56 protein-coding genes (1 of these 56 running past the window's edge) are annotated in these 56081 nt (G+C 63.9%); 32 read left to right on the forward strand and 24 right to left on the reverse strand.

Annotated features, from left to right (window positions below; translation table 11 throughout):
* Positions 1-77 precede the first annotated feature (77 nt).
* Complete coding sequence (locus BX604_RS31575; RefSeq protein ID WP_098554718.1) at positions 78-566, reverse strand: hypothetical protein; 489 nt, start codon at positions 564-566, stop codon at positions 78-80.
* 158 nt (positions 567-724) lie between these two features.
* A complete protein-coding gene (locus BX604_RS31580) occupies positions 725-1048 on the reverse strand; it encodes a DNA-binding protein (RefSeq protein WP_098555180.1) in 324 nt (107 codons plus the stop codon).
* A gap of 563 nt (positions 1049-1611) precedes the next feature.
* Here BX604_RS31580 and BX604_RS31585 point away from each other — a divergent pair.
* Positions 1612-2244 (forward strand): LysE family translocator, encoded by a 633-nt coding sequence (locus tag BX604_RS31585; protein WP_098554719.1) that lies wholly within the window; start codon positions 1612-1614, stop codon positions 2242-2244.
* 227 nt (positions 2245-2471) lie between these two features.
* On the opposite strand, the gene BX604_RS31590 is transcribed toward BX604_RS31585, so the two are convergent.
* Positions 2472-4100: an NADP-dependent glyceraldehyde-3-phosphate dehydrogenase gene (locus tag BX604_RS31590; protein ID WP_098554720.1), complete on the reverse strand. Its 1629-nt coding sequence runs from the start codon at positions 4098-4100 to the stop codon at positions 2472-2474.
* Positions 4101-4233: 133 nt separating this feature from the next.
* Here BX604_RS31590 and BX604_RS38740 point away from each other — a divergent pair, with 133 nt between their 5' ends.
* Positions 4234-4449 (forward strand): hypothetical protein, encoded by a 216-nt coding sequence (locus BX604_RS38740; protein ID WP_143748158.1) that lies wholly within the window; start codon positions 4234-4236, stop codon positions 4447-4449.
* Between the two features lie 202 nt (positions 4450-4651).
* On the opposite strand, the gene BX604_RS31595 is transcribed toward BX604_RS38740, so the two are convergent.
* On the reverse strand, positions 4652-5602 hold the full coding sequence (locus BX604_RS31595; protein WP_098554721.1) for a LysR family transcriptional regulator: 951 nt from the start codon (positions 5600-5602) through the stop codon (positions 4652-4654).
* A gap of 226 nt (positions 5603-5828) precedes the next feature.
* Here BX604_RS31595 and BX604_RS31600 point away from each other — a divergent pair, with 226 nt between their 5' ends.
* Entirely contained in the window at positions 5829-6854 is a 1026-nt protein-coding gene (locus BX604_RS31600) for a DUF1338 domain-containing protein (RefSeq protein WP_098554722.1), read from the forward strand.
* Positions 6855-7106: 252 nt separating this feature from the next.
* Here BX604_RS31600 and BX604_RS31605 read toward each other — a convergent pair whose 3' ends face one another.
* From BX604_RS31605 to BX604_RS39205, 3 genes are all read right to left on the reverse strand, one after another.
* The gene (locus tag BX604_RS31605; protein WP_096500448.1) at positions 7107-7304 is read right to left on the reverse strand and encodes a CsbD family protein; all 198 of its coding nucleotides are present in this window, start codon (positions 7302-7304) and stop codon (positions 7107-7109) included.
* A 53-nt stretch (positions 7305-7357) separates the two neighbouring features.
* Positions 7358-7708 carry a BON domain-containing protein gene (locus BX604_RS31610; RefSeq protein ID WP_098554723.1) on the reverse strand — a complete coding sequence of 117 codons (351 nt, stop codon included), beginning with the start codon at positions 7706-7708 and terminating at the stop codon, positions 7358-7360.
* Between the two features lie 70 nt (positions 7709-7778).
* Entirely contained in the window at positions 7779-7943 is a 165-nt protein-coding gene (locus BX604_RS39205; protein WP_174975033.1) for a hypothetical protein, read from the reverse strand.
* A 384-nt stretch (positions 7944-8327) separates the two neighbouring features.
* Here BX604_RS39205 and BX604_RS31620 point away from each other — a divergent pair, with 384 nt between their 5' ends.
* From BX604_RS31620 to BX604_RS31640, 6 genes are all read left to right on the forward strand, one after another.
* Positions 8328-9860, forward strand: coding sequence for a helix-turn-helix transcriptional regulator (locus BX604_RS31620; protein WP_098554725.1), 1533 nt, complete (start codon positions 8328-8330; stop codon positions 9858-9860).
* Between the two features lie 174 nt (positions 9861-10034).
* Complete coding sequence (locus BX604_RS31625; protein ID WP_098554726.1) at positions 10035-10238, forward strand: CsbD family protein; 204 nt, start codon at positions 10035-10037, stop codon at positions 10236-10238.
* Positions 10239-10631: 393 nt separating this feature from the next.
* Positions 10632-11783: a branched-chain amino acid ABC transporter substrate-binding protein gene (locus tag BX604_RS31630; RefSeq protein ID WP_098554727.1), complete on the forward strand. Its 1152-nt coding sequence runs from the start codon at positions 10632-10634 to the stop codon at positions 11781-11783.
* Positions 11784-11822: 39 nt separating this feature from the next.
* Complete coding sequence (locus tag BX604_RS39210; protein ID WP_179894929.1) at positions 11823-11981, forward strand: hypothetical protein; 159 nt, start codon at positions 11823-11825, stop codon at positions 11979-11981.
* Entirely contained in the window at positions 11978-13150 is a 1173-nt protein-coding gene (locus BX604_RS31635) for an NAD(P)/FAD-dependent oxidoreductase (RefSeq protein WP_098554728.1), read from the forward strand. Before BX604_RS39210 ends, BX604_RS31635 begins: the two co-directional genes overlap by 4 nt.
* Positions 13151-13586: 436 nt before the next feature.
* Positions 13587-14507: a proline dehydrogenase family protein gene (locus BX604_RS31640; protein ID WP_098554729.1), complete on the forward strand. Its 921-nt coding sequence runs from the start codon at positions 13587-13589 to the stop codon at positions 14505-14507.
* Positions 14508-14622: 115 nt separating this feature from the next.
* Here the strand turns inward: BX604_RS31640 and BX604_RS31645 are convergent, their stop codons facing one another.
* The 5 genes from BX604_RS31645 to BX604_RS31665 form a co-directional block, all read right to left on the reverse strand.
* Entirely contained in the window at positions 14623-15519 is an 897-nt protein-coding gene (locus tag BX604_RS31645; RefSeq protein WP_098554730.1) for a DMT family transporter, read from the reverse strand.
* Between the two features lie 144 nt (positions 15520-15663).
* Positions 15664-16236, reverse strand: coding sequence for a LuxR C-terminal-related transcriptional regulator (locus BX604_RS31650; RefSeq protein WP_098554731.1), 573 nt, complete (start codon positions 16234-16236; stop codon positions 15664-15666).
* A gap of 35 nt (positions 16237-16271) precedes the next feature.
* Positions 16272-16844 (reverse strand): DUF5943 domain-containing protein, encoded by a 573-nt coding sequence (locus tag BX604_RS31655; protein WP_098554732.1) that lies wholly within the window; start codon positions 16842-16844, stop codon positions 16272-16274.
* Between the two features lie 25 nt (positions 16845-16869).
* Positions 16870-17841: a dipeptidase gene (locus BX604_RS31660; protein WP_098554733.1), complete on the reverse strand. Its 972-nt coding sequence runs from the start codon at positions 17839-17841 to the stop codon at positions 16870-16872.
* 56 nt (positions 17842-17897) lie between these two features.
* Positions 17898-19235, reverse strand: a complete 1338-nt coding sequence (locus BX604_RS31665) for an MFS transporter (protein ID WP_098555183.1) — start codon at positions 19233-19235, stop codon at positions 17898-17900.
* A 462-nt stretch (positions 19236-19697) separates the two neighbouring features.
* Here BX604_RS31665 and BX604_RS39835 point away from each other — a divergent pair, with 462 nt between their 5' ends.
* The gene (locus tag BX604_RS39835) at positions 19698-20705 is read left to right on the forward strand and encodes a hypothetical protein (RefSeq protein WP_257146482.1); all 1008 of its coding nucleotides are present in this window, start codon (positions 19698-19700) and stop codon (positions 20703-20705) included.
* 94 nt (positions 20706-20799) lie between these two features.
* Here the strand turns inward: BX604_RS39835 and BX604_RS31675 are convergent, their stop codons facing one another.
* Complete coding sequence (locus BX604_RS31675; protein WP_098554734.1) at positions 20800-21981, reverse strand: serine hydrolase domain-containing protein; 1182 nt, start codon at positions 21979-21981, stop codon at positions 20800-20802.
* 362 nt (positions 21982-22343) lie between these two features.
* On the opposite strand from BX604_RS31675, the gene BX604_RS31680 reads away from it, so the two are divergent.
* Positions 22344-22724, forward strand: a complete 381-nt coding sequence (locus BX604_RS31680) for a hypothetical protein (RefSeq protein ID WP_098554735.1) — start codon at positions 22344-22346, stop codon at positions 22722-22724.
* A gap of 155 nt (positions 22725-22879) precedes the next feature.
* Here BX604_RS31680 and BX604_RS31685 read toward each other — a convergent pair whose 3' ends face one another.
* Genes BX604_RS31685 through BX604_RS31695 form a run of 3 tightly spaced genes read right to left on the reverse strand, consistent with a single transcriptional unit; the run spans position 22880 to position 25862 of the window.
* Positions 22880-23212, reverse strand: a complete 333-nt coding sequence (locus BX604_RS31685) for a carboxymuconolactone decarboxylase family protein (RefSeq protein WP_098554736.1) — start codon at positions 23210-23212, stop codon at positions 22880-22882.
* A gap of 50 nt (positions 23213-23262) precedes the next feature.
* Entirely contained in the window at positions 23263-24438 is a 1176-nt protein-coding gene (gene metC / locus BX604_RS31690; RefSeq protein ID WP_098554737.1) for a cystathionine beta-lyase, read from the reverse strand.
* Between the two features lie 35 nt (positions 24439-24473).
* Entirely contained in the window at positions 24474-25862 is a 1389-nt protein-coding gene (locus BX604_RS31695) for an amino acid permease (protein WP_098554738.1), read from the reverse strand.
* A gap of 264 nt (positions 25863-26126) precedes the next feature.
* Here BX604_RS31695 and BX604_RS31700 point away from each other — a divergent pair, with 264 nt between their 5' ends.
* The 3 genes from BX604_RS31700 (at position 26127) to BX604_RS31710 (ending at position 28504) form a co-directional block, all read left to right on the forward strand.
* Complete coding sequence (locus BX604_RS31700; RefSeq protein WP_098554739.1) at positions 26127-26585, forward strand: Lrp/AsnC family transcriptional regulator; 459 nt, start codon at positions 26127-26129, stop codon at positions 26583-26585.
* Positions 26586-26715: 130 nt separating this feature from the next.
* The gene (locus BX604_RS31705; RefSeq protein WP_098554740.1) at positions 26716-27357 is read left to right on the forward strand and encodes an alanyl-tRNA editing protein; all 642 of its coding nucleotides are present in this window, start codon (positions 26716-26718) and stop codon (positions 27355-27357) included.
* 199 nt (positions 27358-27556) lie between these two features.
* Complete coding sequence (locus BX604_RS31710; protein ID WP_098554741.1) at positions 27557-28504, forward strand: GlxA family transcriptional regulator; 948 nt, start codon at positions 27557-27559, stop codon at positions 28502-28504.
* 95 nt (positions 28505-28599) lie between these two features.
* On the opposite strand, the gene BX604_RS31715 is transcribed toward BX604_RS31710, so the two are convergent.
* From BX604_RS31715 to BX604_RS31725, 3 genes are all read right to left on the reverse strand, one after another.
* On the reverse strand, positions 28600-29082 hold the full coding sequence (locus tag BX604_RS31715; RefSeq protein WP_098554742.1) for a YybH family protein: 483 nt from the start codon (positions 29080-29082) through the stop codon (positions 28600-28602).
* Positions 29083-29209: 127 nt separating this feature from the next.
* The gene (locus BX604_RS31720; protein ID WP_098554743.1) at positions 29210-30064 is read right to left on the reverse strand and encodes a DJ-1/PfpI family protein; all 855 of its coding nucleotides are present in this window, start codon (positions 30062-30064) and stop codon (positions 29210-29212) included.
* A 156-nt stretch (positions 30065-30220) separates the two neighbouring features.
* Entirely contained in the window at positions 30221-30967 is a 747-nt protein-coding gene (locus BX604_RS31725; RefSeq protein ID WP_098555188.1) for a glucose 1-dehydrogenase, read from the reverse strand.
* Between the two features lie 496 nt (positions 30968-31463).
* On the opposite strand from BX604_RS31725, the gene BX604_RS31730 reads away from it, so the two are divergent.
* The 3 genes from BX604_RS31730 to BX604_RS31740 all read left to right on the forward strand — a co-directional run bounded on the left by BX604_RS31730 (position 31464) and on the right by BX604_RS31740 (position 33553).
* Complete coding sequence (locus tag BX604_RS31730; protein WP_098554744.1) at positions 31464-32663, forward strand: aminotransferase-like domain-containing protein; 1200 nt, start codon at positions 31464-31466, stop codon at positions 32661-32663.
* Between the two features lie 10 nt (positions 32664-32673).
* Positions 32674-32862 (forward strand): hypothetical protein, encoded by a 189-nt coding sequence (locus tag BX604_RS31735; protein ID WP_098554745.1) that lies wholly within the window; start codon positions 32674-32676, stop codon positions 32860-32862.
* Positions 32863-32950: 88 nt separating this feature from the next.
* Positions 32951-33553, forward strand: coding sequence for a pyridoxamine 5'-phosphate oxidase family protein (locus BX604_RS31740; RefSeq protein ID WP_098554746.1), 603 nt, complete (start codon positions 32951-32953; stop codon positions 33551-33553).
* 569 nt (positions 33554-34122) lie between these two features.
* Here BX604_RS31740 and BX604_RS31745 read toward each other — a convergent pair.
* A complete protein-coding gene (locus tag BX604_RS31745) occupies positions 34123-34731 on the reverse strand; it encodes a TetR/AcrR family transcriptional regulator (RefSeq protein ID WP_098554747.1) in 609 nt (202 codons plus the stop codon).
* 419 nt (positions 34732-35150) lie between these two features.
* Here BX604_RS31745 and BX604_RS31750 point away from each other — a divergent pair, with 419 nt between their 5' ends.
* The 6 genes from BX604_RS31750 (at position 35151) to BX604_RS31775 (ending at position 40305) form a co-directional block, all read left to right on the forward strand.
* Positions 35151-36023 carry a DUF6202 family protein gene (locus tag BX604_RS31750; RefSeq protein ID WP_098554748.1) on the forward strand — a complete coding sequence of 291 codons (873 nt, stop codon included), beginning with the start codon at positions 35151-35153 and terminating at the stop codon, positions 36021-36023.
* 173 nt (positions 36024-36196) lie between these two features.
* A complete protein-coding gene (locus tag BX604_RS31755; protein ID WP_175800726.1) occupies positions 36197-37060 on the forward strand; it encodes a phytanoyl-CoA dioxygenase family protein in 864 nt (287 codons plus the stop codon).
* 148 nt (positions 37061-37208) lie between these two features.
* Positions 37209-38423 (forward strand): stearoyl-CoA 9-desaturase, encoded by a 1215-nt coding sequence (locus BX604_RS31760; RefSeq protein ID WP_143748159.1) that lies wholly within the window; start codon positions 37209-37211, stop codon positions 38421-38423.
* Positions 38424-38491: 68 nt separating this feature from the next.
* Positions 38492-38923, forward strand: a complete 432-nt coding sequence (locus BX604_RS31765; protein WP_098554751.1) for a DUF2000 domain-containing protein — start codon at positions 38492-38494, stop codon at positions 38921-38923.
* 55 nt (positions 38924-38978) lie between these two features.
* Positions 38979-39941 (forward strand): DMT family transporter, encoded by a 963-nt coding sequence (locus BX604_RS31770; protein WP_098554752.1) that lies wholly within the window; start codon positions 38979-38981, stop codon positions 39939-39941.
* Between the two features lie 55 nt (positions 39942-39996).
* Entirely contained in the window at positions 39997-40305 is a 309-nt protein-coding gene (locus tag BX604_RS31775; protein ID WP_098554753.1) for a (2Fe-2S) ferredoxin domain-containing protein, read from the forward strand.
* Positions 40306-40353: 48 nt separating this feature from the next.
* On the opposite strand, the gene BX604_RS31780 is transcribed toward BX604_RS31775, so the two are convergent.
* Together BX604_RS31780 and BX604_RS31785 are read right to left on the reverse strand one after the other, a co-directional pair.
* The gene (locus BX604_RS31780) at positions 40354-40725 is read right to left on the reverse strand and encodes a DUF2471 family protein (RefSeq protein WP_175800722.1); all 372 of its coding nucleotides are present in this window, start codon (positions 40723-40725) and stop codon (positions 40354-40356) included.
* Positions 40726-40998: 273 nt separating this feature from the next.
* Positions 40999-42384 (reverse strand): aminotransferase-like domain-containing protein, encoded by a 1386-nt coding sequence (locus BX604_RS31785; protein WP_098554755.1) that lies wholly within the window; start codon positions 42382-42384, stop codon positions 40999-41001.
* Between the two features lie 163 nt (positions 42385-42547).
* Between BX604_RS31785 and BX604_RS31790 the strand changes: the two genes are divergently transcribed.
* The 4 genes from BX604_RS31790 to BX604_RS31810 all read left to right on the forward strand — a co-directional run bounded on the left by BX604_RS31790 (position 42548) and on the right by BX604_RS31810 (position 47095).
* Positions 42548-43834, forward strand: coding sequence for a hydroxymethylglutaryl-CoA reductase, degradative (locus BX604_RS31790; protein WP_098554756.1), 1287 nt, complete (start codon positions 42548-42550; stop codon positions 43832-43834).
* 86 nt (positions 43835-43920) lie between these two features.
* The gene (locus tag BX604_RS31795; RefSeq protein WP_098554757.1) at positions 43921-44418 is read left to right on the forward strand and encodes a hypothetical protein; all 498 of its coding nucleotides are present in this window, start codon (positions 43921-43923) and stop codon (positions 44416-44418) included.
* Entirely contained in the window at positions 44418-45797 is a 1380-nt protein-coding gene (locus tag BX604_RS31800; protein WP_098554758.1) for a tripartite tricarboxylate transporter permease, read from the forward strand. The genes BX604_RS31795 and BX604_RS31800 overlap by 1 nt, the downstream gene beginning before the upstream one ends.
* A gap of 254 nt (positions 45798-46051) precedes the next feature.
* Complete coding sequence (locus BX604_RS31810; RefSeq protein WP_098554759.1) at positions 46052-47095, forward strand: alpha/beta fold hydrolase; 1044 nt, start codon at positions 46052-46054, stop codon at positions 47093-47095.
* A gap of 112 nt (positions 47096-47207) precedes the next feature.
* Here the strand turns inward: BX604_RS31810 and BX604_RS31815 are convergent, their stop codons facing one another.
* A complete protein-coding gene (locus BX604_RS31815) occupies positions 47208-48551 on the reverse strand; it encodes a virulence factor (RefSeq protein ID WP_098555191.1) in 1344 nt (447 codons plus the stop codon).
* 134 nt (positions 48552-48685) lie between these two features.
* Complete coding sequence (locus BX604_RS31820; protein ID WP_098555194.1) at positions 48686-50998, reverse strand: T6SS effector phospholipase Tle3 domain-containing protein; 2313 nt, start codon at positions 50996-50998, stop codon at positions 48686-48688.
* Positions 50999-51892: 894 nt separating this feature from the next.
* On the opposite strand from BX604_RS31820, the gene BX604_RS31825 reads away from it, so the two are divergent.
* The 5 genes from BX604_RS31825 to BX604_RS31845 form a co-directional block, all read left to right on the forward strand.
* Positions 51893-52363 carry a rhodanese-like domain-containing protein gene (locus BX604_RS31825; RefSeq protein WP_098554760.1) on the forward strand — a complete coding sequence of 157 codons (471 nt, stop codon included), beginning with the start codon at positions 51893-51895 and terminating at the stop codon, positions 52361-52363.
* Between the two features lie 28 nt (positions 52364-52391).
* The gene (gene epsC, locus BX604_RS31830) at positions 52392-53360 is read left to right on the forward strand and encodes a serine O-acetyltransferase EpsC (protein ID WP_098554761.1); all 969 of its coding nucleotides are present in this window, start codon (positions 52392-52394) and stop codon (positions 53358-53360) included.
* Positions 53357-53578 (forward strand): helix-turn-helix domain-containing protein, encoded by a 222-nt coding sequence (locus BX604_RS31835; RefSeq protein WP_098554762.1) that lies wholly within the window; start codon positions 53357-53359, stop codon positions 53576-53578. The genes epsC and BX604_RS31835 overlap by 4 nt, the downstream gene beginning before the upstream one ends.
* A 134-nt stretch (positions 53579-53712) precedes the next feature.
* A complete protein-coding gene (locus BX604_RS31840; RefSeq protein WP_006479760.1) occupies positions 53713-54645 on the forward strand; it encodes a family 2A encapsulin nanocompartment shell protein in 933 nt (310 codons plus the stop codon).
* On the forward strand, positions 54620-56081 hold the 5' portion of the coding sequence (locus tag BX604_RS31845; RefSeq protein WP_098554763.1) for a family 2A encapsulin nanocompartment cargo protein cysteine desulfurase. The gene runs 551 nt beyond the window's last position; only the first 1462 of its 2013 coding nucleotides appear in the window; it begins with the start codon at positions 54620-54622; its stop codon lies beyond the right edge, outside the window. Before BX604_RS31840 ends, BX604_RS31845 begins: the two co-directional genes overlap by 26 nt.

Raw genomic sequence — 56081 nt, forward strand, 5'->3', positions numbered from 1 at the left:
GCGTGAATCGGATGGTGTGAAACGAACGGCGTGACGGCCCGCGCACGTCGACGTGCGCGGGCCGTCACGCGAGACGATCAGCAGAACCGGGGAGGCGCGCGGGTGGGCGGGCGGTCGTCGAAGATCGACCGCGCGACGCGAGGGATGGCGAAACGAATCCGGAACCGCCGCGGCACCGCGGCGGGAAACAACAGCACCCGCACCGCGAACGACGCCAGCGCCGTGAACAGCGCCGCGCCGAATGCGCAGAGGCCGTCGTCGCCGCTGGCGGACGAGGCTGCGTTGCCGGCGTGTGCATCATGCTTCAGCGCGTCGGCGAGCGCGAACGCATCGTTGGCCGGCGTGATCGGCGCGCCCGCATCGAAACGGGCGGCGAGCGCTGCCACGTCGACGATCAGCGGGCCGCGCCCCGAACACAGCACCACCGAGCCCGCATCCGGACCGTCCGGATCGAGCATCACGGCGCCCGACATCAGCGCGCGGGACAGCAGCGTGACAAGGAGGAAACCCCACAGAAGCTGTCGCGCGACGCCTTGCCGGAGCAGGAAGTGGCGAAGTGCGTTCATGGCGCGCGATTGTACCTCCGATCGTGCGGCGGGCCGGTTGCGGTGCCGGAGAGCGGGGTGGGCTGGCGTGCCGCGGAGGGGCGTTCAGCGAGGGCGGTTATCGGACATGCGCGCGTATCCGCGGCCGTTCGTCATCGAGGTCGATCGTTCGCGCCGGTTCAGACCGGATACGCATCGTCGACCTTCAGGTTCGCGAGCCGGAACAGCGTGCGCAGTGTCTGCGGATGGATGTCGCGGCGCGCGGCGAGCGACGTCAGCATGAAGTCGAGCACCTTCGCGTAGCGCAGCAGCACGAGGCAGCGCGTGAGATCGGCGGTGCCGCCGCGCATGTCTTCGGCGAGACGGACCATCTGGCCGGACAGCGTGCGCGCCATGTCCAGTTCCATCTGCTGCTTTTCGGTCCAGTCGGGCAGCGGCTGTTCGAGCAGCTTCGCGAGAAAGATCTGGAACGACGTTTCGGACGAGTTGGGCAGCGCATCCATGAATGGCCTCGTTGCTTCGCGGAGTTCGTGGCCGCGCCGATCGGCGCGGCGTTCATGAAATACGGGATGCAGGTTCCGTACCAGCGCCGCGATCCGATTGTCGAGCAAGGTAGACGCGCGTCGCGGCGTCGGCCGTTGCGTCCCGCCGAGACTGGCTCGCCCGGAAAATCGAGGCGGCCGTCCATACGCGTCGCGACGTGGGTCATGCCGGTGCGGCGGCGGTCGAACGAATGAAATGCTTCAACGATGTAACGTAACGCAGGGTCAAAACCGGCTTCGTGTTTCTGTCGGCGACGAGCGGGAAGGCCGCGCTCAGGCGGGGCACGCGGCATCCGCGTGGCGCCGGGCGCGGTGGCCTGCGACACCCGACACGGACGGCGGCAGGCAGCCACGCCCATGCGCCGGATGTTTCATAACCGAGACAGTCCGAACGGGGCCGCCCGGATGCGTACGCCACGTCGTGCGCTTCGCCCAACTGGCCCAGCGAATTGCCGGCCAACTGTCCATGGGCAGATCCCGCGCATGTGCGAACAATTAACCGATCATCCGCCGCGAGGTTCGACATGAGCGTCCACGCTTTCTTCTCCGCCAATCTGCTGCTGGCTTACACGGCCTATTTCGTCGGCACGGCCAGCCCCGGCCCGAGCAATCTCGCGATCATGTCGGTCGCCGCGAACCACGGCCGCAAGGCGGCACTCGTGTTCGCGCTCGGCGTGATTTCCGGATCGATGTGCTGGGCGATGGTCGCCGCGCTCGGCGTGTCGGCGGCGCTGCTCGCGTGGTCGAAGCTGCTGGTCGCGATCAAGCTGTTCGGCGGCGTGTATCTGCTGTGGCTCGCGTTCAAGTCGGGCCGCACCGCATGGTCGCCCAACGCGGCCGCGACGCTGAAGACGACGACCGAGCCGCGGCTGTCACGCTTCTACGCGCGCGGCGCGATGCTGCACCTGACGAATCCGAAAGCCATCCTGGTGTGGGTGTCGATCGTCGCGCTGTCGTCGAACGGTTCGGGCGCGTCGCATGGTGCGGTCGTGCCGGGCTGTCTCGCGATCGGCTGCATGGTGTTCGGCGGTTACGCGCTGGTGTTCTCGACCGATGGTGCGCGCCGGTTGTACGTGCGTGGCCGGCGGGCGATGGAAGCGTGTCTGGCGGTGGTGTTCGGCGTCGCCGGTATCCGGCTGTTGGCGTCGAACGTGTAGCGTCCGACCGTCAGCGAGGCTGAACGACTTCTGCGAGGGGGAGGTGGGCCGACGCCGGACAAGCGATCGCGTTGACGGGCAGGCCAGCGTATCGTCCGTCGCGGCCGGTCTTGAATCGAGCGCTCCCGAACCGGACGCGCACCCCGGCATCACGCGCGCGGCGCGCCGGATCCACCAACCGGATCCGGGCGACCGCACGAGCGTGTCGGCGCGCGACGCGCCGTGCGTCAGAAGATGAAGCCCGTGTTGATGAACTTCGAATAGTGATCCGACACGATCGAGTCGAGCAGCTGCTTGCTGCCGTCGGTCTGCTTTGCCGCAACCATCGAGCGGATCGAGAACGCGCGCAGCGCGTCAGTCACCGACAGCGTGCCTTCGGCCGAATCCTTGCGTCCCGCGAACGGGAACACGTCCGGCCCGCGCTGGCACTGACAGTTGATGTTCACGCGGCACACCTGGTTCACGAGCGGATCGACGAGCGCGCCGATCTGCGCCGGATCGGAACCGAAGATGCTGACCTGCTGGCCGTGCTCCGACGTGGTCACGTAGTCGAGCGCGGTTTCGACGTCGTCGAACGGCGCGACCGGGATGATCGGCCCGAACTGTTCCTCGCGATACAGCTTCATCCCTTCGGCGACCGGATACACGACGGCCGGATAGAACAGCGTCTTGCTGAACTCGCCGCCCTGGTGATTGACGACCTGCGCGCCCTTGGCCTTCGCGTCGTCGATCGCTTCGGTCATGTACGCGGTGCGATGCATGCCCGGCAGCGGCGTGATGCTGACGCCTTTCTCCCACGGCATGCCGATCTTCAGTTGCTCGAGCGCGGCGGTGAAGCGCTTCAGGAATTCGTCGACGATCGAGCGATGCACGAGCAGCATCTTCAGCGCGGTACAGCGCTGGCCGTTGAACGACAGCGCGCCGAGCAGGCACTCCTTCACGGTGAGATCGAGATCGGCGTCGGGCAGCACGATCGCCGCGTTCTTCGCGTCGAGGCCGAGAATCGCGCGCAGCCGGTGCGACTTCGGATGCTGCTTCTTCAGGTGATCGGCGACCTTGCTCGAACCGATCAGCGCGAGCACGTTGATCTTGCCCGACGCGAGCATGTGCGGCACGACCACGGCGCCCGGCGCGTAGATCGTGTTGATCACGCCTTTCGGGAATGCGTCGCGGAACGCCTCGAGCAGCGGTTCGAACAGCAGCGTGCCGTACTGGGGCGGCTTGAACACCACGGTGTTGCCCATCAGCAGCGCGGGGATCAGCGTCGCGAAAGTCTCGTTCAGCGGATAGTTGTACGGCCCCATGCACAGCACGACGCCGAGCGGCGTGCGGCGAATCTGGCCGATCGTGCCTTCGGCGATCACGAAACGCGAGTTCGCGTTGTCGAGCTCCTTCAGCGCGTCGATCGTCTGCGTCATGTACGTGACGGTGCGGTCGAACTCCTTCTGCGAATCGGCGAGGCTCTTGCCGATCTCCCACATGATCAGGTTCACCACGAGCTCGCGCTGCGCGACCATCCGCTTGATGAAGTCCTGCATGCACGCGATGCGCTGCTCGACCTTCATCGTCGGCCACTCACCGCGGCCCGAGTCGTACGCGCGCACCGCGGCGTCGAGCGCCGCGTCGCTTTCCGTCTCGCCCATCACCGGGTAGCTGCCGATCTCCATCTGCGCGACGCTGCCGTCCGGCTGCCGCACGCACACGGGCGACAGCACGGTCTTGGTCGTGCCGTCCCACGGGCGCAATTCGCCGTCGACCAGCGACACGCGCTGGTGGATCGGCGAAGCGAGCCGGTATTCGGCGGGGATGTCCTGATAGGCGGGAAACAGCTGCTGCAGAGAGGCGGAATCGGGCATGACGGTCTCGTTTGACGGGTGTCCGGAAAGGACGGGCGACACGGAATCCTGAGCTGAGTGATCCTCGATCCTGAATCGGCATCATGACGCGCGCACGACGTCGCGTCACGCGACAGCATGGCCGAAACACGGAATGGAACCAGTTCCATTAAAAAGCAACGCCGTGCCGATTGCAAGAATTGCCGACTGCCACCGTTCAATCCGAAAGGAATTTGAAGGATTGTGTCCGGTTATGGGGGATATGCCGCTCAGCGCATGCGCAAACGTTTTACTTCGGCCGGTTTGCGTGGATAATGACCGGCGCGGCGAAGCAAAAAATGCAGGGAACCTGAGAGAACCGATGCAGTGAAGAAGAAAGAAAGTCCGCCGCGCTGCCGATGCGAGGTCGGCTGCCCGGAGCGTCGGGTCGGGGTTGCCCCGGCCCGACGCGCACCGGACACCCGGGCCGTCGTTCGTTCGGCCCTTCGTGGCGGCAAATTCGTTGCCGCGACTTTCCCCGTCCTGGTTTTCCCGCTGCGAAGCAGGCGCATGAACGCCTGACGCGCGTGACGCTATTCGACGTCCTCGTCGTCTTCGTCATCCTCCGCTTCGCGTTCCTCCTGCCCCGGCGCCGCATACGCGCTCGCCTGTTCCAGCAGCCATCCGCGGAACGATTCCAGCGGCTTGCTGTGGCTGAACTCCGTCGGATACACGAGGTAGTACGCCGAATCGCCGACCGTCGCCGCGTCGCACGGCACGACGAGGCCGAGCTGCTGCAGCTGTTCCTCGACGAAGAACTTCGGCACCAGCGCGATCCCGAGCCCGGCCGCGGCCGCGCTGATCAACATCGTATGCAGCTCGTAACGCACGCCCTGCATCGTGCGGATGTCCTCGACGCCGTGCGTCTCGAACCATTGCGCCCACGCGCCGGGGCGCGTGGTGGAGTGCAGCAGCGGATACGCGAGCAGATCCTCGACGCGTTCGACCGGCCCGTGGAGCAGCGACGGCGAGCAGATCGGCACGACTTCCTCGCCGAACAGGTAGTCCGACGACGTGCCGGGCCAGGTCGGCTTGCCGTAGTGGATCGCGGCTTCGAAGTGGGTATCCTCGAACGAGAACAGGTCGGTGCGGCTGCCCATGTTCACGCGCACGTCCGGCGTGCGGTCGTAGAAGCTCTTGATGCGCGGGATCAGCCAGTGCGACGCGAAGGTCGGCAGCACCGCGAGTTCCAGATAGCCGCCACCGCTGCCGTGCGCGATGATCGACAGCGTGTCGCGGTCGAGCGCCTCCAGCGCGCGCCGCACCTGCGTGCCGTACAGCTTGCCGGCGCGCGTCAGCACGACGCGCTGCTTCACGCGGGCGAACAGCCGCACGCCGAGGCTTGCTTCGAGCGTCGCGATCTGCCGCGACACCGCGCTCTCGGTCAGGAACAGCTCCTTCGCCGCGTGCGTGAAGCTTTCGTGGCGCGCCGCGGCTTCGAAAGCCACGAGCGCACCCATGTTGGGGATCTTGAATTTGCGCATGATGCTCGTTTTGTCTGACGAACGGACCCGCCCGAGGCGGGCCGGCGGACGAGTGCGGGGACCGTGAATAATTCCAAAAACTCATCACGTGTCAATTTAATCTCGCTTTACGCCCCGCTGCAACCCTTTGAATAATGCTTCCCGTGCAAGGTCAGGCGCCCGCCGGGCGGCCGGCCACCGAGTTGCCGGCACGTTTGCCGGCGGTCCCCCCGACACGAGAATCCTGATGCGCAATCCGAATATCGAGAGCTTGCTGACGAAGCTGCTGGGACAGGCGAAGACCGATGCCCTGTTCGCGACCCTGAACATGCCGGCCATCCTCGAAGAGTGGGAAGCCGACGTCGTCACGCGCGCGGAAATCGCGCAGGCGATGAACATGGCGCTGTTCGAAGGGCTGCTCGAACGTTCGGCGAACGGTCGCGCCTATACGGCCGACGCGATCGAAAGCGGCGGTTCGGTGTACTTCGATCACGGCGCGCTGCGCACGGTGCGCTGGCCGCATACCGGCGCGCTGCCGCCGGGCGAAGCCGCGTTCACGCGCATCCTGCGTCCGCTCGGCTTCCGCCTGAACGGCCGTTATCCGCTCGACAAGCTCGGCATGACCGGCCGCGCCTACGCGCATGAAGATGCACCGGACGAGATCGCGCAGTTCTTCGTCAGCGAACTGCATCCGGAACGCTTCTCGAAGGAATTCCAGCAGGCCGTGACGAACGTCGTGAGCTCGTCGCGCGATCCGCTGTCGCCGGCGGCCGTCGCGCTCCTGTGGGAGATCGAGCGCGAAGGCTGGCTGTCGCTCGACGCCGCGCATGCGCTGCTGCCCGAAATCGTCGGCGCATTCGCCCGCCAGCACGCGCTGCCGAACGAACTCGACTACGAGACGCTGCTGCTCGAATCGGCGGAGATGGCCTGGATCGCGACCGAAGGCAACGCGTTCAACCACGCGACCGATCGCGTGACCGACGTGTTCAAGCTGTCCGACGACGAGAAGGCGAAGGGCCGGCCGATGAAGCCGGAAGTCGAACGCTCGCGTTCGGGCCGCGTATTCCAGACGGCCTATCGCGCGGACATCGTCGAGCGCGAATTCCGTACCCGCGACGGCGGCACGGTCAAGCGCAACGTGCCGGGTTCGTTCTACGAATTCATCACGCGCCGTCGCACGTTCGACCAGACGGCGCGCCGCTGGGTGACGGACCTGCGCTTCGATGCGGGCAACGCGCAGGGCATCTTCAAGATGACGGCGAACGCGAAGTAAGCGCGGCACGTCGCCATCGCGCAACGCGCACCGGGCGTAAAAACAGGCGGGCCGGCGGCTGATTTCAGCCGCCGGCCCGTTTTCGTTGCATGGGCGCCGCGTGCGTCAGAAGAGGTGCGTGACCAGAAAGAACAGCACCAGCAGCCCGATCGGTACGCCGAGCAGCCATGCGAGCAGATACTTGCCCATGTCGGTGTTCTCCTCGTTGCCGCGACGCGCGGTGCGTCGCGGCGGGGTGAGACGGCTCGCGCGTTACAGCTCGCGATCGAAATCGCGCAATTGCTTCTCGGCTTCGTCGCGAGCGATCCCGTAACGCTCCTGGATCTTGCCGGCCAGATAGTCGCGGTTGCCTTCGGCGACCGTCAGGTCGTCGTCGGTCAGCTTGCCCCACTTGGCCTTCAGCTTGCCGGTGAGTTGTTTCCACTGGCCCTTGATCTTGTCCTCGTTCATCGTGTGCTCCTTGAGTAAGGTGAGAAAAGCGCGGCGCTCGGCCGCTGGATAGCTCAGGCCTTCGCCTTCAGCCCGGATGCGTCGACGTGCGTCACGCCCTTGATCGCGCGCGTCACGGCGACGGCCTTCTTCACGGCGATCTTCGTCGGCAGCACGCCGGTGAGCGTGACGACGCCGTCCACCGTCTTCACGCTGACGTCGGCGCTCTTCACGCCATCGGTGGTCGCGAGTTCGCTCTTCACCTTGGTCGTGATCCAGGTGTCGGTGACGGGCTGGTTGGATTGGGTCGTCATGTCGGTGTCGGCCGACGAAGCCTGGGCCTGTGCGTTCGTCAGCGGCGCGGCGGAAAGCAGGAAGGCCGCGCTGACGGCGAGCAGTGTCGAAAGGTGCGAGGTCTTGTTCATTGATAGTTCTCCTTCGATTGGCTTGGTGAACGAGCGAGTCGGCGAATGCGGATCGCGTCGCGCGCGGCGCTTACCGCGCGATCGGCGTGTCGTAGCCGGGCTCGCGCGGCGGCATGTCCGGGCGCGGTACGTCGGGCGGCAGCGGCACCGGCGGATCGGTGCCGGGCGGCGGTTCGGGCGGATTGTCCGGGGCCGGTTCGGGCCGCGTCGGGTCGGGTGTCTGATGCAGCTTCATCAGCGGAACCTCCTCTGCGGTGTGGAAGGGCAGCGCGTGAGCGCCGATGCAGGACCAGCGTACCGGGGCGAACGTACGCGGACATCGCGCAAATTCACCGGGTTCGCTAGTGCGTTTGCACGGGGGACGGAACGGTGTGCGGGAGCGGGAAATGCGGCCGTGGCGCGCGCAGCGCGTGACGACCGGCGCGGGGGGCGTGCTGCGCCGCTCGGCGGGGTATCGCACGATGCCGAAGCGGCGTGCGAATGTACTATCGGGCATAGTGCATCCGTGCCTGTCGCCCGTAGCGGCGACACGCGATCATCGCCGCACGCGCCCATCGGCGCGTGCCGGCCACGATGCGACCGGACCGGCCATCATGCTGACGACGTGGACCACCATTCAATGGACGAACCAGTCAACGAACAGGCGCTGAAGTCGCATACCGACCGGCGCCAGCTGCACCAGATCATCGCGGGGCTCACCGAGGGCGTGATCCTGATCGAGCCCGACCAGCGCATCGTGTGGGCGAACGAGGCCGCGCTCGCGATGCACGGCGTGACCGAACTCGACGCACTCGGCGCGGACGTCACCGAGTATCGCGAGCGTTTCCGCCTGCGTTACCGGAACAACCATCCGGTGCGCGACGGCCACTATCCGATGGATCGCGTGATCGCGGGCGAGGAGTTCAGCGACGTGACGGTCGAAGTCGAATCGGCGGCCGACGAGAACGTGAGCTGGGTCCACCGGATCCGCAGCCTCGTGCTGACGAACGCGGCCGGCGAGCCCGACTGTCTCGCGCTCGTGCTGCACGACGCGACCGAATGGGCGAGCGCGGAGGAGCGCTTCGAGCGCACGTTCAGCGCGAATCCCGCGCCGGCCGTGATCTGCCGGCTCGACGACTTGCGCTACGTGAAGGTCAACCAGGGCTTCCTCGACATGGCGGGCTACGTGCGCGACGACGTGCTCGGCCGCTCCGTCTACGAGATCGACGTGCTGGAGCAGGCCGAGCGGCGCGAACTCGCGATCGAGCGGCTCGGCGAGGGCGCGACGATCCCGCAGATGGAGGCCGTGCTCAAGTGCGCGGACGGCAGCACCAAGGCGGTCGTCGTCGCCGGGCAGCCGATCGACATGAGCGACGAGGCGTGCATGCTGTTCACGTTCATGGATCTCGAGCCGCGCAAGCAGGCCGAGCTTGCGCTGCGGCAGAGCGAGGAGCGGTTCGCGAAGGCGTTCCGGATGGCGCCGGTCGCGACCGCGATCGTCACGGCCGACGGCTTCGAGCTGCTCGACGTCAACGATGCCTTCGTCGGGATGACGGGCCATGCGCGCGACGACCTGCTCGGCAAGTCCGCCGACGAGATCGGGTTGTGGGCCGAGCGCGGCGCGCGGCAGCACCTCGACAGCCGGCTCGCGCGCGACGGCAACGTGCGCAATGCCGACGTGCAGATCCGCACGCAGGACGGCGACGTGCGCGATTGCGTCGTGTCGGCCGACCCGGTCGCGATTCACGGGCAGGATTGCGTGCTGATCGCGCTGCTCGACATCAGCGATCGCAAGCGCACCGAGATGGAGCTCGTCTATGCGATCGAGACGGCGATGCAGGATGCGTCGTGGTTCAGCCGCACGCTGATCGAGAAGCTCGCGAACGTGCGGCGCGCGAATGCGCCGGATGCGGGCGCGCAACTGTCGGATCTCACCGCGCGCGAGCGCGACGTGTTCGACCTGCTGTGTCGCGGTCTCGCCGACAAGGAGATCGCCGGGCGCCTCGGCCTCGCGCCGAATACGGTCCGCAATCACGTCGCGACGATCTACGCGAAGCTCGACGTGCATAGCCGCGGCGAGGCGATCGTGTGGGCGCGCGAGCGCGGCATCGTCGGCACCGCCGAGACGAATGGTGCGCGCGGCGAGAAGGGCGGCGCGAACGGCAAGCGCTGATGCCGGGCGTTCCCGCGATCCGGCGTCATCGGTGCGAATGCACCATGCACACCGGTGCATCCGCATCTGCCCCGCGCGGTGCGCGGCTGCGATCCTGTCCACTCGGCGGTGCGGCGCGGGGGCGCCCGCAAGTGGCCGCATTGCCGTCTCCCCAAATCATCGCAGGAGACGACCATGGACAGGAATCGCATCGAAGGCAAGCTCAAACAAGTGAAGGGTTCGGTCAAGGAAGCACTCGGCAAGGTGACGGGCGATCGCGAGACGGAAGCGCAAGGCGTGGCGGAGCAGCAGGCCGGCAAGCTCCAGGAGAAGGCTGGCGAGGCGGCCGACGCGGTGCGCAAGCATACGGGCACCGACACGCATATCGACCGGCACTGATGCACCGGGCGCCATCGGCCGGATCGCGCGCCGCACGCCGCGCCGCGTGATGCGCCAAGGCCGCTCGAAGCAGCGGTGATTCTCCATCGGCATTACCTCGCCCAGCCTTGGCGCAGCGGCCTCTGCGCACATCCCGCCTGACGTTTTCCCTCCCGGCCCGCCGTCGCGCGGGCCGTCTGCCGTCCGATGCGACGGTACTTGATGACAATTCCTCACAACGTAGTTCCGATATTTCGTTTGCTGCACGCGTATTGGCTACCCACAATCGGTTCACCTCTTTCGCGCTGACAGGTTCCCCGGAGACGGAGCCGCGGTGATCAACCGGCGCGCGAAAGGTCGCCGGCGCGCGGCAGTCGCGCGTCGCATCCCGACACACAGAAGAAGGATTGGCCGATGACGTTCCGCATTCGTTCGCTTTCCGGCATTGCATTGACCGCCGCGATGTTCGCGTTCCAGGCGGGCGCGGCCCACGCGCAGGAAACGGTCGTCAAGATCGGCGTGGCCGTGCCGCTGACCGGCGGCGGCGCCGCCTACGGCAAGGACATCGAGAACGGCGTGCGCATGGCCGTCGACGAGGCGAACGCCGCGCACACGACGATCGGCGGCAAGCCGGTGAAGTTCGTCGTCACGTCGCAGGACGACCAGAGCGATCCACGCATCGGCGTGCAGGCCGCGCAGCAGCTGACCGACGCGCAGGTGGCCGTCGTGATCGGCCACTTCAACTCGGGCACGACGCTGCCTGCGTCGAAGATCTACGCGAAGGCCGGCATTCCGATGATCACGCCGTCGGCGACCAATCCCGACATCACGCGCGCCGGGCTCGGCACCGTGTATCGCGTGATCGCGACCGACACGCAGAACGCCGGCAACGCCGGTGCGTATGCGGCGGGCGTGACCAAGGCGAAGCGCATCGCGATCATCGACGACCGCACCGCGTTCGGCCAGGGCGAGGCCGACGAATTCGAGAAGGCCGTGAAGGCCAACGGCGGCACGATCGTCGCGCGCGAATTCACGAACGACAAGGCCGTCGACTTCAGCGCGCAGCTCACCAAGATCAAGAGCACGAACGCCGACCTGGTGTTCTTCGGCGGCCTCGACGCGCAGTCGGCGATGATCGTCAAGCGGATGCGCCAGCTCGGCATCCGCGCGCAGTTCCTGGCCGGCGGCGGCGTGATGAACGCGAACTTCATCAAGCTCGCCGGCAATGCGGCCGAAGGCGCGTCCGTGTGGGAATACGGGCAGCCGCTCGCGCGTCTCGCGAAGGGCAAGCAGTTCGAAACCCGATTCAAGCAGAAGTACGGCGTCGACATGCTCGCGTACGCACCGTTCGCGTACGACGCGACGTGGATCGCGATCAACGCGATGCAGAAGGCGAACTCGACCAAGCCGGCCGATTTCAACGGCGCGCTGAAGAGCACGCGTTACGACGGCATCACGGGCACGATCGCGTTCACGAACACGGGCGACCTGAAGAACCCGAGCTCGACGCTGTATGAAGTGAAGAACGCCGCGTGGCAGCCGGTTACCACGCAAACGGCGAACTGAACACCCGAACGCGCGCGGACTTTCGCGGCGCGCCCGGACGTGCTGAAATACCTGCAGCGATCGGATGCGATCGCTGCGCATGTCGGGGCGATTCGCCGGGTGGTCCGCACGCACGGCGCCGCGCGCGACGCGGCACGAACAACCTTCGGGCGCGGCCGGCTGGCCGCGCCTTATACGTGCAACTGGAGTCAGTCGTGAGTTCTCAAGTCGTCATCGTTGGCGGTGGTGTGATCGGCAGCTCGATCGCCTATTTCCTGCGTGCTACCGATCCGACGGTTTCCGTGACCGTCATCGAACGCGATCCCACCTATGCGAAGTCGTCGTCGGCACTGTCGGCCGCGTCGATTCGCCAGCAGTTCTCGACGCCGTTGTCGATCGAGATGTCGCTGTTCGGGATCGACTTCCTGCGCAACATCGGCGAGCGGCTCGAGGTCGACGGCAACCGGCCGTCGATCGACCTGCACGAAGGCGGATATCTGTTCCTCGCGACGCCTGCAGGCGACGCGACGCTGCGCGAGAACCACGCGCTGCAAACCCGGCTCGGCGCCGATATTCGCCTGATGGACCGCGATGCGCTGCGCGCGAAGTTTCCGTGGCTGAACGTCGACGATCTCGTGTCGGGCGCGTACGGCGTGAGCGGCGAAGGGTGGTTCGACGGCTACGGGCTCGTGCAGGCGCTGCGCAAGAAGGCGCAGGCGCTCGGCGCGCGCTACGTGCCGGCCGACGTGAAGTCGGTCGTGCGCGATGGCCGCAAGATCACGCATGTCGTGACGGGCGACGGCGAGCGTTATGCGTGCGACACGGTCGTCAATGCGGCAGGCGCGTGGACGCGTACGCTGTCGTCGATGATGGGCATCGACATTCCCGTGTATGCGCGGCGTCGCAGCATCTTCAACGTGTCGTCGCCGGCGAAGCTCGCCGATTGTCCGCTGCTGATCGATCCGACCGGCGTGTATTTCCGGCCGGAAGGGCGCACGTACATTTGCGGGACGTCGCCGAGCCCGGATCGCGATCCGGACGATCTGCCGCTCGACCAGGTTGATCACGACCTGTTCGACGACGTGATCTGGCCGACGCTCGCGAATCGCGTGCCGGAGTTCGAAGCGCTGCGCGTGGAGAACTGCTGGTCCGGGTACTACGAGTACAACGTATTCGATCACAACGCGATCATCGGCTATCACCCGGAACTCGACAACGTCGTGTTCGCGAACGGGTATAGCGGCCACGGGTTGCAGCAAGGGCCTGCGACCGGGCGCGGGGTGAGTGAACTGATTCTGGGCGGGCGGTATGACTCGCTCGACCTGTCGTCGCTCGGCTGGGCGCGCGTGCTGGAAAACCGGCCGATCGTCGAAAAGAACGTCGTGTAGCGCGGCGTGACCGCCCGGTGTGGGGTGGGCGGGATTCTCCTTGTGTCTCAATCTGGTTGGCCCGGCTTTGCCGGGCTTTTTTTGTTCTTTGTGGATTGCCGGTCACGACACCCCCGACACCCCCGACACCCCCGACACCCCCGACACCCCCGACACCGCACGCGTCGACTGATGGCCCGGGTTCGTTCGTGCTACGATTTGCGACGCCTGACCGACATAGCGAAAGCAGGCACCCACCGACCCTGTACCGAGTTCACTCGATCCATGTACGCAGCCGCCTGGCCTCCCTCGAAAACGCACTGAAAGCCTGCACCGATGCCGTGATTGCATCCGTCTGGCCTTCGTCCCGGACTGTTGTCGACAACAGCCCGGGGATGTCGCTCGAATCGACTTCTCACGTCGGATTCGTGCGACGGCATTTTCACGAGACCACAACATGCGTATTTTCAATACGATGGCGGCTTGCGCCATCCCCCTCGTTCCCCGTTCGCTGATCCGCAAGATCTCCCGCCGCTATATCGCCGGCGAAACGCTTTGCGACGCGCGTGCGCGCATCCAGGTGCTTCATGCGGCAGGCTTCAGGACGACCGTCGATGTGTTGGGTGAGAGCGCGGCGTCGTCGGATCAGGCAGAGTCGATGGCGCGCGATTATCTCGATCTCGTCCAGGCGCTCGGTGCGCAAAACGAGCCGACCGAGCTGTCGATCAAGTTGACCGCGCTCGGCTTGCATCTCGACGAAGACGCCTGCATGGCGCGCGTCTCGGCGATTCTGCGCGCGGCAGCATCGCAAGGGATCCGCGCGTGCATCGACATGGAAGACGTCAGTTGCACCCAGAAAACGCTCGACGCGTTCCGGAAGCTGGAGTCCGATGGCTATCCGGTCGGACTCACGCTACAGGCGTATCTGAAGCGCACCGACGACGACATCGTTTCATTGCAGGCACGCAAGAGTCGCATGCGGATCTGCAAGGGAATTTACGTGGAAGCGAAGGCACATCTTGTCGAGGGCGCATCGACGGATCGGTCTGCGATCAACGCACACTTCGTTCGGCACGTGTCGAGCGCGATTCAGGCAGGGTCATTCGTCGGCATTGCAACGCACGATGCACAATTGATCGATGCGTTGACCCGGTGGCTGCAACGCGAACAGATCGACACGGCGCGCTTCGAGTTCCAGATGTTGCTGGGTGTGTGTGAACCGCTGCGTGACGCTTTGCTTCGGCAAGGATTCAATGTGCGCGTCTATGTGCCATACGGGCATGACTGGTATGGCTACAGCACCCGGCGAATCAAGGAGAATCCGCGCATTGCCGGCTATGTCCTGGCGGCGATGATACGTCGCGAGCGGACGCGCTGACCGTTACGGTTCATCCCGGGAACCGGGGCCGACGAGATCGTCGGTCCCGGTTCGAACGGTCGCTTTCGAGAGGGCCGGCTGACTTGCCGAAACCGCTCGTCGGAAAAACAGCCTCTTACGACATCGCGCGCTGAACCATGCGCTGCCGCCCGAGATGCAGCGTCACCACGCTCAGGATGATCAGCGCGAGCGCGACGCACTCCGGCAGACCGAACTTCTCGCCGACGGCCCAGCCGATCAGCAGCGCGACGGCCGGCGCCATGTAGGTCGCCCCGGAAGATGCCACCGCGCCGAATTCGTCCAGCAGGTAGTAATACAGCAGGAACGAGATCCCGGTGCCGAGAATCCCGCCGCCGACGACGAGGCCGATCCCCGCCAGCGGATGGCCGACGATGTGCGAAAGGCCGTCGAAGTTCGTGACGGCTGCCAGCGCGACGACCGCGATTCCCATCTGCCACGTCGCCAGCGTGAGCGGCGGCAATTGCAGCGGGCTCAGGAACGCCCGCACGTAGACGTACGACAGGCCGAGCACGAGCGAGCTCGTCAGGAGCCAGAACACGCCGGACAGTGCGATCGTGCTGCTGGCGCCTTCCCACGGACGGGCGATCAGCGTGATCCCGAGAAATCCGAGCAACACGCCGCCCGCCATCACGCGATTGAGCTTTTCGGATTTCAGGAAGAGCGCGGAGAAGATCGCGGTAAAGAGCGCGGCCGCATTGCCGAGCACGGCCGCGATGCCGGACGGAAGCAGCGCGGTGCCCTGCGTGATCGCGAAATAGTAGAACGCGGTTGCGACGAGCCCCATCACGATGAAGTGGTGAAGGTGGCGTAGCTGGCTGACGTGAATGACTTTGCGTTGCCACGCGACGCATGCCAGCGGCAGGAAGCCGAACAGCACGCGCACGAATGCGATCTGCATCGGGCTGATGAACTGCGACGCGTACTTCATGTAGATGAAGTTGGATCCCCAGAAGAGGCCGAGCAGGAGGAATGCGACGCGTGCGAGCTTCATGATGGTGATCGTTCGAGGAGAATCGTGATGCGTTGCGCATCACGTACGCTGTCCGGCGTAATGAAGAGGATAGGGACTCGCAGGATTCGGGTCCATACGCGCTGCTTACCTAGGTAAGTGCGCGGCATCACGCTCGTGCGCGACTCAAGCCAGCAGGCGGCCGATGAGATCGTGTGTCGTTCGGACTTCGTACTTCCTCAACAGGCTCGCGCGATGGATGTCGACGGTGCGCGGGCTGATGCTCAGCTCCTTGCCGATTTCCTTGCTCGTCAGGCCGTGCACCAGAAATGCGGCAACGTCGCGCTCGCGTTCGGTCAACGTGCTGGTGACGTCGGGATGCTTCGTGTCGCCCGACAGGTCGGTGAAGGTCCAGATGGCCAGCTCGAACGGCCGCTTCGGGTTGTAGCCGAAGCCGCAGACGGTGACCCAGAAATGGCTGCCGTCGATGCGCCGCATGATGCGGTCGTCGCTGAAGCCCGCGTGTTTCGCGAGCAGCGGCGCGAGGCGACGGCCGGTCGTCGCGAAGTCCTTCTGTTCCGGGTACAGCTTCGCGAACGACTGGTCGACGATGTCGTCGCGGGTTGCCCTGAACAGCTGCAACGCGCGGTCGTTGCAGTCGACCATGATGCGTTCCTTCGCCACGATGGCCGCGACCGGCAGGTGCCGGAAGAGATCTTCGTAGTCGAGGCTGGGCATCGTGTCGGTCATGTTCGGCATCGTGTCGACGGGCCCGAACCGGGTTCGGACCCAGGCTATCGGGCGGGTTCACTCCGGTCCGATTGTAGCGCTTGCCGGGCGAGCGGCTCGACCTGAAAGATGCAGCACGCGTGCCCCTCGCCCGCGCATTGCACTTCGGACGAAAACGCGCGCGGGCCTTTGCTCGCCGTGTCGACGGCGGTGTCGTTGACCCAGTCCATCGCACCGGCGAACCAGCCGGCGAACATGTAGCAGAGCTTGCCGTGCGCGTCGGGCCGGGCCAGCACGAAGGACGAGTGATGCAGGTGGATGCGCGCATGCGCCGTCGCCGGATCGGCTTCGGCGATGCTGAACACCCCCCAGCCGCGCTGCGACAGGCGCTTCAGGTAATGCTCGAACACCGCCATGCCGCCGATGCCGTGCTGCTTCGCCTCCTTGTCGCACCAGTGATAGGCCGACTTGTAGCCGGCCGGGTAGAGGATCGACGCATAGGCTTCGCGTCCCAGCGCGTCTTCGACCGCCACATGATTGTTCGTGAAGAAGTGGCGCGGGACGTACAGCATCGGCAGCGCGTCGGTGGTCCAGACGCCGGTGTCCGGATCGACGTCGATGGGCAGTTGTGGCTGCATGGCGGCGACGGGTGCGTGGTGCGGCTCAGACGTTCCAGACTTCGCCGAAGACCCGCAGCCAGTTCTCGCCCATCACCTTCTTGATGCGCGACTCGCTCCAGCCGGCGCGTTGCATCGCGGCCGTCAGGTTCGGGAATTCGCCGATCGTGCGGATGCCTTCCGGGTTGATGACCTTGCCGAAGTCCGTCAGGCGGCGATAGCGGCCCTTGTCGTGCGTGATCCAGTCGAAGAATTCCGTGCTGTAGCCCTGCGTGAAGTCCGTGCCGATGCCAACCTTGTCTTCGCCGATCACGTCGATCACGTATTCGATCGCTTCGAGATAGTCGTCGATGGTGGCGTCGGCGCCGCGTCGCAGGAACGGCATGAACATCGTGACGCCCACGAAGCCGTTGGCTTCCGCGATCTCGCGCAGCTGATCGTCCGTCTTGTTGCGCGGATGCTCTTTCAGCCCGGACGGGCAGCAGTGCGAGTAGGTGACCGGCTTCTTCGAGCAGGCGATCGCATCCGACGAGGTCTTCGCGCCGACGTGCGACAGATCGACCATGATGCCGACCCGGTTCATCTCCTGAATCACTTCACGGCCGTATCCGGACAAGCCGCCATCCGGTTCGTAGGAGCCCGTGCCGACCAGGTTCTGCGTGTTGTAGCAGAGCTGCACGACATTCACGCCGAGTTCCTTGAACACTTCGATATAGCCGAGGTTGTCCTCGAACGCATACGAGTTCTGGAAGCCGAAGATGATGCCGGTCTTGTTCTCCTTCTTCGCGCGCAGGATGTCGTCCGTCGTGCGCACCAGCGTGAGAATCTCGCTGTATTCGCGGATCTGCTGCTTCATTTCCGCGATGTTGTCGATCGTCTTCTGGAAGTCTTCCCACACCGAGACCGTGCAGTTGACGGCCGTGACGCCGCCCTTGCGCATGTCTTCGAACACCGATCGCTCGAATTTGGAAATGTTCAGGCCGTCGATGATGATGCTGGAGTCGTGAAGGCTGCTCATGGTGTCTCTCTATGTGTTGATTTTGTGCAGGCCGGCTCGAGGAGCCGGACGTGGGTTCAAACGGCGCGTTCGACGCCGCGCTGCGCGGATCTCGCCGTCGCCGGACCGGCATCTTCGAGCGCGGTCTTCGACGTTTCCGGCAGTGCCAGACCGCCGATCATCGCGAAGATCGACACGGCGATCAGGTAGTACGCCGGCGACAGGTTGGTGCCCGTCGAGGAGATCAGCCACGTGGCGACGAGCGGCGCGGTGCCGCCGAAGATCGTGTAGGCGAGGTTGTACGTGATCGCGGAGGCGGTGTAGCGGGTTTTCGTCGCGAACACTTCCGACATCAGCGGGGCCGTCACCACACCCGAGAACACCGCGCCGATGGCCAGCAGCGCCACGCCGACCAGCGAGTGCGACAACACGCCCGAGCCGCCCAGCGAGAAGGCCGGATAGACCGACACGATGATGAAGATGCAGGTGCTTGCGATCGTGGCGCGGCGGCCGACGAGGTCGGAGAAGAGGCCGGCGACCGGACACAACGCCGCGGCGAACAGCAGGGCGAGGACCGTCACGAGGAGCGACGTGCCGCGCGACAGGTGGCCGGCCACTTGCAGGTACGTCGCGAAATAGGTCGTGAACGTGTAGAACGACAGCGCGGTCACGGACACGAATGCACCGAGCTTCAGGATATTCAACGACTGCGAGTGCAGCGTTTCCATCAGCGGTGCGTGCGCGATGTCGTGCTTGCCCTCGAGCGCCTGGAACGCCGGCGTCTCATTCAGGTTGACCCGCAGGTAGACGCCGATGAGGCCGACCGGCGCGGCGATCAGGAACGGCACGCGCCAGCCCCAGTCGATCATCGCCTGCGACGACAGCGACGATTCGAGCAGATAGGCGACCACCGCCGCGCAAGCGAACGACGAGAACGTCGACACCGGCACGAAGCTGCCGAAGAAGGCGCGGCGGCGGCGCGGCGCGTGTTCCATCACGTACGCGCATGCGCCGGCGTATTCGCCGCCTGCGGAGAAGCCCTGCACACAGCGAATGATCGTGAGCAGCACGGGCGCCCAGTAGCCGATGCTTGCGTAGGTCGGCAGCAGGCCGATCAGCGTCGTCGAGCCGGCCATCATCAGGATCGTCAGCGCGAGCGTGCGCTTGCGCCCGATGCGGTCGCCGATGACGCCGAAGATCAGGCCGCCCAGCGGGCGGAATGCGAATGCCACCGCGAAGACGGCGAAGGTCTTCAGGAGTCCGATGGTCGGGTCGCCGCTCGGAAAGAACTCGCGCGTCAGGATCGTGGCGAGAAAGCCGTATGCGGCGAAATCGAACCACTCGACGAAGTTGCCGATCGACGCCGCGGCGATCACGCGCCGTAACGTTTTGGTGTCGACGTTTTGGGTACTCATGGTCGTGTCCTTTTCAGATGCGCGCTCGATTCGCGTCGAAACCATACTAGGGACGCCAATTACCTAGGTCTATACGTGTCAATTACCTAGGTAATCGGGGGCGGGTGGACGGTTCGCCGGGTAAGCGCCTGTCATGCGCCGCCCTGCGGGGCGTTCAATCGGTGGTGGGGGATGGCGGGGACTCGCCGTGGATTTGCTGACTTTGGCCTACAAATTTCCTGATTCGATGCGTTTTTGTATCCCTTGGGCTACATATTGCCGAGATGCGCAGCGCAGCCGGGTTTTCCCGAGGAGAGCGCGCGGCGCGCGAGCAGCGCTCATTGACCGGGACCAGACGTTCGACATCGTCAGACGGATCGTCGACAATCGGTACGCGATTGAGCAGCGGCCCGTCATCTCGCGTGCCGTTCGACCGGTCTGCCGTTTGTCGAACTTTTCGAATCGGGTTACCGGAAAACTGCCATGGCACATTCGCAAACGTCTTTCATTCTGTCCGTCGTCGATCCGGATCTACGGTACCCGTGCCTCGACGTCCGGTTCGAAACCGACGACCTCGATACGCTGCGTCGACTGGTCGATCCCGATGCGTCCGACGATGCCGCACTCGACGACGCCTATCGTCTGTCGTCGGCACAGGTCGCCGCCGTGTGCGACGCCTTCGGGATCGCGTTCGACCACGGCTCGCGCGAAGGTTTTCTCTGCAAGCACGTCGATACCGGCGTTCGCGTCCCTTACCTCATCCATACCGGCTATGAGCTGGCGCTGATGGCGCAGGGGCGAAAGCCGTTCGGGTTCATCGAATACAACAGCGAATGGCAGCCGTCGGTCGAATTGAAGGCGCGCTTCGACGCGTATGTCGATCAGGGTGTGTTCCATTCGCAGGAAATCATTATCGATGCGTCTCGCCCAAACCATCCGGCACGCCGCATCGGGCAAGTGCTCTATACGCTCAAGGGCGAGGAGTGGCGCATCACGGCGCTGGAACTCATTCGACAGCACATCAACCTGCGAGGGGACGGCTGCGAGAACATGGAGCGGCTGGAAGGCGCGTTGCTGGGCTACGAGAGATGGCAGAACGATTGGTGGATCGACCACCTCGCGAGGAGCGGTATCAACCTCTACGGCTCTTCGAGTATCGTCAAGGTCGACCGCGCGCAATACGATTGGCTCGTTCATGCGGGATTCCGGGCACTTCCGCCTGTCGATGCGCCGACGTTCATGCTCTATTCGGCGCACCGTCTCGATGATGACGCAATGAAGACGGCCATGCAGGAGGACCCGACCATTGAAGCGTTCGTTCAGTTCAACGTCGGGTTGAGTCACATCATGCATGCGGCCGATTTTGGGACGGGCGGCCCTTACGAGATTCCGGCATCGTTGATTCCGACGATCAACCGCCACCTGTTGCGTGCGGTCCGCGTCTTGATTCAACGAAGTGATGGCGGCGCGCCGGCCGGGCGTCACGAGTGAACGGTTTCCGCGCGAAAGGCGAGTCGTTGCTAAATCCGCGCAGGGTTGCTATCGCGATCGACCCGGCTTCGCCGTGCCCGTGCCATTCCACGCGTTACCGCACGCCATAGACGGCATCGCGCAGATCGACCGTGTATTGCCCGTTCATTCCTTCATACAGCGTGTTCGACAACGACACGACGGTGAGCCCGCGGGCGCGGTCGACGAACCACGAGTGGCCGTACACTCCGCCCCAGCGCCAGGTGCCCGCCGATTCCGGCGACGCGGCCGCCTGCGGGTCGCGCAACACCGAAAAGCCAATCCCGAAACCCACGCCGGGCCGGTCCGGCAACTCGACATCGCCCGTCTGTACGCGGCCCATCTCGTCGACCAGTGCGGCAGGCAGCAGCGTACCGCCGCCCGCGCGCAGCGTGTCGAGCACGTTCAGCACGTCGCCGGCGGTGCCGACCATCCCGGCGCCGCCCGACGGGAACGCATGCGCATCGAGCGCGCGCGACGGGGAGTAGGTCACGCCGACGAACCCGTCGATGATGGGTACCGTCTCGTTCTCCGCGAGCCGGTGCGGCTGCGGCGTGTCGTTGACGTAAGGGGTGGCGAGCCGTGCGGCATCGCGTGCGACGAACGCCGTGTCGCGCGCGCCGAGCGGACGCAGCACGAGCGCATCGATCGCGTCACCGAGCGGCGCGCCGCAGACGGCCTCGATCAGCGCGCCGACGACGTCGATCGCGACCGAATAGTTCCAGCTCGTGCCGGGCGCATACAGCAACGGCACGCTCGCGATCCTGCGCACGTTTTCGCCGAGCGTGATCGTCGCGCCATCCAGGCCGTCGGAGATGCCCGTGCGTGCATAGATGCCATTCGCGTCGGCTTCCGCGAAGCGATAGGCGAGGCCGGCCGTATGCGTGAGCAGTTGGCGCACGGTGATCGTCGGCACGCGACCATCGGGCAGCGCGGGGCGGAAATCAGGCAGCCAGCGCGTGACGTCTTCGTCGAGCGACAGCTTGTGTTGGGCGACGAGCACCATCGCAGCCGTCGAGACGATCGGCTTCGTCACCGACGCGAGTCGGAACAGCGTGTCTTCGCGCATCGGCGTGCGCGACTCGCGGTCGGCGAATCCGGCGGCGCGGCGATAGACGAGCTCGCCGTGGTGCGCGACCAGCACGACCGCGCCGACGAGGCGCTGTGTGTCGAGCTGGCGGGACAGGACCGCGTCGATGCGCTCGACGAGCGCCGGATCGGTTTGCGGTTGCGGTGACGATGAGGGCGAGGCGGTCATCCGGGACTCCGTCGTGGTGGGTCTGCACGACATGGTAGGGGGCGTTCGCCGGAAGCAGCGTTAACCCGTACACGGAGAAGGGCTACGCGTGCCGAGTACGCCGGCGTGCGTAACCGGGCGATATGTCACCACTTGGGCACGCTCGCGACGGCGACCGGCACTTCGTCATATGGAGTAATAGCTGTAATCCGGGCTGAAATCTTCTTCGGGCGGTAACGGGCTAGACTGGCCTCGCCTTGTCCCCCCCAAGGTGTTGTTTTAGCTCCGCTCGGCCTGCGCCTCTCGGCGCGGGCCTATTTTTTGGCTGCCGCCATCGACGACACGACGATCGCCGATCGGATGCACGTTGGAGGACACCCCCAGTGACCACCCACCCGACCGCCCGCGATGCAGGCTCGCTCATGCGCATCATCGTGTCGAGCGCGGCGACGGCAACCGCCGCGCTGTCCTTCATGCCGACCGCATTCGCGCAAGACGGCGCGCCTGTTACCAGCAGCGTATTCGTGCACCAGCCGTACGACACGGGCAACAGTGCGATCAACGAGAACTTTCAGTACATCGCGCATCCGCCGATACGGCCTGTGACGGTGAGTACGCCCACGGTCGCGCATGGCGGGCATCGGGGCCGGCGGGGCCAGGCTGGCGCGACCAGCACACCGAGTGGCGGGTCGGGCAACGAGGCGGCCGTGCCGCTGCCGACCATGCCGACTGACGGGACGTCGGGTGGCCCGGTTACGCAGTAGCGGCTTTTCTGCCGATTCGTTCTTTGGGGTTGTTACGGTAGCGGACAATTCGGTGCAGCGTTCCGGGTGGCGGTCACACATTCGCAGGCTGGCAGTGGTGTCAAAACGCACCACCGCCGTCAGCGGCTACGCCGCTGACCCGCCTTGGTCTTCGATCACACCTTGTCGAACGCGTCGAGGGCGCGGGCCGAATACACCAAAGCTGCACCCGCATTCAGATTGATCGCGACACCCAACGTCTCCGAAAGCTCCTCCACCGTCGCGCCGGCCCTCTTCGCTTCGGCTACGTGGACGGCAATGCAGCCATCACAACGCGTGGTGACGGCGACGGCCAGCGAGATCAATTCCCGCGTCTTCGCATCGAGATGGTTTGTCTTCGTGCCGGCTTGGCCGAGCGACACGATGCCTTTCATCGTGTCGGGCGCAAGCTTCGAAAACTCCCGCAGGCGAACCGTCAGTGCTTCGCGGCAGGCATTCCAGTCGTTCATGGTTTCTCCGTCGTCAGTAGGGAATGGGGTACCGATTGGTGTCGCTCGGCTTAGGCCATCTGGCGGAATCGTTCGAAGCCTTCTTCGAGGTCGGCGATCAAGTCAGACGGGTCTTCGAGGCCGATGTGAAGCCGAATCAGGTGTCCCGGCTCCTGCCAGCGCGTTGCAGTCCTGATCTTTCGCGGGTCGACCGTCATGGCGAGACTCTCGAATCCGCCCCATGAATAGCCAAGACCGAAAAACGACAGATCGTCGAGCATCGCGTTGACCGCTGCATGCGGCGCGGCCTTCGTCACGAACGAGAAGAGGCCGCTCGCACCCGAGAAATCCCGCTTCCACAGCGCGTGATCAGGATGTGATGGCAGAGCCGGATACAGTACGCGCGCAACTTCTTCACGCGTTTCGAGCCAGCGTGCGATCTTCATCGCACTGTCCTGATGACGCGCCAGGCGCACTTCCATCGTGCGGAGTCCGCGGAGACCGAGATTGACGTCGTCCGGACCGACAAACATGCCAAGCTGATAGTGCAGCGCCTTGAGTGCTTCCCATGCGCGCGGGCCCGCCGCGACGGTGCCCAGCAATGCGTCGGAGTGGCCGACGACATACTTCGTTGCCGCCATCAGCGAAATGTCGGCGCCGGCCGCGAGCGGTTCGAAGTACAACGGCGTGGCCCAGGTGTTGTCCGCGATGACCAACGCGTGGTGCCGATGTGCGACGTCGGAAATGGCCGGAATGTCCTGGATTTCGAATGTATGCGAGCCGGGCGATTCGACGAACACGCCCTTCGTGTTCGGCCGGAACAGTTCGCCGATGGCTGCGCCGATGGATGGGTCGTAGTAAGTCGTCTCGATTCCGAAGCGCCGTCCGGCCGTCTCGCAGAAGTGGCGTGTCGGCGCATAGACGCTGTCCGGAACGAGCAGATGGTCACCGGCGCCGGCGACCGCGAGAATTGCCGTCGTGCAGGCGGACAGGCCCGACGGACAGAGGACGGCACCTTCCGCGCCTTCGAGCGCGGCGATGGCTTCGCTGAGCGCGGCCGTGTTGGGATTGCCCCATCGGCCGTACCCGTACCGTCCGTTGCCGTTCGTCATCGCGTCGACACTCGGGAACAGCACGGTCGAGCCGCGATGGATCGGCGGATTTACGAATCCGTGATGATCTTCAGGATGACTACCTGCGTGGGCCAGGAGCGTTCCGGCGCCGATATTACCGTGATCGTCTTGCATGATGAGTTTGTATCAAGAGAGCGTGATGAGGGAGATCAGTTGAGGAGCGACCGGCGTCTTGCATAGGCAAAGTACACGACGAGCCCGATCGTGAGCCAGACCAGGAATGCGATCCAGGTCGTCGCTTGAAGGAACAGCGTCAACGTGATGCAGAACGCAATCGCGAGCAGCGGCACCAGCGGCACGGCGGGGCAGCGAAATGCGCGAGGCAGGTCCGGGCGTGTCTTGCGCAACACGATGACGGCAACCGAAATCAGGCTGAACGCGGCCAACGTGCCGATGTTGATCAACTCGGTCAGCACGTTGAGCGGAACGACTGCTGCAATCAGACCGAAGAGGACGCCGACCATCCAGGTTGCGAAGAACGGCGTGCCGAGCGTCGGATGGACGCGCGACAGCTTCTCGGGCAACAGGCCGTCGCGCGACATCGCGAAGACGATGCGCGTCTGGCCGTAGGTCATCACGAGGATGACGGTCGTCATGCCGAGTATCGCGCCGAGATCCACGAACCCCGCGACCCAGTTTTCGCCTGCGTATTGCAGTGCGAGCGACACGGGGTGGTCGATGCCGAGGAACTTCTGGTACGGGACGATGCCGGTCATGACGGCCGACACCGTGACGTACAGGACCGCGCAGACGCCGAGCGAACCGATGATGCCGATCGGAAGGTCGCGCGCCGGCCGCTTGACCTCCTCGGCGGCGGACGTGACGGCATCGAATCCGATGAACGCGAAAAACACGAGCGCCGCTGCGCTGAATACGCCCGAATAGCCAAATGGCGTAAACGGATGCCAGTTAGCCGGTTGAACGTGGCGAACGCCAACCATGATGAACAGCAACACGACGCACACCTTCAGTCCGACCATTACGTTGTTGAGCCGGGCCGATTCGCGGATGCCGAGCGATAGCAGAGCGGTCAGGCCCAGCATGATGACGAATGCCGGCAGGTTGAACCACGTGTGGACGCCGGGGATTGCGCCCGGTGCGGCCGACAGAACGGTCGGCAAGTGCAGGCCGAATCCGCCGATGAGCGACTGGAAGTATCCGGACCAGCCGACCGACACCGCCGAGCTCGCGAGGCCATATTCGAGCATCAGGTCCCAGCCGATCATCCACGCGACGAGCTCGCCGAGCGTTGCATAGCTGTACGTATAGATTGACCCGGCGACCGGCACCGACGATGCGAATTCCGCGTAGCACATCGCTGCGAATCCGCACGCAAGCGCGGCAATGACGAACGAAAGCGTCAAGGCGGGCCCTGCGGTGAGCGCACCGGTTCCCGTCAGTACGAAGATGCCGGTACCAACGATCGCGCCGATTCCCATCAGGATGAGATCGAACGGCCCGAGCACTTTCTTCAGGCCGTGTGGCGCGTGGCTGGCGGCAACCATCGCCGTCAGGTCCTTTGTTCTGAACAAACTCATTGCACTCCTCCGGGTCTTCTTGATAGATGGCTGCAACCTGTTCCTGGTCGCGCTGTTCCGATATCGGGGACGGCGTCCTGTCCGGATGAATCGATCCGTACCGGTCCGTTCTTCTTTGGTTAATGATTTTAGATAGACCGGTTAAGAAGATTTCTTCGGGCTAACCTTTTTGCCTTTGAGCACGAATACAATTAACCGACTGATGAGCGAGGTGAGGCCGATGGGCGGAAACTGCCATGGCGCGAGAAAGGCGAGGGACCTGAAATGACGGAACTGGATGACACGGACCGAAAGATCCTGGAGTTGCTGCAGGTCGATGGCCGGTTGAGCAATGCGGAGATTGCGGAGAAGATCGGCATGTCGGCCCCCGCGTGCTGGAAGCGGCTCAAGCGACTCGAAAAGCAGGTGATTCAGGGCTATCACGCGACGCTGAATCAGCAGGAGTTGGGGCTTGGGTTATTTGCGTTCATCAACATCATGCTCGACAGCCACTCCGAGAAGGCGATGCATACGTTCGAGGCGGGCGTGATGGCGTTGCCGAATGTGGTGGCCTGCCACAACGTGTCCGGCAAATACGATTACCTGCTGCAGGTCGTTGTTCGGGACATGGAAGGGTTCCACCAGCTCGCGATGCATCGGATCCGCAGCTTGGGGAATATCAAGGAGATGTATACGGGGTTCTCGTTGAAGGAAATCAAGCGGTCGACGAGTTTGCCGCTTTGACGGATGGGACGACTCGACTCCAGGCGACACATGGAGCGGTGCGATAGGGGCACCTGATCGCAAGATCGTACAAGCGTGACGAATTCGGCCCGAGTATTCTGTTCTCCTCGCCGGGAAAACAGGACTGACGATGACACGCAAGGTGTTCTGGGACGAACCTTATCGAACTGCGCTGGACACCGTTGTTACGCAGGTGAACGACGATCGGGTGCAAGTCGATTCGACGATCTATTTTGCGTTCTCGGGCGGCCAGGAAAGCGACGCCGGTTCGCTGGGCGGCTATCCGGTGCTCGGCGCGGAAAAGCGGGGGCTCGACATCGTGTACACCCTTCCGCACGGGCACGCGCTGAAAGTCGGCGATGCCGTGACATGGCACATCGACTGGGAGCGGCGATACCGGCTGATGCGCCTGCATTTCGCGGCGGAAATGGTGTTGCAACTGGTCTATCGACTCCGGCCCGGTATCGAGCGCATCGGCGCGCACATCGCGCAGGACAAGGCGCGCGTCGACTTTGCAAGCGATGTCAGTCTGTCGCCGCTGTTCGCAGAGATCGAATCGGCGGTGACGGACCTGACCGCGCGCGATCTGCCCATCCTGACCGATTTCAGCGATGTCCGGACGCAGCACCGATTCTGGAAGGTCGACGGCTTTGCGACGATGGCATGCGGCGGGACGCATCCGAAATCGACGGGCGAAATCGGCACGCTGAAACTCAAACGCAAAAACACCGGCAAGGGAAAAGAGCGAATCGAGATCACGCTGGTCGAGTAGCGGTGTTTTTCGCGTCTTCGGTCGATTGGCCCGTGTGGCGCCGGAAGCGACAAGCAGCACGCGGCGTTCGAACGATCGACTATACGATTGACTGACGCAGTCCAAAAGGACGTTTTTCCCTCATTTAAAGCCAAATGTCCGGATTCGATGTTTTTCCGTAAAATGCGCCTTTATCGGGATTCCTTCGGACTTATTCGTCATGCATCGAATTGGATTCTTCGTCTGCCGCGGGTACGATGTTCTCGATCTCGGCGGACCCCTTTCCGCGTTCAATCAGGTGGCCACGGCAGCCGGTCGTAGCCCTTACGATCTGCATGTCATTTCGCAGCCGGGCGGCGCCGTTCTCGGCAATGTGGGCATGCCGATCGAGACGAAGCCGATCGGGAGACGAACGTTCGACACCGTCGTTTTCGTGGGCGGCGACATCGCTCCGATGCAGACCTCCGAGAACATCGCCGCTGCCCGGAAATTGGGCGCCAAGGCGTCGCGGGTCGCAAGCGTGTGCACGGGGGCGTTTTTGCTGGCTGAAACCGGCTTGCTGGATGGCCGCAGAGCCACGACGCACTGGCGATACACGGCGCAACTGCAGTCGCGTTTTCCGCTCACCCGGGTCGAGGGCGACAGTATCTATATCGCGGATGGCCACATCTGGACGTCGGCGGGCATCGCGTCCGGTATCGACCTGGCGCTCGCGATGATTGAACGAGACATGGGGCCCGACGTTGCGCGCGCCGTCTCGAGGCTGCTGGTCGTTCCGTATCGCCGGCCGGGCGGTCAGTCGCAGTTTTCCGCGATGTCGCACATGGAGCCGGAGTCGGATCGTATCCGCATCGCGCTGAATTTCGCGCGCGAACATCTGGCCGAAGCGCTGCCCGTCGAGCGGCTTGCCGATGCGGCGAGATTGAGTCCGCGACAATTCGGACGCGCGTTTCGTCGCGAAACCGGCGAGACGCCAGCCAGGGCGGTCGAGCGCTTGCGCGTCGAAGCCGCGCGACTGCGGCTGCAGGATGGCAGCGAGCCGATCGAACAGATTGCACTGGCGGTGGGATTCACGGATCCCGAGCGGATGCGGCGGGCATTCGTCAAATTGCACGGACACCCGCCGCAATCGATCCGGCGCCAGAGCCGCTTGAACGGTGAGCGCTGACCGATCGAAAGTCGATCAGCGCACCATTCGGCCGGCGCGTGCCTAATGGCTTGCCGGCGTTTCCGTGACACGATTCTCCGTGTTGCGTCCGGCGCTCAATTGCCGTCGGATTTCAACGGGCCGTCATCGTTCCACATGTCGCGATGCAGCTTCCAGGCGCCGCCCTGTTTCAGGAAGACGAGGGTCTGCTTGCCGCGGTATTTGAGCTTGCCGTCGTGGTCGCGGATTTCCGCATCGGAAATCTCCGTCACGACCCGGTCATTCCCGTAGAACTCGAAATTGCTGAACGATACGGTAGCCGGCTTCGAGCCGGCATATCCTTTCGTGAAGTACTCGGTGATCGCGCGGCTCCCGGTTATCTTGTCGCCGCCCGGCGGCAAGAGCGTGCCGTCGTTCGTATAGAGGCGGCCGATCGCCTCGTAGTCTCCGCGTGCGAAGGCGTCTGCCCAGCGCGCGTTCTCGGCCTTGATCGCCGCACCGGGCGGATGTCGCGAACCGCCGGCGACGGCCGGCGCCGCCAATACCGAAAAGGAGAGGCAGACTGCAAGCGCGGCAGTGCAAAAACGGATCTGTGGCATTCGATGATTTCCAGTCGTGGCTTGAATTGAAGAGGGCTGCAGCGTTGTGCAGGTGAAGCAGGCAAGGTCGATTGCGTCCTTCATCGCGGCCGGCGCGGGCCTTCGCACACCTTGCCTGCCAGGCTGTTCAGCGAACGCCCGGAATGCGCGCGAGACCTCTGGATGCGCCGGGCAACGCCTTGTCGACCATCGCGATGACTTCCGGCCGCGCATCGCGCGGATGACCGGAATGGAACGGCGGAGCGGGGTCGTATTCGATCACGAGTTGCGTGAATTCGGCGGCCTGTTGGCCGCGTAGCCTGGCGGCGACGCGCAGCGCGAAGTCGATGCCCGCCGTCACGCCACCGCCGCTCATGAAGCGGCCGTGGTCGTCTTCCACGAAGCGATCCGGGACGGGGATCGCGCCATATTCGGACAGCTTGTTGACGAATGCCCAATGGCAGGCACTTCGCTTGCCCTTGAGCACGCCCGTGGCGGCGAGCACGAGCGACCCGTTGCACACCGACGTGACGTGCTTCGCGCTTTCGGCGAGACGCCGGATCTGGGCCTGATACGCCGGGCGCATCGGCACCGACAAATCGGACCCGCCGGGAACGAGGATCAGGTCGGTCTTCTCGATATCGGCCAGTCGTTCGGTGTTGCCATAGACGACGCCGAATTCGAGCGTCACGTTGCCCCCGTTGAGGCTCGCGTAGCGAACATGCGTGTTCGGCAGCCGATGAAAGATCTCGCTGGGGCCCGCGAAATCGAGCAGGGTGCCGCCGTCGTAGTTCACGATCAGAATATTGAGCGGCTCGCTCGGCGCGAGTTCTGCCGCATTGCCTGCCTGCGCGAAGGCAGGCGTGGCGCGACCCAGCAGGGCCCCTCCGCCCAGGACAGCGCCGAGCGTGGCGGCGCTCCCGAACTTGAGTACGTCGCGACGTGAATGGCCTGCGTGGGTGAGTGTTTCGCTGGAGGCGTCGTTTTTCTTGTGATCGGTCAAGTGAATCTCTCCTTGTACTTAGGCTTCCTCTGCAAATAAAGCCAGGTCGGCCGGATTGAAAGACCCCGCGACAAAGCGCGTGGCGAACGAGGGATGACGATGTGGATGCGTTGCGCTGAAGTGACGTGCGCCGCGTCTGGAACGATGGGCGAAGGCTTAAAGCTGTGAAGCCCCGCCATCGACGACCAGCTCGGTGCCGACGACATAGGACGATTCGTCGCTGGCGAGATAAAGCGCCGCGTACGCGATGTCCTCGGCCTTACCCAGGCGGCCCACCGGAATCGTCTGAGCAAACTCGGCCTTGCGGTCGCGGACCCACTCGTCGGACATGCCCCACCGCGAGAGCAGCGGCGTGTCGATCGCACCCGGCGCAATCGCGTTGAAACGGATCTTGCGGTCGAGAAACTCGTAGGACCAACTGCGGGCAAGCGATCGCACGGCGGCCTTTGCTGCCGCCGTCAGCGAAATGCCATGCTTGCCGGTCTGCGCGACGAACGACGTGTTGAGGATGACCGACGCGCCATCCCGCAGCTCGGGCAGCACCGCTTGAAGCGTGAACACCACGCCTTTGACGTTGATGTCCATGATCCCGTCATAGAGGTCTTCGTCGATGTCGCCGACTGCGGACGGGAAAGCCCAGCCCGCGTTGGCGAACACGATATCCAGGCCGCCGAACCGTTCCTTCACCTCGGCGGCGATTGCGCGCATGTCGTTGATCGAACGGACATCGCCCTTGAGCACGAGCGCGTGCTCGCCGAGCTCGGCCCTCACGCGTTCGAACGCGCTTTCGTCGCGACCGGTCACGGCTACCCGGGCGCCTTCCGCCATGAAGAGCCTGGCGGTTGCCAGGCCGATGCCGCTGGTGCCGCCGGTAATCAAAGCCGTCTTGTTCTTGAGCCTCATCATCGGTTCCTTTCTCTGCGTTGAGATCGTTCAAGCCGAAAGACGGCAAGCGCGATTGCGTTCGTGCCCGTGTTTCGGCTTGATATCCGGTACAAATTATGGAACTTGGGGTGAATGGCTCAAAGGTCGTATAACCCTCAAAAAGCGTCACTTCGATTCTGACGGATCACTCGCGCGTTGCGGTGTGTGCGCGATCCGTGACGGCGAATTGTTTCGGAAAAGGGGGGGCGGACGATTGCCGGCAAGCCTGTCGGCGCGGCCGAATTACCCGGTGCGTTGCCGACGACGGCATGGCCGGCGGAGGGCCTGCTGCGCTGGAACCTCCCCCCCAATTAATGACCAAACCGCAAGACCTAGTGCATAGATATCGTTTGCCGCCGCGTTAATGACTATCGACAATCGTGGCTCGAATTCACCGCCGTGGTGCACACCCGCGCCGCGGCGGGCGGCACTTGTCGGCTATCCCGGCCGTCCCTGCCCTCCAGCTCACGACGACATGTACGCGTTCACGCCCTCATTCCAGAATCCTGCCGGTTCGCCGATCCGCGAGCTGTTCAAGTACCTCTCCGAACCGGGGATGATTTCCTTCGCGGGCGGCTATCCGGCCAGCGACCTGTTCGACGTCGACGGCCTGAACACGGCCGCCGAACGCGCGTACGCGCAGCCGGTCCGCTGCCTGCAGTACGGTCCGACCGACGGTCTCGCCGAGCTGAAGCAACAACTGATCGCGTTGATGGCGCGCCGCAACGTCACCTGCACGCCGGCCGAACTGCTCGTCACGACCGGCTCGCAGCAGGGTCTCGACCTGCTGTTGCGCGTGATGGTCGCGCCGGGCGACGTCGTGCTGACCGAACAACCGGCGTACCCGGCGACGCTGTCGGCGATGCGTCTGCAACAGGCGCGCATCGTGACGATTCCCGTCGACGGCGACGGTCTCGACGTCGATCGCCTCGCGTCGCAACTCGCAGCGGGCGAGATCGCGCAGCCGAAGCTGCTGTACACGGTGCCGACCTTCGCGAACCCGACCGGCGCGACGCTCACGCGCGAACGCCGCTTGAAGCTGCTGCGTCTGGCCGTGCAATACCGTTTCCTGATCGTCGAGGACGACCCCTACGGCGACCTGCGTTTCGCGGGCGAGGCCGTGCCGTCGATGCTCGCGCTCGCGAGCGAAGTCGATGGCGCGCGCGACTGGATCGTGCACTTCGCGAGCCTGTCGAAGATCGTCGCGCCCGGGCTGCGGGTGGGCTGGACGATCGCGCCGGCCGAGATCGCACGACGCTGCGTGATCGCGAAGCAGACGGTCGACCTGTGCAGCACGCCGTGGACGCAAGCCACCGCCGCCGAATATCTCGCCGACGGCGCGCTCGAACGCCATCTGCCGCGCATCACGGCGGCCTACCAGCGCAAATGCGACGCGATGTGCGATGCGCTGCGCGACGGCTTCGGCGATGCGATCACGTTTCATCGCCCCGAAGGCGGGATGTTCGTGTGGGCGCGCATCGGTGCCGTATCGTCGGATGTGCTGCTGCAGCAGGCGATCGCGAACAAGATCGTGTTCGTGCCGGGCAAGGCATTCTTCGCGGACAACGTCGACGCCGCATCGCTGCGCCTGTCGTTCGCCGCGCCCGACGTCGACGCGATCCGCGAAGGCGTCGCGCGCCTCGTGCGCGCGTATGGTACGGCGCTGGCCGCGTGAGGAGACACACATGAACTTCATCATCAACGACACCGCATGGATGGACGAAGCGCCGGGCATGGCCGGCATCCGTCCCGTCGAGCACAAGTCGTCGCAGATCAACGCCGGCCCGCAGTATGTCGCCGACGTGCTCGGCCGTTTCGGCGCGGTTTCGACCGACATGCATGACGCGGCACCGGTCGTGCTCGGCTACAACTGAACTGCGTGGCGGCGCGCAGCGGGCGAGGGCGGCGCCGCCGAAACGGTTAAGCTAACGCGATCGAATCACGCGGGATCGCCGCCTCATCATGTCCGATATCGCTTCCGAATCGCTCGCGCAAACGTACGATCGTCTGTGGTCCTGCCTCGAGTCGGGCGTCAGTGTGCAGCGCTCGCCGTTCACGATGCTGCAGGCCGCGACGCTCGGCCTCGACGGCGCGCCGAAAGTGCGCACGATCGTGCTGCGGCAGGTGAGCCGCGCCGATCGTCTGCTGTCGTTCCATACCGATGTGCGTTCGGAGAAGGTCGCGGAGCTGCGTCGCGATCCGCGTATCGCGATCGTCGCGAACGATCTCGATGCGCTCGTGCAGATTCGCACGGAAGGCACCGTATCGATTTGCGATGACGACGTGCAACGTCGTGCGATCTGGCAATCGAGCCGCCCGCATACGCTGCTGCTGTATCGCGCGCCGTTGCGTCCGGGCACGCCGATCGAGTTGCCTGAAGAGGCGCATATCGCGGCGAGCCGAAGCCCGGGCGCTGCAATCACCGACGACGGCTATCGGAACTTCTGCCTGCTCCACGTCAAGCTGACGCGCATCGACTGGCTCGACCTCGCCCGCAGCGGCCATCGGCGCGCGGTATTCGACTTGAACGACGACGGCTACGAAGGCCGCTGGATCGCTCCCTGACGACGGCGTCCGTATCGCTGCGACAAACGCGTACATGCCAGGCAAATCCGCGAGACATCAGACTGTCGAATTGGGCGCCGCATGACCTGTGCGTGTCCGAAGGGAAACCGGGTCAGGGCGCTGTTCCCCGTCAATTCGAGTCGATCTTCCGTCCGGACGACTGCCGATTGCGCGTCCTGCCGCGACACGGGCGGGCCCCAAAGACGAGTTGCGCTAGAAGCGTTCTGAATAGGGCAACGTTCGTGCCTCACCGAGAGCAACGATCAGACTGATCAGTGGCCACGTCGCTCGGCACGCCCGGGAATCATCGTCGGCAGTGGCGAATGATGGGGTTCTGGTGCGTGTGGATAGGCCGTTCGGAACGGGGATGCATCGAAGTGTTCAGAATCGGACGATCTCGAGTGCGTACATCGTGCGCTTGCAGGCCGCGAACTCGCGAGCACAAGCGACGATCGGCAGTGACTGTCGCGCGTCGATGCGCGGCAAGATGACGATGCGGGAGACTTGCATGGCGAAAACCCGCCCAATCTCCGAGTTGCCCGGGGGCAAAGCGCGTGCGGCGCCTCGGCCTAGGTATTGACGGCCGCCAGTGCCTGACTGTTGTCCGAGTACAGCAAATTGACGAGATGGTCACACATCTCGCGCAACTGCTCCGGATCGTGGTTGATTCGTTCCATCACCGCGAGTCCACGCGTGAAGGTAATGATCATTTGAGCCGTCGCTTCAGGAGACTGGGCAAGCGATGCGCGGATCTCGTCCCGCGACAGCGCCTCGACGATCGCATTTTCCAGATTCTTGAGCAGGCTGCGGACACTGTCCTGAATATTGTCGGCGGATGCGTCCGCTTCGATCGCACTCTTGGTCGTCAGGCAGCCGCGAGGCGGGACATGCGCGGTCATGCTGGCAATTGAACTCTCGAAAAACTGCTGCAGTGCGGTATGCGCGGATGGCGCATTCAGTGCTGCCCGTGTCTCGTCAAGTACCCGGGTCGCATATCGATCGAACGCAAGCTGGAAGAGCTGCTCCTTGCCGCCATACGCGTGGTACAGCGAGCCTCGCTGAACATTCGCTGCTTCTGCCAGGTCAGCCATGGAGGTTGCTTTCCAGCCCTTTATCCAGAAGATTTCCAGAACCCTCTCGAGGACTGCGTCTTCATCGAATTGCCGAGTCATTGCCATAGGTCCGTCGCCTCCTCAAAAAATCGTTGACCGGAGTGTCAACGTTGACTATGCTGACAATTATAGTTCAAATCGCGACAGGTCAAGGATCAAGTTCGCGGACAACCCGGTGTTGCGTTGGAAGGTCGGGCAGACCAGCGCGTCTGCCCGACGATTGGCCGACAAAAAAATGAACGACAAAAAATAAGCAATCCTCAAATTAAGATTTGTAGTGAACAGAGAAGGCTCTCGAGAGTCAACCGGCGTTCCTGGTCGCGTTGCCACCTGTTCCTCATCAAGAGTGACGGACGTGAGCGGCGAATGTCGATTGGGCGAGAGTCGGTTCTGTGTGCATGGAAGTTCGGCAGCAGGCACGTATTGGGAAACTTGCAGCTTCGTGATGTTCTTCTTTTTAGTTACATTCATAAGGAATGCATATTATGACGAACGCAGTCGAATCGACGGTCAACGCAGACTCGAAACGTGACCACGCACCGTTGGCGGACTTCGATGCCGAGATTGCTGCGTGCCTCGAGGCATCGCATCTGACGACGGAAACGAACCGCTTTTTTGTGGAAGCCAAGGCGGTGAAGTCGATCGAGCCGTTGGCCGCATTGGGTATCGCGCACGGCTGGCGCGAGATCACCAAGGCGTTCATGTTCACGTCGCTTGCAGGTTTGGGCCTGATGGCGTCCGAGGCCGATGCCGAGGCCCACCCGAACACCAATCTCCTGACGGCGATCCAGACCGTATTCCAGGTTATTGGCGACGACCTGTCCAACGTCATGTCGGTGTTCAAGGAAGTGGCCCCGGCCGGCCCGGCCGGCATGCACTACGCATGGTGGGAAAGCGCCATCGTCGATCCGCTCAAGGCGACGTTGGGCGATGGGGCGAACGATACGTCGAACCTGCTCGGACCTGGCGGGAAGCGACTCATCGAAAATATGCGCCAGCTCGCGCATGACCCGCTCGGTGCTGCCGTGCAACTGCGTGTCGTGGAGGCCATCGCGCTGGATATCACGGTGGCATTCAAGCGCGTCTTCTCCAGAGTCGACGTCGACGGCGCTCGCCTGTTCTCCCGACCGGAACACTTCCAATGGATGGATTCCCACATCCACGCCGAGGTCGAACATCACAAGGCAGTGAGCGACGACGATACGGGCACCACTGCAATCGCCGATACCGTGGAAAAGCAGGCGCGCATGTTGCAGCTCACCCGGACTTACGCAGCGTACTGGAATATCGCACTGAACGAGTTCGCCGATTTTCTCCACCTGTCCGGAGCACGAGCGCCCGTCGCGGCTGCCGCGTGACGATCGCCTTCCTGCCGACGGGGTGCGGAGTCGAAGTATCCGTTATGTGAATGGCAATCGGGCCGTGCGCTACACCTGAACGTTTTACCGACGACGTGTCGATAGCAGGCATGGTCGCAGGACTTTGATGTCCGCCCCAACCACAATGCGAAAACAAGTACTGGAGCATGACGATGCAGAACGCTACCTTCAAGCAGCAGTTTCTTGATAAAGGGTACTTTACCGTTCCAAACGTAATCGACGCTGCCGGGCTGGATATTCTCCGCAAGGCGGCTGACGACTGCATGAACGACACCACGGATCCGGGGCGCGTGACTGAAGTGGATGGCAAGACGGTTCGCGGACTCCACGGCGCCCACCTTCGCAACGAAGCGCTGGCAACGTTGTGTCGGCACCCGACTCTTCTGGGGGCGGCGAAGTTCGTCCTGGGCGAGGACGTATACGTCCACCAGTTCAAGCTCAACATCAAGGCCGCGTTCGTCGGCGATGTGTGGGAATGGCATCAGGACATGACGTTCTACCATCGCGAGGACGAACTGCCCGAACCGCAGTTCCTGACCGTCGCCGTGTTTCTGGACGATGTTACCGAGTTCAATGCGCCGCTGACCGTGATACCCGGGTCGCATGTGGACGGCTTCAAGGAGAGCATCAAGCATACGATCGACACTTACGACAAGCAGAGCGATTGGCTCAGCAACACGACGGCCAAGCTTCGCTACACCGTCGATCGAAACGTGCTGCGCGAGATGGTGCGCCTGCACGGCATGGACGCCCCGAAGGGGAAAGCGGGAGACATCGTCGTCTTTCACGCGAATCTGTTCCACGCATCGGGCGTCAATATCTCTCCGTTCGACAGACGCGTCGCATTCATTTCCTATAACAGCGTGAAGAACCTGCCGATTCAGACGCGCCCGCCGCGCCCGGAGTTTCTTGCGGCGCGTGATTATTCGCCGTTGACGCCTCGTGAGCTCAGCGATCTGTCGCCGAACCGGGACTGCCCGGAAGACGATCGTGTGCGCGCGGAAGTGACTAGCTGAGATAGCGAGGGCTGAACCATTGCCCGACGATGAGCCGATGGGCCTCGGACTCGTACGTCAGGCTGAGTATAGGGCGACGCGTCTCTGAGCGGTGCGGGACGCGTCACGTCGGTGAATCGGATGCCAGGCAATATATTTAGGAAAACAAATGACTTTGCCTAAATCGCTAACCAACGAAGGTGAGCTTCATCGAATATCCGTACGAGCATCGTACTTGCGCTTCCCGAGATGGACGCAACCGCTCTGGACGCGCTTGACTGGCAAACCTCTCCCGAATGAGCAGGCGTGGTTCACGCTCCATCCGGCGCTTTCCCTCGGCATGGATGTCCTGTTGGCGATCGGGACGTGCGCGGCGCACTTGTATCTTTTGACGTCTTCCAGAGACTGGCTTCGCATATTGGGTTACGTCGTTGCGCCGATGGCGATGGTGTTCCTGGTCGGATTGCTCCGGAAGATTCAGGTCGTGTATGGGCATCATGCAATACACGAGACGCTTTTCAGACGTGGGGGCAGGATGAACGGCCTTGTGTCGAAAGGCCTGACCATCTTCGTCCTGGCGCAGAACGAAATCGAGTACGAACAGGAGCATCTCGACCATCATCGGCGTTCGGTCTTCACGACGCGGGATGATGCGGACGCGTCGTTGCTGTTCAACTTCGGAATCCGTCCGGGGCGTTCCATCGCCGAACTGAATCACAACCTGCTCAGCACGCTTTTTTCACCGGTTTTCCACCTCTGGTTCCTCAAGTCCCGTGTCATATCGAACCTGAGGCGACCCCTGATCGAACAGTGTCTCGTGGTCGTGTGGCTTGTCGTGCTCGTCGTCGTCATGCCCGCATGCTTTGGCTTGAATGCAACCGCGATTGCACTGTGGCTTCCGTTGACCGTTCTCTATCAAATGAGCGCGCTGCTGCAGTTTTCGACGGAACACATCTGGCTCGTGGGCGCGGCGCCAGGCGTCCAGCAGCGCGTCTACGCGGAACGCTGCCATGGGCGGTTTTGCGGTGAATGCGTTCCCGGCGCAGATGGCGATGTCCCGTCGACCCGGGTGTGGCTTCGGTGGTGGTGCAGGACATTGTTCATGCACATTCCCATGCGTGTCGGCGTCCTGGTCGGAGACCTGCCGGCACACGACTGGCATCACCTGGCTAGTGCCGTAGGTCATAGCCATAGAAGTTGGCCTCACGCGATATTCGAACGCCAACGCGCGATCGATAGCGGCAATTCCGCCGGAATGGAAGAGCGCGAGCTGTGGGGCATCGAAAACATGATCGCGCATGTGTTCGTCCACATGTCTCAAGCGTCGGAGTTGCCCGCCGAATCGGAGTTGGCGGCCGGCACGTCTCCCGCGAATGGTTCTTGAACAGTCGAGGCCGCCGGCCGGCATCGAAATTCTCGTGTCAACCCGATTCAAACGACAGGTCGAAAAAGATGGCATACGCAGACAACGCAAGCAAGTTCGTGGCGGTGATCAACCGCAAGCATCCGACTCCGGTCGTGCTGAATGCGCTGGCGCACACCGCATTTGGTCTGTCCGGCAATGCGGGTGTCGGCAATCTCCTGGAGTACCAGAACGTCGCGTGTGATTTTGTAGCGAAGATCGATGAATCGCCGTTCATCATTCTCGAGGCCAAGAACAGTAACCAGCTTCGTGTGCTTCTTTCCAACGTGAAGGAAGCGTCGAGCACGAGCATTGCATACAACGTCTTCACGACTTCAATGATCGGTGCGTCGGCAGCAGCGCAGATGGAAGCAACGCGCACGGCGCTCGATGAGGCACTGGACTTCGTGGTGGTGGTGATCTTTGGCGCGCGAGAGGGGGTGGAGGCACTCACGAAGCGATTCTCGTTGTTCAAGCAATAGCCATGAAGCGTACCGACACACGTCGGATCATTTGATTACACATAGTGAGAACGACATGGGATCGATAAAGGCGGTACCGGCGGCTCCGGGATATGCGGCGGACCTGGATGCAAGGAAAGGGTGGGCGATGGTCTTGGCCGCCGCTACGTTGTGGGGAACCACCGGGATCATCTTCAATGTACTCGGAACGTCGGCCGGGGCAAATGCTGTGTCGATCAGCTTCTTGCGACTGGCGTTGTCGGTGCCATTTCTGCTCTTGATGGGACGGATCCATTTGGGAACATGGTTCGTCCGATTGACGCCCAAAGGTCTGCTTGTGCTTGCGGGACTCGGTCTGGGCATGGCGTTCTACCAGCTGACATACGTGCTTGCGATCGAGCGAGTGGGTGTGGCGATCTCGGTGTTGATCAGCATCTGCGGCGCACCGATTTTCGTTGCCTTGATCTCGGTCGCCTGGCTGGGAGAACGATTCAATGCGCAAACGATGATTGCGCTGGTCCTCGCAATCGTGGGCACGGTGTTTCTGGTCGGTCTTCCCTCAGGCGTCGTTCAGGATGTTCGGCAATTCTGGATCGGTGTCGCGATCGCGGTTGCCTGTGCGGTATGCCAGGCCTTTTATGTACTGGCCGCCCGGGCTTCTGGAAAGATCTGTAGCCCCATGCACGCGGGCGGGATCGGATTCGCCATTGGCGCATTGGCGCTGTTGCCGTTCGGTCTTCACGACGGGCTGCAACTCCATTACACGACGGACGGCTGGCTGATGTTGCTTTATGTGGCCGCGGTGCCGACGGCGATTGCGCAAACCCTTTTCCTGGGCGGTATCAAGGGTACGGGCGCCGTCGGTGGTGCGATCGCGAGCCTACTGGAGCCGCTGGTTTCCACGGTACTGGCCGTTTTGCTGCTGCACGAGCGGATGACCTGGTACAGCATCGTCGGGGCGGTGATTCTGTTGAGCGGGATCGTGATCATTCAGTGGACACCCGCGGAGCGAAAGCCCGTGCCGAGACATGTCGAGTGAACGATTTTCGAAGAGCGAGCGTAAGAGTCAGCCGGGTGTCCAAAGGAGAATCGCGATGAGTTTTTACGACCGTCATGTCTTTGTCTGCACGAATGAGCGCGAGAACGGGGAGGCGTGCAATGACCACGGGGCGTCGGAAATTTGCCAGTATGCAAAGAAGCGGCTGGCAGATGCTGCTTCCCAACACGCCCCTAGGATTCGAATCAATCGTGCCGGTTGCTTCGCGCGGTGCAGTGATGGCCCGATCGTCGTGATCTACCCGGAAGCTGTCTGGTATACCTACGTCGATAAAACCGATATCGATCAGATCGTCGACGAGCATCTGGTCAACGGTCGAGTCGTCGAACGCCTGCGAATCGACTAGTAACACGGTAAGCAAGCGAGCCCGGTGCGGGTCCCGTATCGGATACGGTTACGAGTCGAGGCGTTTGTTTTTTGCTGCGCGCTGCTTGAGCAGCATCGATACGATTGCAAGCACAAAGGGCATCTTCTGGATGTCACGATCCTTGAGGTCGACAAGGTCGTCAATCGACTCGATCGAGCGATATTCGTCAGCCACCTTGAAGAAGGTATTGACGACGGAATCGGCGTATCTTGACGTGAACGAAGCATCGGTGAACGCCTCTGTCTCAACCTCGATCAGCATTCTCCAGGTGATGGATTCGACCCGTGTGCGATGAAATTCCGGCCGCTTGTCGACGGCGGCGACAATAAGAGAAGTCAAGTCGGACGCTGCGTCGTGAAGCGACAGATCGATACCAGGAGGTGCGGGGCGGAACTCCATCTGGACCTCGTGTGGTTTGGCCAATATTGGTTCGGGGAGATCGTGCTGTCGTTTTCCCGGTTTTCGAGTGGGGCGGGTCATACACGGGCGTATCAGCCCGACCGAAATTGCAGCGCGCAAGGAATATTCAAAGCCCCGGAGTTGCGGCGACGCTTGTTCGATTTCTGTTCGCGGCGCTGGCGATATTAGCACTTGCCGAGTTGTCTGCGGGGGCTGCGCCGCGTGCTCGCTCGGCTGGTCGCGTCACCGACTCGACTCGCCTCGCGTCCGTGACTACGTGAGCGCATTCAACGCCCGCGCGAATCGCTTGTCCGCCAGATACGCGACATTGAACCGGCAATACGCGGACGGCTGATCGGCCTGCGGCGAGAACACCGCGCCCGGCGCGAGGATCACGCCGCGCTCGAGCATCGCCTGCGCGAGCTGCATCGAGTCGGGCCACCCGGGCAACGCAGCCCATAGATACAGGCTCTGCTCGCATGGCCGATACACCTGCGCGCCGAGCCGGTCGAGCGCATCGAGCGCGGTGGCCGTCGCGCGCCGCAGCTTCTCCTGAAGATGATTCGTATGGCGGAGGAAATGCCCGTCGCTGACGATCGCATCGAGCGTGCGCTCGCAGTACTCGGAGCTGCTGACGTGGGTCAGCATCTTCACGTCGGCGAGGTCGCTCGCGAGCGCCGCGTTGCACGCGAGAAAGCCCACGCGCAACGCTGCCGACACCGACTTCGAGAAGCTGCCGATATAGATCGTCCGGCGCAGTTGATCGAGCGTCGAAATACGCGTGAGCGAACGCGGGCGCAGGTCGGCGAGCGCATCGTCCTCGACGATGATCAGGTCGTGCGCGTCGGCGAGTTGCAGGATCCGGTGCGCCTTCGCCGCGCTCGTATCGGTCGCGGTCGGGTTGTGCCCGACCGATTGCGTGAAGAACAGCTTCGGCCGATAGGCGGCGATATGCTCGGCCAGCTTCGCGACATCGGGGCCGTCGATCTCGCGCGGCACGCCGACGATGTTCGCGCCGCTCAGCTTGAGCTTGCCGAACAGCGGGTAGTAGCCGGGATCGTCGACGAGCACGGTGTCGCCAGGCCGCACGAAGTAGCGCAGCACGAGGTCCATCGCCTGGTTCGCACCGTGCGTGAGCACGATCTGCGTGGGCGGCGCCTCGATCTCGTAGCCGGCCAGCTTCTGTTGCAGCGACTGGCGCAGCGGCAGGTAGCCGAAGCGGCTGCCGTAACGAAACAGCGACGCGGAGCCGGTGCGCACGATGCGCTGCTGGTACTGGTTCAGCCGTGTTTCCTCGAGCCATTCGATCGGCGGGAAGCCTTCGCCGAGATTCAGCACGTCGGGCTTCTCGTGAAGCTGTTCGCGCATCAGCCACACGATGTCCATCGCGCGGCCGAGCGAACTCGGCTCGTCGATGTCGGGCGCGGCCGCCGCGCGCCGCGTGACAAAGAAGCCGGAGCCGCGGCGCGGCTCGATCAGCCCGTCGGCGGCGAGCATCTCGAACGCGCTGATCACGGTGTTCTTCGAACACCCGGACGCCTCAGCATATTCCCTGATGGAAGGCAGCTTCGCGCCGGCCGGCAACACGCCTTCCTCGATCTGTCTGGCGAGATTGTCCGCCATGGCGCCAGACAGGCTGGCTTTTGCACGCTGTTTCATCGCGATGTTCCGTCGCAGGGGTTCACTGTCATGGGTACGGATGTCTGACTGTCTGGTCCGTCTGTACCTTTTCAAAGGGTACAGCGTGACTATTATTCGGCTATCCGCTGCCCGCCGCAACCGCGACAGGCCACACTGCCACCCCGAAACAGAACGACCTCTCATGCCCATCGATTCCGCACTGCCCAACTTCCGCTCGCTCACGCCCGAACAACGCCTGGCCCACCTCGCTCGTACCGTCGGGCTCGACGATGCCGAGCACGCATTGCTCGCCGCCCCCGGCGCGCTGTCGCTCGACACCGCGAACGGCATGATCGAGAACGTGATCGGCACGTTCGAGCTGCCGATGGCGGTCGCCGGCTACTTCCGCATCAACGACCGTGACGTGATCGTGCCGATGGCCGTCGAGGAACCGTCGATCGTTGCGGCCGCATCGTATATGGCGAAGCTGTCGCGCGCGGCCGGCGGCTTTCGCACGTCGAGCAGCGGCCCGCTGATGCGTGCGCAGGTCCAGGTGATCGGCGTCGGCGATCCGTACGGTGCGCGGCTCGCGATCCTGCGGCACGCGGCCGAGCTGATCGCACTCGCGAACAGTCGCGACAAGGTGCTGGTCGGCCTCGGCGGCGGCTGCCGCGACATCGAGGTGCACGTGTTCCCGGACACGCCGCGCGGCGCGATGGTGGTTGCGCACCTGATCGTCGACGTGCGCGACGCGATGGGCGCGAACACGGTCAACACGATGGCCGAAGCCATCGCGACGCGTATCGAAGCGATCACGGGCGGGCAGGTACGGTTGCGGATACTGTCCAACCTCGCGGATCTGCGGCTCGCACGCGCAGAGGTACGGTACTCGGCCGCGACGCTCGCGACCGACGACTATTCCGGCGAAGCGGTGATCGATCGCGTGATCGACGCCTACGTGTTCGCGGCGACCGATCCGTATCGCGCGGCGACACACAACAAGGGGATCATGAACGGCATCGATCCGGTGGTGGTCGCGACCGGCAACGACTGGCGCGCGGTGGAAGCCGGCGCGCATGCGTATGCGAGCCGCAGCGGCCGCTACACGTCACTGACGACGTGGGAGAAGGCCGACAACGGCGACCTCGTCGGCACGATCGAGATGCCGATGCCGGTCGGGCTCGTCGGCGGTGCGACCAAGACGCATCCGCTCGCGCGTCTCGCGCTGAAGATCATGAACGTGACGTCCGCGCAGGAACTCGGCGAGATTGCGGTCGCGGTCGGCCTTGCCCAGAATCTCGGTGCGCTGCGCGCGCTCGCGACCGAAGGCATCCAGCGCGGCCACATGGCGCTGCATGCGCGCAACATCGCCGTCGCGGCCGGCGCGACGGGCGCGGACATCGACCGGATCGCGCAACGGATGGTCGCCGAGAAAGACGTGCGCGCGGATTTCGCGGTCGAACTGCTGGCGGCGCATGGCGACGCCTGATGCCTGACGCATGACGTTCGCGGGCATGCCGCATGACGCATGCCGTGCCGGGACAGCCGGCCACATATCAATCCAGGAGGAGACACATGGAACAGACCGGTTCAGGCGCGGTATCGGCGGCGCGGCATCGCGCGCAGCCGTTCGCGCAGGCCGATGCAGGTACCGACACGCTCGTCGAGGTGTGGGGCGACACGGTGGCCACGAAACATCTGGCCTGGTCGGTCCTGCTCGGCATCGCGATCAGCCTCGGCGCATTCGAGGCAGGCCGTCTCGCGCTCGCTTCATTCGTGCAGGACGCGGCCATCGCACGGGCCTATGCGATGTTGATCGGCCTCGGCGGCTGTCTGCTGGCCGGTGCGCTGTGCGCGTGCCTGTTCAAGCCGAAGCGCACGGTGATCGAGCATGCGGCCGACGGCCCCGAGCGCGACGAAGCGCTTCGGCAGCTCGCCGAAGCCTCGGGCGGGCTCGGGTCGGTGAGCGACCTGTCGCCGAGCGCACGCGCGGAGATGGAAGAGCTCGGACTGCTCGACCTGTTTGCTTCGTACGAAGCGTCGTCTGCGCGGGCGCGCACGGGAGGCCGCTGATGGACGCGCTTCTGCATGCACTGCCGTCGGCGCTGGCGATGGGCCTGCTCGGCGCGATCGTGTTCTCCGGCATCGGGCTGATCTCCGGCACCGACGAAACGACGACGATCGCGCCGCTCACGCTGCTCGTCGCACTGCTCGGCGTGCCGCCCGCCGGCGTGTTCACGTTCTTCCTCGCGGGCGCGGTGGCCAAGCACATCACGCACGCGATCCCGACCGCGCTGCTCGGCATTCCCGGCGACACGATGGCCGCGCCGCTGTTGCAGCAGGCGACGCTGCTGCGCGCGCTCGGCGTGCCGCACATCGCGCTGCGCAAGATGATCTCCGGCGCGATCGTCGCCGCGTTCGTCGCGCTGCCGCTCGCGGTGCTGTTCGCGTCGCTGCTCGCGCCGTTCGGCACGGCGATCGCGAAGGCCGCGCCGTGGGTGTTCCTCGCGGCGGCAGTCGGCATCGCGTATTTCTCCGCGGGGCGCTGGGCGGCGGTGCTGCTGCTCGTGCCGTTCGTGATGCTGGTGGTCGGGCTGCAGGCGCTGACCGGTCACTATGGCGTGAAGCTCAGCGTCAGCTACTTCCTCGGCATCGCGATCGGGCCGCTGGTCGCCGACCTGTTCTCGATCCTGTCGCCGGCCGAGCGGCGGCGCATGCGGCGCGACGGGCCGTCGACGTTCGTGCTCGCACCGGACGTGAAGCGCTGGCGCGGCTACTTCCCGAATCCGCTGAAGGTGCTCGATCGCGAGCAGGTGGGTTGGACGGTCGGGACGGCCGCCGTGTCGAGCGCGACGTTCGTGTTCAGCCCGGTCGCGATGACGGTGCTGATGGGCGAGATCGTCGGTGCGCGCGTGCGGCATGCGTACCAGCGGCTGACGACCGTGATCGCCGCGCGTAACGGCGTGACGGAGGCGACCTACATCGCCGAGGCGCTGATTCCGCTGATCGCGTTCGGGCTGCCGCTGAGTCCGGTGGCGGCGGGACCGGCCGCGCCGCTCTTCAATGCGCCGCCGCGCTTCACGGTCGACGCGGCGAGCGGGCAGATCCACAACCTCCATACGCTGATGAGCTGGCCCGAGTTTCTCGGCTACGGGCTGCTGTCGATCCTGCTGGCCGCGCTGATCGCGTATCCGCTGGCGATGCATCACGCGCACCGCGCGGCGTCGTTCGTCGCGCGCAAGCTGAGCCACGAAGCGATCATCGCGACCTTCGCGGGGTTGATCGTCGTGATCGGGGTCTGGGAAGGCCAGTTGCTCGGGCTCGCGGTGATCGTCACGATCGGCCTGTTCGGCGGCATGCTGTCGCGCCTGTTCGCGTTCAACACGGGCGTGCAGTTCATGGGTTACTACGTCGCGGTGCTGAGCGTGCCGGCAATCGTCAAGCTGCTCTGACGCATCGGCGCACGGGGCCGTGCGTGCCGCGCGGCCCCGAAACGCGCCGTTTCGCGTGCGATTTTGAATCGCTGTGTGTCGTTCCCGAACGCAGATACGTTGAGATACAAGACATCCGGACCGTTCGGATATAAAACCGGTGAAGCAGTTCACACGGCGGCGCGGTGCCATGCGCCGCTCGCGTGAACGGCGATACTGGAGCGCTCGCACATGCGCGGGCTCCATCCTTGGCGATCGACAATGGAGAACGAGTCATGCCTGATACCGTGAATACCCGCCGCCGTCTGATCCTTGGTACGACGCTCGCCAGCCTGAGCCTTGCCGACCTCGGGTTCGGCTCGCTGGCGCGCGCGCAGTCGGCACCCGATGCGTCGGCACCGAAGCGCGCGGCCGGCGTCGCGTCGCTCGGCAAGATCCACCAGATCGACGCGGGCGTGCTCAACGTCGGGTATGCGGACCTCGGGCCGAAGAACGGGCCGGTCGTGTTCCTGCTGCACGGCTGGCCGTACGACATCTACAGCTACGCGGAAGTCGCGCCGCTGCTCACGGCGGCGGGCTACCGCGTGATCGTGCCGTATCTGCGCGGCTACGGGTCGACGACGTTCCGCTCGGCCGACACGGTGCGCAACGGCCAGCAGGCAGTGACGGCCGTCGACATCGTCGCGCTGATGGATGCGCTGAAGATCGACCGCGCGGTGTTCGGCGGCTACGACTGGGGCGCGCGCACGGCCGACATCATCGCGGCGCTGTGGCCGCAGCGCGTGAAGGCGCTGGTGTCGGTGAGCGGCTACCTGATCGGCAGCCAGGAGGCGAATCGCAAGCCGCTGCCGCCGCAGGCCGAATTCCAGTGGTGGTATCAGTTCTATTTCTCGACCGAGCGCGGCGCGCTCGGCTATGCGGCGAATCGCGATGCGTTCAACAAGCTGATCTGGCAGCTCGCGTCGCCGAAGTGGCAGTTCTCCGACGAGACCTATGCGCGCAGCGCCGCGTCGTTCCGGAACCCCGATCACGTGGCGGTAGTGATCCACAACTATCGCTGGCGTCTCGGGCTTGCGAAGGGCGAGGCGCAATACGACGACATCGAGCGGCGTCTCGCGGCCGGCCCGGCGATCACCGTGCCGACGATCACGATGGAAGGCGACGCGAACGGCGCGCCGCATCCGGAACCGGCAGCGTATGCGAAGAAGTTCACGGGCAAGTATCAACACCGGACGATCACCGGCGGCATCGGTCACAACCTGCCGCAGGAAGCGCCGCAGGCGTTTGCCGATGCGATCCTGCAGGTGGAGCATCTGTGATGCGGGCGGGTGCTGGCTGGTGTGTTGATCGGGGGTGGGCGTGTCGACGTGTCGGAGCGCGCTCGGCGCTGACCGGGCCCGGTCGCCCGGATGGCGTTGCCGTGTCGTTGACTCACCACGAATAGCCCTGCATGCCGTAATCCGTGTCGTGTCGGCGTCCCCACCATGGGAGGTAGGCGTTGTTCCCGCCGCGTGCGCGGAACCAGTCCTTGGTCGGATCGATTGGCGTGAGCTTCGACGGGGGCATGACGACAACCGCGACGGGATGTTCGGGATCGGTTGTGCCGGCAACCAGTGCGTTGCCGCCGTAGTGATTGACGCGGCCGATCGCGAGCGCCACGTTGGTCAATGCGCTACCGGTTCCCATGTCGCCAAGCAAACCGGCCGTGTTGAAGGTCTGCTTCATGTAGTCGTATTCCGGAAGGGTTTCAGTCAACGTTCGTGTGAGCGAAACAAGGCGTGACGACGATGTGTCACTGGGTTTACCGGCGTCGTGGAAGATGTAGTTGATGTCCGGAACGGCGATACCGGCATTGCGGGCGGCCTGGTCGATGGCGACCTTCCACGCTTGCACGGCACGGGTGGTGCCGACCTTCCGCTCAAACGCCTGTGTATTGCCGGTTGCGGCCTTGCCAATCCACGCGAGCGGTTCGCGCTCGGTGTTGAAGTTCGGGCCGGCGAGGAACAGTACGACGAGGTTCTCGTTGATCTGGGCGTCCGTGGGCGGGAAGTTTGGTGCGTCCCAGTTGATCGCCCATACGGTCTTGTCAGGATTCGCCTGCAAGTAGTCCAGCGCGTTGTCCAGCGACGTGAAGCCGGCGTTCGCACCGCCTTGCGTGATGTGCACGTCGGGAGGCGTGGGGCGGCTCCACATCGTCGGGAAATATGGATTTCCGATCAAGAATGTCGACTTGATCTCCTTGGTCAAAAATTCTCTCGATTCTGCGATTTCGAGCCGTTCCGGAATCGCCAACTCAACATGAATTCCGGCCAGTTCGCGCCAATCCTTGGGATCGTTGGGTTTAACCGTGTAAAAATAGGATGAGTTCATCGCGTAGCGGTTACGCAATAAATCCAGGAATTCCTCCATATATTTATGGTAAAACCCCTTAAACGTTTCCTCGCCTTCGTTGCCGTATGCGATACCCGCTACAGATTGCAGCGTAGTAAAGGACTTCGGATCGGTGCGAACCATATCGTCATTTTTGTTAGGTGCTGAAAGCCCTTGCGTCCACAGCAATTGCCACTCGGTAGGATAGTCCCTGCGTTGCAGTGGATTCAGCCAAATCAGGCCGACAACCTGCGCGACGAATGGCCTTGCCGGTTCTGCTACTGCTAGCGCGGTGTTGCCCGCGGACTCCTGCGCAGGCACTGCTTGTGCCGAGCGCATCGCGGCCGTGGTGAACAGAAACACCATGAGCGCGGTCAGGCCGGGTACGACAACGAATCGTTTCATCCAGTCTCCCATTTCCAAATGTGCCGGGCCGGGTTGTTCTACGTGTGCCATCAACGTGGCCATGAGTACGGCGGTGATCAGCCATGTCAAAACGGCGATGGCAGCGCGGCGCGGCCATGTGGCGATTAGCGTCTTCAAATCACACCCCCGACCCTTAGATAAAACTCGCCCTCACGCTCATCCAAGATCGCGTCGGGTATTGCCCCCTCGCTTTTCTCTGCATGTACCCATTTATGCATAGGGAGGTCATCGACAGTTCCCGATTTGAAATACTTCGCGTATTTCTTGACCTGACCGTCATCCGGGGCGCCTGCCACCATGCGCCAGTCGGCCTGAATACGCAGCTCTTTGAGCTGCTTCTCCGTCAGATAGCACCGCCCCACGGCAACGTCATACGCAAGGGCCTTCTCGGCATGCTCGGGATTGGTCATCGTCGTAGAGTGGTTGGTCGGACTATTGGTCGCGCCGCGATCGAGCCAGTCGACGATCTGCTTGTCGCGCCATTCCTTGTAGCCTTCTGGCATTTCGCTTTTGCCGTCCTCGCCAATCACATGGCCGTCGCGGTCGAGCCATTCGGTGTTCAATGTTCGACGTGCCTCCATCCGCATCAGCGCGCGATCCTCGTAGCGCTGCCCGGCTTCGGTTGCTGCCGTGCCTTGCGCAACGCTGTCCTTGTTCTTTGCTTTGTACTGGTCGTAGGGATCGTCAGCCCGTTTGTCTGCATCGGCCTTGCTCGCATCACGCCATGCAGCCGGTGGATCGTTGCCTTCGTTGAAGTCGCTTACCGCGTCACCGTCCTTCGTTTCGACGGGTTTGCCGAATCGCAAGGCCTTGGGCGGAAATGGATCATCCAGCGCGGGAGCATCCGCTACCACCGTCCAGCCCTTTGGTGGATCGGCGTTCACGCGGAGCATGTTCAACGCCGAACTGATGCCGGTCACGACGAACATGAGCGGTGCGGTTGCCAGCGTCGCCGCTATACCCCAAACACTCTCATTGTCTTTGACTGCGCCGATCAGGTTGAATTTGGCCGGTGGCGATGGCGGGTACCAGAAGCCTGACTTCGTTCCTGGCTTGCCATGCCGCCAGTCATCCTCCCAATACCGATAGGGTTTCTGTACGCCGACGGGAAAGCCGGATGCGAACACGCGCTGCGTCAGGACACCAGCGGCGCTGATGTCGTCGAGTTCATGCTTGCTGATCCCGCGCCAGCCGATGCCTTGAACCGTCACCGCCGAAATCACCTGATCGTGCGGACAGCAATACGCGGTGACGCGGCCATACGTCGATCCATTCAAGCCATGCCGATCGCGATCCTGTTGCGCGGCATAGGACCGGTTGCTCGTTGGCGAGATCCGCTTGTTTTTCATGTCTTCATCAACCTTGTCCACCGGTTGTTCGAAGTCCTTGCGGGCACCAATGATCGACAGGAATTTGCCGAACGTTTTCGTGCGCGCGGCGTAGCTTTGCCGTCCACGATGACCGCTCGCATCTTTCGTCGCGCGTTGCGACCACGTATCCATGAACGTGTCGGATTTGTACGGGCCATCTGCATTCGCAAGGCTGTACGGCGCGTTTGCCAGCACATAGGCGTCCGCGACGCAGTGGCCCATGCGGCCCCACGGATCTTCAACATCGGGGAATGCGTCGCCGAAGAACGCCGCCGTGAGGCCGACGATGTTGCCTTGGCTATGGCATACGACGGTAATCGGTACATCAGCCTGCATCTGGCGGATCGACTCGATCAATCTGGCTAATCGCAAGGCCGCGAGCACGCCATACGCGCGGGGCGGCGCGCGGTACAAAGGGCGATTGGTTGGATTGATGCCTTGCACGGTCATCCATCCCATCGTTCGATCATCGAGACCGCCGTGCCAAAGGTCGGGCAGGCTCGAGCAGCCATTGGTGAACGGACCGCCGCCCCAGTAGTCCTTCTCGTTGAGGAAGATCTTGTCGCCGTACTCTTTCAATTCCGCCGCAGTCGCGCGATAGCCCCACCGGAAATGAATGACTGGCGAAAATGACGGCTCGGGCTTGATGTAGTTGCCAGACCAAAGCTTCGGATTCAAGAACCCATCCGGCGTCACGCTTTCGGTGTACTTCGCCGGCGTCAATTGCCCGGCTTCGATGCCGTGATACATCAATTGATCGTCGAGCCGCCCGATCCGGCGATTGAGGCCTTTGCACAGCCCGTCCTCCGTCGCATCGAACCATTCGCCCTCCGAGTTCACGCCATGCACGAAGATGACGACACCGGGCAAGGGCATCTGCCTGACGCAGATAAGCGGTATGCCCTTCACGAACCTCGTCACCCCTTCGACGCGACCGACGATGATCGGCGGTGGTTCGGGGCGTGATTTAGGTGCGTCGGGCGTATTGACCTGAGCAGCGGGTTCGTCAGTGGGCGTGTCCGCTATCGGTCGCGGATCGAGAAATGAATCGGTCATCCAGACTCCTTGGCATGCCTGATACGTTCCTCCGTCATCGGATCGATATCGGAAGAATCGATAAGTGTCCGAATCAAAGAAGAACCGGAACGAGGCGGCAAGCATAACGATCTGGCACACACGAAAAAACACTGATTCCGGAAAAATGCGCGCAAAGGCCGTGGCAACGAACGCGGATTGTCAGAATGTGTTTCAAGCAGGAATGCTTCGCATTGCTTCATGGATGTAGATGCACGCGACCTCTCGATCCGATTCGTCTGTGAGGTGCGTTATCCGGTGATGAAATCGTGTGATGCACGTGCGTACGACACTGCGTCCGTACCTTGCAGCGCCTGAATCGTTATCGTCCGTGCAAGCGTGGCAAGACCGACGCGTTTGCATTGCACTTTATCGATCGCCGCTTCATAAAAATCGGATTGTGCTGAAGCCATGTTGTTGAAACATGCCGGATACATGAGCGGGTTCTACTGTCGACACGCAGCAAACGTTCGGTGCCAGACTTTCGCGTCGGACGCCCGGTGATCGATACCCCACTTCCTCCAGCGAGCGCGCTCGTGAAAGCCGCTCGAATCCTCGCGGTTGCCGTGCTCGTTTCAATTCCATGACGACGTCCAGTGCGCCGCTCGTGACTTCACGGCACGGCCGCCTTTCAAAATCCTTCGATGCATGACATCGAACTGTCATCTCCTCACATCCCCCGCACGCCCCCGCCCCGATAGCGTGCCTCTGCTATTGCATTTCACGCGCCGCTGATTAGGAAATGAATTTTTATTGGTTCTGCTTCTCCGAGTGCGCTCGCATAGTGGGGCTGACGGCTATAGACAGCACGCAAGCTGCACCGGCCGCATTCCCAGGGTGTTGGTTCATACGAATCTGCGAGAACAAGGAAGCGTCATGACTTTTGCATTGGAAGAACGAACCGCCGCACAGCAGGCGCTCGAGGACGCCCGCACGGCGGCCGCATCGGCGGGCACGCCTTACGCGGGCGGCGTGGCGCCGCAAGCCGCATGGGCGCTGTTCTCCGCCGGCGACGCGTTGCTGGTGGACGTGCGCACCGCGGAGGAACGGAAATTCGTCGGCCACGTGCCGGAGTCGCTGCACGTGCCGTGGGCGACCGGCACGAGCCTGACGCGCAACCCGCGCTTCGTGCGCGAACTGGAAGCGAAGACCGGCAAGGACGCGGTGGTGCTGCTGTTGTGCCGCAGCGGCAACCGGTCCGCGCAGGCGGCCGAGGCTGCGGCGAAGGCCGGGTTCACGCAGGTATTCAACGTGCTCGAAGGGTTCGAGGGCGACCTCGACGAGCGGCAGCAGCGCGGCGGCCGGAACGGCTGGCGCTATCGCGGCCTGCCGTGGGCACAGGACTGAGTCACGGCCGTTACGGGGAGAAGTCAGCATGGCCGCATTTGAAATCGACGACATCGTTCAGTCGCTCCAGACCGTGCGCCGCGCGTGGCGCGAGAAGCAGCGGCGCTCGCTCGAACCGGGCGGGCGCGACCTGCCGGCGCGCGAGGCGCTTGCGCAGATCATCGGCGCGCTGAAGGGCGTGCTGTTCCCGATGCGGCTCGGGCCACCCGACCTGCGCCAGGAAAGCGAGAACTTCCATGTGGCCCATGCGCTCGACGCGGCGCTGAACGCGCTGCTCGCGCAAGTGACGCTGGAGTTGCGCTACGCCGCGCGTCAGCGCAATGCCGACGCGCAGATCGACGACGTTGCATCCACGGCCGTGCAGGCCTTCGCTGCGCGCCTGCCCGACATTCGCCGCCTGCTCGACGGCGACGTGCTGGCCGCGTTCCATGGCGATCCGGCCGCCGGCAGCGTCGACGAAGTGCTGCTCTGCTATCCCGGCATTCTCGCGATGATCCATCACCGGCTCGCGCACGAACTGTACCGGCTCGGGCTGCCGCTGCTCGCGCGGATCATCGCCGAGCAGGCTCACGCGGAAACGGGCATCGACATTCATCCGGGCGCGCGCATCGGCGGCGGCTTCTTCATCGATCACGGCACGGGCGTCGTGATCGGCGAGACGGCGATCATCGGCGAGCGCGTGCGCGTGTACCAGGCCGTCACGCTCGGCGCCAAGCGTTTCCCGCGCGATGCGGCCGGCCATCTGGAGAAAGGGCTCGCACGCCATCCGATCGTCGAGGACGACGTCGTGATCTATGCCGGCGCAACGGTCCTCGGCCGCGTCACGATCGGCCGCGGCGCGGTGATCGGCGGCAACGTGTGGCTCACGCAGGACGTGCCGGCCGGTGCGAACGTCACGCAGGCCGTGCTGCGCAGCGAGGCGAATGCCGCGCCGCGTGTACGGGCCGAGCCGACTGAGCCGGCCGAGCCGGTGCCCGACACGCAGGTGACGCCATGAGCGACCTGATCCAGCACTTCGGCGCCAACGTGCGCAAGCTGCGCGAAGCGCGCACGTGGTCGCAGGAGCAGCTCGCCGAACACGCGGGGCTGAACCGTTCGTATGTCGGCGAGATCGAGCGCGGCGAGGCGATCGCATCCATCGTCACCGCCGACAAGATCGCGCGCGCATTCGACGTGTCGATCTCGACGCTGCTGCCGCGCGCGTACGTCACCTGACGGCGTCCCGCTTTTTCCCCTTCGGTTGTGCCGTGTGACGGCTATAGCATGTTGAGCCGGCAGGTGCGTGCTTCCGATAATCGCCAAGCGTCATAAGCAATCCCGTTTTTCATCTTAAGAATCCGGAGCCACACATGTCGACCGTTGCAAGCGGCACGGCCGCGCTGAGCGATCACGCCGCCCGCCAACTAGCGAACGCTACCAAGACCGTCCCCCAGCTTTCCACGATCACGCCGCGCTGGCTGACCCATCTGCTGCAATGGGTGCCGGTCGAGGCCGGCATCTATCGCCTGAACCAGGTGAAGAACCCGGAAGCCGTGCGCGCCGCGTGCACGCAGCTCGAGGACGAAAGCGTGCTGCCGCAGACTTTCGTGCCGTACGAGGAACAACCGCGCGAGTATTTCCTGAACGCGGTGAGCACGGTGCTCGACGTGCATACGCGGATCTCCGATCTCTACAGCAGTCCTCATGACCAGATCAAGGAACAGCTGCGCCTGACGATCGAGACGATCAAGGAGCTGCAGGAAAGCCAGCTGATCAACAACCCGGACTACGGTCTGCTCGCGAACGTGACCGACGAACAGCGGATCTTCCCGCTGACGGGCGCACCGACGCCGGACGATCTCGACGAGCTGCTGACCAAGGTGTGGAAGGAACCCGCATTCTTCCTCACGCACCCGCTCGCGATCGCCGCGTTCGGCCGCGAATGCACGCGGCGCGGCGTGCCGCCGCCGACGGTCAGCCTGTTCGGCTCGCAGTTCCTCACGTGGCGGGGCATTCCGCTGATCCCGTCGGACAAGGTGCCCGTCGCGGACGGCAAGACCAAGATCCTGCTGCTGCGCGTCGGCGACAAGCGCCAGGGCGTCGTCGGCCTCTATCAGCCGGGCGTCGCGGGCGAACAGGGGCCGGGCCTGTCGGTGCGTTTCATGGGGATCAACAACCAGGCGATCGCGTCGTACCTGATCTCGCTGTACTGCTCGCTCGCGGTCCATTCGCCGGATGCGCTGGCTGTCCTCGATGACGTCGAAATCGCCAAGTTCCATGACTATCCCGACACCTACCGTTAATCCCGGCTCGGCCACCGGCGACGCGCTCGCGCTGCCGCACGCGCCGCTGCCGGCCGGCCTGCCTGACCCGGCGGCGCTCGCGCGGCTCGCGTCCGAGTTCTTCGCGACGCCGCCCGGGCAGGCCACCGCGCCCGGGCTGTCGGCGGGCAGCGGCGCGGTCGGCGGCGTGCCGTCCGCATTGCCGGCGGCCGCGCCGATCCTGGCGTCGGTGAGCAACCCGGCGCCGGCCGGCTCGCCGCTCGCGGGGCCGGGCGGCACGGGTACCGGCGTGCCGGGGCTCGCGCTGCCGCAAGGCAAGGCGCCCGGCGCGAACCTCGCGCCGTCCGCGCCGACCCACGTGCTGTCGCTCGGCAACCGCGTGCCCGCGCTCGCGCCGCATGCGGCCGCGCAGAACGGGCTGCCCGACAACGCGGTGTCGATTGCGCCCGCGTTCGAGCCGCGCGTCGGCGGTGCGGCGCTCGGTGTGCCGCAGGCGAGCGCGGCGGTATCGGAAGGCGCGGTGAAGGGTGCGCCGACTGCGTCGCCGTACTACTTCACCGACGGTTCGCTGCAGGGCTGGCAGGCGACGCCGCAGGACATCGTCGTGCCGTCGAACGGGCTCGCGTCGCCCGAAGCGTTCGGGTTGCCGGGCGACGATGCGTTGCGCGACCTGCTCGCCGTGCATCGCGACGTGCCGGCTGCGCGTGCGTCGGGTGCGGACGTGCCGCGTTACTTCATCGACGATGCGCACGCCGCGGAGCTGCAGGGCAACCTGCATCGCGGCGCGCATCCGCCGTTCGACGTGAACGCGATTCGCCGCGATTTCCCGATCCTGCAGGAACGCGTGAACGGCAAGCAGCTCGTCTGGTTCGACAACGCGGCGACGACGCACAAGCCGCAGGCCGTGATCGACCGTCTCGCGTATTTCTATGCGCACGAGAACTCGAACATCCACCGCGCCGCGCATGCACTGGCGGGCCGCGCGACGGATGCATACGAGCATGCGCGCGACACCGTGCGGCGTTTCATCGGCGCTGCGTCGCCGGACGAGATCGTGTTCGTGCGCGGCACGACTGAAGCGATCAACCTGATCGCGAAGACGTGGGGCGTGCAGAACGTCGGTGAAGGCGACGAGATCGTCGTGTCGCATCTCGAGCATCACGCGAACATCGTGCCGTGGCAGCAGCTCGCCGCGCAGAAGGGCGCGAAGCTGCGCGTGATTCCGGTCGACGATTCGGGGCAGGTGCTGCTCGACAAATACCGGAAGCTGCTCAACGATCGCACGAAGATCGTGTCCGTCACGCAGGTGTCGAATGCGCTCGGGACGGTCGTGCCGGTGAAGGAGATCGTCGAGCTTGCGCATCGCGCGGGCGCGAAGGCGCTCGTCGACGGCGCGCAGTCGATCTCGCACATGCGCGTCGACGTGCAGGCGCTCGACGCGGATTTCTTCGTGTTCT

Source organism: Burkholderia sp. JKS000303, assembly GCF_002563755.1.
GTDB lineage: Bacteria > Pseudomonadota > Gammaproteobacteria > Burkholderiales > Burkholderiaceae > Burkholderia > Burkholderia anthina_B.

Coding starts and splice junctions, on each gene's coding strand:
- BX604_RS31725 (WP_098555188.1), bottom strand. CDS start 30,967: ATGAGGCTCAAGAACAAGACGGCTTTGATTACCGGCGGCACCAGCGGC.
- BX604_RS31790 (WP_098554756.1), top strand. CDS start 42,548: ATGCCCATCGATTCCGCACTGCCCAACTTCCGCTCGCTCACGCCCGAA.
- BX604_RS31810 (WP_098554759.1), top strand. CDS start 46,052: ATGCCTGATACCGTGAATACCCGCCGCCGTCTGATCCTTGGTACGACG.
- BX604_RS31715 (WP_098554742.1), bottom strand. CDS start 29,082: ATGCCACAGATCCGTTTTTGCACTGCCGCGCTTGCAGTCTGCCTCTCC.
- BX604_RS31630 (WP_098554727.1), top strand. CDS start 10,632: ATGACGTTCCGCATTCGTTCGCTTTCCGGCATTGCATTGACCGCCGCG.
- BX604_RS31595 (WP_098554721.1), bottom strand. CDS start 5,602: ATGCGCAAATTCAAGATCCCCAACATGGGTGCGCTCGTGGCTTTCGAA.
- BX604_RS31675 (WP_098554734.1), bottom strand. CDS start 21,981: ATGACCGCCTCGCCCTCATCGTCACCGCAACCGCAAACCGATCCGGCG.
- BX604_RS31835 (WP_098554762.1), top strand. CDS start 53,357: ATGAGCGACCTGATCCAGCACTTCGGCGCCAACGTGCGCAAGCTGCGC.
- epsC (WP_098554761.1), top strand. CDS start 52,392: ATGGCCGCATTTGAAATCGACGACATCGTTCAGTCGCTCCAGACCGTG.
- BX604_RS31645 (WP_098554730.1), bottom strand. CDS start 15,519: ATGAAGCTCGCACGCGTCGCATTCCTCCTGCTCGGCCTCTTCTGGGGA.
- BX604_RS31650 (WP_098554731.1), bottom strand. CDS start 16,236: ATGCCGAACATGACCGACACGATGCCCAGCCTCGACTACGAAGATCTC.
- BX604_RS31750 (WP_098554748.1), top strand. CDS start 35,151: ATGACGAACGCAGTCGAATCGACGGTCAACGCAGACTCGAAACGTGAC.
- BX604_RS31795 (WP_098554757.1), top strand. CDS start 43,921: ATGGAACAGACCGGTTCAGGCGCGGTATCGGCGGCGCGGCATCGCGCG.
- BX604_RS31755 (WP_175800726.1), top strand. CDS start 36,197: ATGCAGAACGCTACCTTCAAGCAGCAGTTTCTTGATAAAGGGTACTTT.
- BX604_RS31640 (WP_098554729.1), top strand. CDS start 13,587: ATGCGTATTTTCAATACGATGGCGGCTTGCGCCATCCCCCTCGTTCCC.
- BX604_RS31815 (WP_098555191.1), bottom strand. CDS start 48,551: ATGAAACGATTCGTTGTCGTACCCGGCCTGACCGCGCTCATGGTGTTT.
- BX604_RS31775 (WP_098554753.1), top strand. CDS start 39,997: ATGAGTTTTTACGACCGTCATGTCTTTGTCTGCACGAATGAGCGCGAG.
- BX604_RS31765 (WP_098554751.1), top strand. CDS start 38,492: ATGGCATACGCAGACAACGCAAGCAAGTTCGTGGCGGTGATCAACCGC.
- BX604_RS31705 (WP_098554740.1), top strand. CDS start 26,716: ATGACACGCAAGGTGTTCTGGGACGAACCTTATCGAACTGCGCTGGAC.
- metC (WP_098554737.1), bottom strand. CDS start 24,438: ATGCAAGACGATCACGGTAATATCGGCGCCGGAACGCTCCTGGCCCAC.
- BX604_RS31685 (WP_098554736.1), bottom strand. CDS start 23,212: ATGAACGACTGGAATGCCTGCCGCGAAGCACTGACGGTTCGCCTGCGG.
- BX604_RS31780 (WP_175800722.1), bottom strand. CDS start 40,725: ATGGAGTTCCGCCCCGCACCTCCTGGTATCGATCTGTCGCTTCACGAC.
- BX604_RS31575 (WP_098554718.1), bottom strand. CDS start 566: ATGAACGCACTTCGCCACTTCCTGCTCCGGCAAGGCGTCGCGCGACAG.
- BX604_RS31770 (WP_098554752.1), top strand. CDS start 38,979: ATGGGATCGATAAAGGCGGTACCGGCGGCTCCGGGATATGCGGCGGAC.
- BX604_RS31580 (WP_098555180.1), bottom strand. CDS start 1,048: ATGGATGCGCTGCCCAACTCGTCCGAAACGTCGTTCCAGATCTTTCTC.
- BX604_RS31800 (WP_098554758.1), top strand. CDS start 44,418: ATGGACGCGCTTCTGCATGCACTGCCGTCGGCGCTGGCGATGGGCCTG.
- BX604_RS31655 (WP_098554732.1), bottom strand. CDS start 16,844: ATGCAGCCACAACTGCCCATCGACGTCGATCCGGACACCGGCGTCTGG.
- BX604_RS31840 (WP_006479760.1), top strand. CDS start 53,713: ATGTCGACCGTTGCAAGCGGCACGGCCGCGCTGAGCGATCACGCCGCC.
- BX604_RS31695 (WP_098554738.1), bottom strand. CDS start 25,862: ATGAGTTTGTTCAGAACAAAGGACCTGACGGCGATGGTTGCCGCCAGC.
- BX604_RS31625 (WP_098554726.1), top strand. CDS start 10,035: ATGGACAGGAATCGCATCGAAGGCAAGCTCAAACAAGTGAAGGGTTCG.
- BX604_RS31785 (WP_098554755.1), bottom strand. CDS start 42,384: ATGAAACAGCGTGCAAAAGCCAGCCTGTCTGGCGCCATGGCGGACAAT.
- BX604_RS39205 (WP_174975033.1), bottom strand. CDS start 7,943: ATGAAGCTGCATCAGACACCCGACCCGACGCGGCCCGAACCGGCCCCG.
- BX604_RS38740 (WP_143748158.1), top strand. CDS start 4,234: ATGGAACCAGTTCCATTAAAAAGCAACGCCGTGCCGATTGCAAGAATT.
- BX604_RS31710 (WP_098554741.1), top strand. CDS start 27,557: ATGCATCGAATTGGATTCTTCGTCTGCCGCGGGTACGATGTTCTCGAT.
- BX604_RS31820 (WP_098555194.1), bottom strand. CDS start 50,998: ATGACCGATTCATTTCTCGATCCGCGACCGATAGCGGACACGCCCACT.
- BX604_RS31605 (WP_096500448.1), bottom strand. CDS start 7,304: ATGAACGAGGACAAGATCAAGGGCCAGTGGAAACAACTCACCGGCAAG.
- BX604_RS31735 (WP_098554745.1), top strand. CDS start 32,674: ATGAACTTCATCATCAACGACACCGCATGGATGGACGAAGCGCCGGGC.
- BX604_RS39835 (WP_257146482.1), top strand. CDS start 19,698: ATGGCACATTCGCAAACGTCTTTCATTCTGTCCGTCGTCGATCCGGAT.
- BX604_RS31665 (WP_098555183.1), bottom strand. CDS start 19,235: ATGAGTACCCAAAACGTCGACACCAAAACGTTACGGCGCGTGATCGCC.
- BX604_RS31760 (WP_143748159.1), top strand. CDS start 37,209: ATGACTTTGCCTAAATCGCTAACCAACGAAGGTGAGCTTCATCGAATA.
- BX604_RS31700 (WP_098554739.1), top strand. CDS start 26,127: ATGACGGAACTGGATGACACGGACCGAAAGATCCTGGAGTTGCTGCAG.
- BX604_RS31585 (WP_098554719.1), top strand. CDS start 1,612: ATGAGCGTCCACGCTTTCTTCTCCGCCAATCTGCTGCTGGCTTACACG.
- BX604_RS31620 (WP_098554725.1), top strand. CDS start 8,328: ATGGACGAACCAGTCAACGAACAGGCGCTGAAGTCGCATACCGACCGG.
- BX604_RS31730 (WP_098554744.1), top strand. CDS start 31,464: ATGTACGCGTTCACGCCCTCATTCCAGAATCCTGCCGGTTCGCCGATC.
- BX604_RS31660 (WP_098554733.1), bottom strand. CDS start 17,841: ATGAGCAGCCTTCACGACTCCAGCATCATCATCGACGGCCTGAACATT.
- BX604_RS31590 (WP_098554720.1), bottom strand. CDS start 4,100: ATGCCCGATTCCGCCTCTCTGCAGCAGCTGTTTCCCGCCTATCAGGAC.
- BX604_RS31740 (WP_098554746.1), top strand. CDS start 32,951: ATGTCCGATATCGCTTCCGAATCGCTCGCGCAAACGTACGATCGTCTG.
- BX604_RS31825 (WP_098554760.1), top strand. CDS start 51,893: ATGACTTTTGCATTGGAAGAACGAACCGCCGCACAGCAGGCGCTCGAG.
- BX604_RS31600 (WP_098554722.1), top strand. CDS start 5,829: ATGCGCAATCCGAATATCGAGAGCTTGCTGACGAAGCTGCTGGGACAG.
- BX604_RS31745 (WP_098554747.1), bottom strand. CDS start 34,731: ATGGCAATGACTCGGCAATTCGATGAAGACGCAGTCCTCGAGAGGGTT.
- BX604_RS31610 (WP_098554723.1), bottom strand. CDS start 7,708: ATGAACAAGACCTCGCACCTTTCGACACTGCTCGCCGTCAGCGCGGCC.